The organism is Bradyrhizobium sp. LB11.1, from assembly GCF_040549385.1.
GTDB lineage: Bacteria > Pseudomonadota > Alphaproteobacteria > Rhizobiales > Xanthobacteraceae > Bradyrhizobium.
Window position 1 is genome coordinate 678,391 of the sequence record NZ_JBEPTH010000003.1, and the last position, 54,964, is coordinate 733,354.

The following is a 54,964-nucleotide window of genomic DNA, read 5'->3' on the forward strand; positions in this document are numbered from 1 at the left end:
CGCCCCCGGTGATTTTCATGCGCCCCTTGCTCGCGCTCATTTCCTGCGCCTCCATCGTCGCGGCATCCAGCGCTTTCGCCGAGACCCGCGTCTTCATCATCGCCAACCAGGCCGACGGCTATGGCGTCGACCAGTGCCTCGCCAAGGGCGAGAAATGCGGCGCGCAGGTCGCCCGCACCTACTGCCAGTCACGGGACTTTGCACAGGTCTCGGCCTACCGCCGGGTCGATCCCGACGAAATTACCGGCTCTGTCCCCAAATCCGGCGCAAACTGCTCTCATGGCCATTGCGACGAATATGTCGCAATCACCTGCCAGCGCTGAATTCGCTCGGAACTGGCGGACCTTAGGACCCATCTGCCCCTGAAACGACGTGACGATGCCGCAGGAAGCGGCTATTGGAGGGCGCGCTCGGCCCCCCAAATCACATTGGAAAATCACTTGGGGCCGTGACCTCGCTAGAATGGCGGATATGCCTGAATTTTTGTCTCTGTCCCGTCCCCGCTCCCTCCTTGCCTGCACCGTGCTTCTGAGCGCGATCGTGTTCGCCACCGACGCCTTTGCACAGGCCGGCCCGCCCGGCGGGCCGCCTCCGCCCGCCCAGGGTGGGCTCGGACCGAACCCGATGTGCGTGCGGCTTGAAGCACAGCTCGCCGGGCTCGATCGCGGCGCGAGCGGCGATCCCGCGCGCGACGACCAGATCCGCCGTTACCAGGAGTCCCAGAGCCGCCAGCAGGCCGAGCTCGATCGCGTCACCATGCAGGCCAAGCGCATGGGCTGCGATTCCTCCGGCTTCTTCTCGCTGTTCAGCGGCCAGTCGGCGCAATGCGGTCCGGTCAACACCCAGATCCAGCAGATGCGCGCCAATCTGGACCAGATCACCGGCAATCTCGAACGCCTGCGCGGCGGCAGCCCCGAGCGCGACAGCCAGCGCCGCTCGGTGCTGATTGCGCTCGCGCAGAATAATTGCGGCCCGCAATACGCCAACGCCGCGCAGTCGCAGGGCGGCAACTTCCTGAGCAATCTGTTCGGCGGCGGCAATAACCCCAATAACCCGCAGGCTGTACCGCCCCCAGATCTCGGCCCGCAATCCGGCACCTATCGCACCGTCTGCGTGCGCACCTGCGACGGCGCCTATTTCCCGATCTCGTTTGCGACCGTCCCGGCGCGCTTCCCCGACGACGAGAGGACCTGCAAGGCGCTGTGCCCGGCGGCCGAAGCCGTGCTCTACGCCCACCGCAATCCCGGCGAGGACATGAACTCCGCGGTCTCTATCAGCGGTCAGCCCTACACTGCGCTGCCGACCGCCTTCAAATTCCGCACCGAGTTCAACCCGTCCTGCTCCTGCAAGGCGGCTGGGCAGAGCTGGGCCGACGCGCTGAAATCGGCCGACGACAAGGCGGCCGTCGAGCAGCAGGGCGACATCATCGTCACCGAAGAGAGCGCCAAGAAGATGCAGCAGCGGCAGCTCACCAAGGGCGCGGCGGCGAATGCAAAGAAGGGGGCAGCTCCCGCACCGGCGACAGCGAATGCACCAGCCGCGACGCCGCCTGCGGAGGCGAGCACCACGGCCACGTCGGAGAACAAGCCGATCCGCTCGGTCGGTCCGACCTTCCTGCCGCAGCAGCAGAAGTAGGGTTCACCCCTCGAACGCGTCGATCGAAGCCTTGCTGCCGCGCGACACCAGTGTCTCATCGGGGGCGGCCAATTTCTCGCCCAGGTCGCGAAAGCGGTTGGTGATGGGATAGCGGCGGTCGCGGCCGAAGTTTTTGCGCGTGACCTTCACGCCGGGTGCGGCCTGGCGGCGCTTGTATTCGGCGACGTTGAGGAGATGATCGATGCGGGTCACGGTCTCGCGGTCGAAGCCTGCGGCGATGATCTGGTCGAGCGGCTCCTCGCGTTCGACCAGACGCTCCAGGATCGCGTCGAGCACCTCGTAAGCTGGCAGCGAGTCCCGATCGGTCTGGTTCTCACGCAGCTCCGCCGTCGGCGGACGCGCGATGATATCGGGCGGGATCACCTCGCCCGCGGGTCCGAACGCGCCGTCGGGCTTCCATGCATTGCGCAAGCGTGCCAGCCGGAACACCTGCGTCTTGTAGATGTCCTTGATCGGATTGAAGCCGCCGTTCATGTCGCCATAGAGCGTGGCATAGCCGACCGACATTTCCGACTTGTTGCCTGTCGTCACCACCATCAGCCCGGTCTTGTTGGAGATCGCCATCAGCAGCGTGCCGCGGGTGCGGGCCTGAAGGTTTTCCTCGGTAATATCAGGCGGCAGGTTCTTGAAGATGCCGGACAGGATTGTCTCGAAGCCGGTCACAGCCTCTGCGATCGGCAAAACCTCGTAGCGGATCCCAAGATGGCCGGCGAGCTCTCCGGCGTCGGCAATCGAGTGTGCTGCCGTGAAGCGATAAGGCAGCATCACGCCATGCACCTGATCGGCGCCGAGCGCGTCGACCGCGATCGCAGCGCAAAGCGCGGAATCGATGCCGCCGGAGATGCCGAGCAGTACACCGGGAAAGCCGTTCTTGGCGACATAGTCGCGCAGGCCGAGCACGCAGGCCGCGTAGTCGGCCCGGTCGCCTTCGGGCTGCTCCGCAATCGGACCGATGCAGCGCCAATCGCCGCCGGTCCTGGTGAAGCGCAGCGTGGTGATGCTCTCGGCGAACGCCGGCAGTTGCGCGGCGAGCGATAGATCGCCATTGAGCGCAAACGACGCGCCGTCAAACACGAGTTCGTCCTGGCCGCAGACCTGATTGAGATAGACCAGCGGCAGGCCGCTTTCAGTGACGCGCGCGACGGCCACCGACAGGCGCACGTCGCTCTTGTCGCGGGCATAGGGCGAGCCGTTCGGCACCAGAATGATCTCGGCGCCGGTCTCGGCGAGCGTCTCGACCACGTTCTCGTAGTCCTCGGACTCTTCCAGCCAGATGTCTTCGCAGATCGGCACACCGATCCGCACGCCGCGCACCGTGACGGGGCCTGCCGCCGGCCCGCGCGCAAACAACCGCTTTTCGTCGAACACGCCGTAATTCGGCAGATTGCATTTGAAGCGAAGCGCCGCGATGCGCCCGCGGTCGAGCAGCGCGCAGGCATTGTAGAGCTTGCCGTCCTCGACCCAGGGCGTGCCGACCAGCAGCGCCGGGCCGCCGTCGGCCGTCTCGCGCGCGAGCGCTTCGACTGCGGCGCGGCAGGCGGCCTGGAACGAAGGTTTTTGCACGAGATCTTCCGGCGGATAGCCGGCGATGAACAATTCCGGGAACAGCACGAGATCGGCGCCGTCGGCAATGGCCTGCACACGCGCGGCACGCACCTTGGCGGCATTGCCCTCGATGTCGCCCATGGTCGGATTGAGCTGGGCGAGCGCGACCGAGAATGCGTTGAGACGTTCGGTCATGGCCAACGCACTCCGATCTCGTGACTAGAGCATGATCCGGAAAAGTGTGTTGCGGCTTTCCGAAAAAATCATGCTCAAAACAACAACCTAAAGCGCGTTTGGCGCTTTAGAGGAACCCCAATCGCTCGATGATGGCGAGGATCCAGAATGCGGCGGACATCAGCAGCGCGACGCCGACAGCGGCCGAGCCCATGTCCTTGACGCGCCCGATCTGCTTGTCGTGGTCCATGGTCAAGCGGTCGGCGAGCTTCTCGATCGCAGTGTTGAGCAGCTCGACCACCAGCACGAAGGCAACCGCACAAACCAGCTCAACCGCGCGCGTCGCGGTCGTGCCGATGAACCAGGCGAACGGCAGAGACACCAGGAGCGCGAAAATCTCCTCGCGGACAGCCTGCTCCGAGCTGAACGCAAAAGCCAGACCGTTCCGGGAGTTGATCGTGGCCTTCCAGATTCGCAGCAAGGTGTTAGAGCCCCGCTGCGAACGGCATCGGCTTGGCTTTGCCGACGCGCTCCTGCTTGAGGAGCTCCGCGACCAGGAAGGCCATGTCGATGGATTGCTCGGCATTGAGGCGGGGATCGCAAACCGTGTGGTAGCGGTCGTTGAGATCCTCGTCAGTGATGGCGCGGGCGCCGCCGATGCACTCGGTGACGTCCTGGCCGGTCATCTCCAGATGAACGCCGCCGGCATGGGTGCCTTCCGCCGCGTGGATCGTGAAGAACGACTTCACCTCCGACAGGACGCGATCGAACGGCCGCGTCTTGTAGCCTGACGTGGAGGTGATGGTGTTGCCGTGCATGGGATCGCACGACCAGACCACCACCCTGCCCTCGCGCTTCACTGCGCGGATCAGACCCGGCAGATGGTCGGCCACCTTGTCGGACCCGAAACGGTTGATCAGCGTCAGCCGGCCAGGCTCATTGTCAGGGTTGAGCACGTCGATCAGCTTCAACAACTCGTCCGGCTTCAACGACGGACCGCACTTCAGGCCGATCGGGTTCTTGATGCCGCGGAAATATTCGATATGGCCGTGGTCGAGCTGGCGGGTGCGGTCGCCGATCCAGATCATGTGGCCCGAGGTCGCGTACCAGTCGCCGGTCGTGGAATCCACGCGGGTCATAGCCTGCTCGTAGCCGAGCAGCAGCGCTTCATGGCTGGTGTAGAAATCGGTGGCGCGCAGCTCCGGATGGCTCTCGAGATCGAGGCCGCAGGCGCGCATGAAGTTAAGCGCGTCCGAGATGCGGTCAGCCAATTCCTTGTAGCGGCGGGACTGCGGTGAATCCTTGAGGAAGCCGAGCATCCATTGATGCACGCTGCCGAGATTGGCGAAGCCGCCGGTGGCGAAGGCGCGGAGCAGGTTCAGCGTCGCGGCCGACTGGCGATAGGCCATCAGCTGCCGCTGCGGATCCGGCACGCGCGCGTCCTTGGTGAAGGCGATGTCGTTGACGATGTCGCCGCGATAGCTCGGCAGTTCGACGCCATTGATCTTCTCGGTCGGCGACGACCGCGGTTTTGCAAACTGGCCGGCGATGCGGCCGACTTTCACCACCGGCACCGCGCCGGCATAGGTGAGCACCACCGCCATCTGGAGCAGCACGCGGAAGAAGTCGCGGATGTTGTTGGCGCCGTGCTCGGCAAAGCTCTCGGCACAATCGCCGCCCTGGAGCAGGAAAGCGTCGCCAGCCGCAACGCGGGCCAGCGACTTCTTCAGATTCCGCGCCTCGCCGGCGAACACCAGCGGCGGAAAGGTTGCAAGCTGCGCCTCGACGTCGGCCAGGGCCTTGGCGTCGGGATAATCGGGCACCTGTAGCACCGGCTTGCTGCGCCAGGACTCGGGCGTCCACCGCTCGGACATCGCAATCTCTCCGTGAAGCAAAAAGTGCAACCTGATCTATGGGTTGCGAGGGCCGCCTTATACACAGGCTGGCACGACACCGCCAGTTGTAAATCCCTTTTGCAACGCAAACCCTTGCGAGCAAAGCCGAATTCGCATTTGCTAGGGATGGCAGAGGAAACGGACAACACACCTTCCACCCATGGACGCGGCACCGGACGACGTTTTCATCGACGAGATCAGCTTCCCGGCGACCGACGGGTATGCGCTGACCGGCACTCTGTTCCTGCCGCGCGGGGCCAAGCGCCATGCCGTTCTGATCAACTCGGCGACCGCCGTCCCGCGAAAAATCTATCGCGGCTTTGCCTCCTATCTCGCCCATCGCGGCTGCGCGGTCATGACTTACGACTATCGCGGCATCGGCGACTCCCGGCAGCCGGCGATGGTCGGTTACAACCAGCCGAAATCGCTGGTCGGCTTCAAGGCCTCGATGTCGGACTGGGCCGCGCTCGACGTCACCGCCGCGGTGCGCTGGATGCGCGAGCGCTACACCACCCAGCCCTTCGCCTATGTCGGCCATTCCTTTGGTGGTCAGGCACTCGGGCTGATCGAAAACAACACTGAAGTTTCGCGCGCCATGTTGCTGGCCTCGCAGGCCGCGACCTGGCGGCTGATGACCTCGCCCGAGAAATACCGCGTCTTCGCCTTCATGAATTTCGTCGGTGTACCGCTCGCCCACGCGCTTGGCTACGCGCCGGGCTGGGCCGGCATCGGCGAGGATTTGCCGAAGGGCGTCTTCCTGCAATGGGCCGACTGGGTCTCGAGCCCGCGCTATCTCTTCGATTCCAAACTGCCGGCGCTGGAGAATTTTGCGAAGTTCAAGGGCGAGCTGCGCGCGCTCTGCTTCTCCGACGATCCCTGGGCGACGCGGCCGGCGGTCGAGTTGCTCACATCCGGCTTCACCGCGATCAAGCCGGAGGTGCTGACGGTCAAGCCGTCCGACGTCGGCGCCAAGGCGATCGGGCATTTCGGCTTCTTCCGTCCCGAGCACCGCGACACGCTGTGGCGCGGCGTGGCGGAGTGGATCCAGGGGGAGTGAGGATCAGACGGCGGCCGCGGGCAATTTGACCAGAACCCGCAGTCCGGTTCGCCGAGGCTCAGTGACATTCACAGCCTCAATCGATCCGCCGAGCCGATCGACGATCCGCTTGACGATCGAGAGGCCGAGACCGACGCCGTCGCCTTCCGGACGCTGGCCACGGAAGAACGGCTCAAAAATCCGGCCGATCTCCTCGGGGGCCACGCCGGGACCGGTGTCCTCGATTTGAAGCACGGCCGTCGCACCATCCTGGTAAATTACCACATCGATCCTTCCCCCCACCGAGGTGAACCGGAGCGCGTTATCGATGAGATTGCGTATCATGGCCGCAAGCATGGCGGGCTCGCCGCGAACTGGAGTGGGCTCGGCGCGTTCAAAACCCAGATCGACGTCACGGCCGATCGCCTGCTGCAGGAGATCGGCGATCACACCTCTCGCTACGCCATCGAGCTCCACGATCTCCCATTGCGTGCGATCGAGCGGCGCAGCGTCATGCCGTGCCAGCGCAAGCAGCTGTTCCAGAAGATGCTTGCTGCGCAGCATGCCCTGCCGGAGCACCGCAAGGCGCTCGCGCGCCGTCGGCGGCAATTCGACCTGATCGAGATTCTCGGCTTGCAGGCTCAGTGCCGTGAGCGGCGTTCGCAATTCGTGCGCAGCATCGGCGATGAACCTGCGCTGCTGCTCCATCATGTCGTGCATGCGCCGCAACAAGCCGTTGATCGAAGACACGAATGGGTTGAGTTCGCTTGGGAGGTCGCGCAGCGGAAGCGCCGTCATATCGTCGGCACGTCTGGCATCGAGTTCGTCCGCCAGCCGCACCATCGGGCCGAGTGATCGCGCAATGACAAAAGCGATCACCAACATCAGGCAGGGGATCAGCGCGGCGATCGGAAGCACAGTGCGGAATGCCATGTCGCCCGCGATCTCATCCCGAACTCCCGTGCTCTGCGCTACCGCAAAACGGCTACCGTCGGACCGCGTCCGCAACACCACACGAATAGGCTTTCCTTTTCGCGTCGCGTCGCGCATCCCATCCTGCAGCCGCCACAGCAGACGCTCTTCGGGCGCGCCCTGCGGCGCCCTGCCCAATTCGATCAGCCAGACTTCGGAATCCTCATCGACGCCATGGAGATCCCGGGCTCCGGTAAGACCACCATTCTGAACAAGGCCGGCGATCTGGATCAGCACCGAATCCTGCGTTTCGATGGCTTCGTCGAACGCCCAGCGGTGCGCAAAGACGCCTCCCACGAGGCCCGTCAACAGGACGACCGCCGTCAAGCTGATGAACAGACGGCCCCGCAGCGACCTGATCATGATGCGCGATCCACCATCCACCCCATGCCGCGCACGTTGCGGATCGCCTCCGCGCCGAGTTTCCTGCGGATGCTGTGGATCAGGAATTCGACCGCATTGCTTTCGACTTCCTCGTTCCAGCCGTAGAGCTGCCGCTCCAGCTCGCTCCGCGACAGGATGGTGCCGGGCCGCATCAGCAAGGCCTGGAGCAGCGAGAACTCGCGTGCAGTCAGGAGGGACGTTTGACCACACAGCGAGGCCTCGCGGGTCGCAGGATCCAGGCTGAGCTTGCCGTTACCAAGCACAGCGGGCGCACCGCTACCTTCACGGCGAAGCACCGCGCGCATCCGGGCCAGCAGCTCGCGGATCTCGAACGGTTTCACGAGATAATCGTCAGCGCCGAGATCGAGGCCATCGATCCTGTCGTCGATGGCATCGCGTGCCGTCACGATGATGATGGGAAGCTTCCGGCCATCCGCGCGCAGCCGCCGCAGAATGTCACGACCGTCAGTATTCGGCAGGCCGAGATCGAGCAGCATCACCTCATAGGACTCGCTCGCCGCAGCAAGCAGCGCGGTGTCGCCATCCCTGACCCAGTCGACCGCGTAAGCCGCATCCTTCAGCGCCTGCTCGACAGCGGCGCCAACCATCCTGTCGTCCTCGATCAGCAGCACCCGCAAAATCGATCCTCAAAGCACTGCCGGACCATCCGGCCTTCAAATCCTGCCCATTCCGACTTAGCGCAGAGTTAGGAACCGCCAGCAGGCTCAAATTGCGGCGAAAGCCGCTAGGCCGGAAAATTTCTCATCCCTAAGTCGGGCCTAAGTCCTCCGCGCGACGGTCCGATACCGCTTCGGCATTGGGAGATTTGGGCGTGTCGCAATATTCAGCCTTGGGCGCAAGACAGATGCTGAACAAGGTTCCGGAGGTCACCGCGATCTTCTGGGCCATCAAGATCCTCTCGACGACGGTCGGTGAGACCGGCGCCGACTATCTTGCCGTGCATGTCGGGCTGGGCGCCAGCCTGACCGCCATCTGCATGACCGGCCTGCTGATTGCCGCACTGCTCGCGCAACTGCGCCGACGCGCCTATGTGCCCTGGATCTATTGGCTCACCGTCGTTCTCGTCAGCATCGTCGGCACGCAACTCACGGACCTCCTGACCGACAAGCTCGATATCAGCCTCTACATCAGCACCGCCGCCTTTGCCTGTGCGCTCGCTGCGACCTTTTCGGTCTGGTACGGCGTCGAGCGTACGCTGTCGATCCAAAGCATCGTCACGACGCGGCGCGAGCTGTTCTACTGGACGGCGATTCTATTCACGTTCGCGCTCGGCACCGCGGCCGGCGATCTTGCGACCGAGGCACTCGGGCTCGGTTTCCAGCTCGGCGTCGTCGCATTCGGCGCGCTGATCGTGGCGGTGGCTGTCTCCTACGCCATCGGCGGCAATCCTGTCCTGACCTTCTGGCTCGCCTACATCCTCACCCGCCCGCTTGGCGCCTCGCTCGGCGATCTGCTGTCGCAGTCGCGCGAGTATGGCGGCATCGGCCTCGGCACGATCCAGACCAGCATCGCCTTCCTCACCGTGATCGTCGGCCTCGTCGCCTGGGTGACGTTCGAAGGCAACGGCTCCGGCCGCACAGATCCCGCGCAGTAACTCCTTCCCAGTCCTCACCGCCCGCCTGCACTAAAGCAGGAACCACCACAGGAGAAACCACAGATGAAACTCATTCCCGCTATCGCCGTTTGCCTCGTAACGATATTTGCAGGCGAACCAGACATGCACGCAAGCCAGCGCATCACCTTCGTGCCGCTTGCGGAGGCCGCGACCGCGAAGCTCGGCGATCTCACGCCCTTTCGCAGCATCGTGGTCGATGTCGCCGCCCTGATCGACAAGGGCGACCTTCCCGGCGCCAAGACAAGGATCAAAGATCTCGAGACCAAATGGGACGAGGCCGAGGCGGGTCTGAAGCCGCGCGCGGCCGCCGGCTGGCACACCGTCGACAAGGCGATCGACCGCACGCTGGAAGCGCTGCGCGCCGGCACACCGGATGCCGCAAAGTGCAAGCAGGCCGTCACCGATCTGCTCGCGATCATGGATAGCGTCGCCAAAGCGTGAGGCTTCCACTCACCGGTTCCCGCCAGGCGCGGACGAAGGTTCGCGGCTGGGGCTGCAAAGAGGACATCATGGACGATTATACGAAGAGCAATGCCATCATCAGCGAGAGCAAGGTCCCCGAAGTCACGCTCGGCTTCTGGATCATCAAGATCGCGGCCACGACGCTGGGCGAGACCGGCGGCGACACCGTCACGATGACGCTGAACTGGGGTTATCTCGCGGGCACATGCTTGTTCCTGGCAGCGATGATCATCCTGGTCGCCGCGCAGATTCGCGCGCGCAAATTCAATCCGGCGCTGTATTGGGCGACCATCGTGGCCTCGACGACGTTCGGCACCACCATGGCCGATTTCGCCGACCGCTCAGTGGGGATCGGCTATACCGGCGGCTCGACGCTGCTCCTCACCTGCCTCATGCTGGTGCTCGGTCTCTGGTATCGCGCCGAGGGAACCATCTCGGTCAACAGCGTCAGCACGCCGCGGGTCGAGGCCTTCTATTGGGGCGCGATCACGTTTTCGCAGACACTCGGCACCGCGCTCGGCGACTGGATCGCAGACACCGGCGACCTCGGCTATCGCGGCGGCGCGCTGGTCTTCGCAGCCGGGCTTGCCGTCATTGCCGCACTCTATTTCTGGACCCGCGTCTCTCGCGTCACGTTGTTCTGGGCCGCGTTCATCCTGACGCGACCACTGGGTGCGACCGTCGGCGACTTCCTCGACAAGCCGCTCGATCATGGCGGACTTGCCCTGAGCCGACCGCTGGCCTCGGCCGTGATCGCCGTGTTCATGGTGGTCTGCGTGCTGCTGATCCCGCAGCGCGCGGGACAGCATCCGGGTAACCAATCAGCCGAGCGCGCTTAGCGGATGATCGTCGTCAGAGACGAGTAACGCTTGTTCGGCTTGGCCTCGGCCGCAGAGAATTGCGCAAAGGCGTCGCTGACGCGAATCGCTGGCGGCGTATCGTTGGCGAAGCGGAATTCCTTCGGCCGCGGCGCGTAGAAGCTGGCGGTGTAATAAGAATCGTCGAAGCGCGCTTCGCCGACGCCGAACAATGCGTCGCAGACGAACAGGAACGCGTAGACTCCCGCGACCGCAGCGACGATCTCCTTGAGAACTGACATGCTGGATGCCCCACCCTTTTGCCGTGAGGATGCACGCCGGTTCCAAAGCCGAGGTTTAAGGTGACCCGGTACTTGTCCGCAGGGTTTGCCGCCACTGAGCGCATTACAGACAATTTTATCGATCTCGAAAAAGAGAGCCCGCCTGACCGGGCGGATCAGGCGGGCTCCAGGGTTGGCCGCTCGGGAGGTATCAGACGGCCAAATTCATCCAGATAGCCTTGGGCTCGGTGAAATTGTCGAGCGCCGCGGTGCCGTGCTCGCGGCCGAGGCCGGAATCGCGCTCACCACCCCAGGGCAGCCGCACGTCGGTGTAGCCATAGGTGTTCATCCAGACCGTGCCCGCGCGCGCCCGCTTGGCGAAGCGCTGCAGCTTGCCGATATCGCGGCTCCAGACACCGGCGGCGAGGCTGTAGGCCGTGCCGTTAGCGATCCGTAACGCATCGGCTTCGTCCTTGAACTTGATGACGCTGACGACCGGCCCGAAGATCTCCTCCTGCGAGATCCGCATTTCGTGCGCGACATCAGCGAACACCGTCGGGCTGATGAAATAGCCGCGCTCGCCGACCCGCTGACCGCCGGTCACGAGGGTCGCGCCTTCCTTTTGGCCGATGTCGACGTAGTCGAGGATCGACTTCATCTGTTTCTCGGAGATGACCGGGCCGAGCGCGGTCTTGCGATCGAGGGGATCGCCGATCTTGAGCGATTTGGCGCGCGCCGCGATCCGCTCGACGACCTCGTCATAGACCCTCTCCTGCACCAGCACGCGGGAGCCGGCCGAGCAGACCTGACCCGCGTTGAAGAAAATGCCGGAGCCGGCCGCCTTGCTGGCCGCTTCGAGATCGGCATCGTCGAAAATGACGTTGGCCGATTTGCCGCCGAGCTCGAGCGAGACGCGCTTGAAGTTGCCAGCCGCGCCCTTCATGATTCCGCGTCCCACACCGGGCGAGCCGGTGAAGGTGACCTTGTCGACATCGGGGTGATTGACCAACGCATCACCCACGACACGTCCGGGACCTGTGACAACGTTGAAGACGCCCGCCGGCAGGCCGGCTTCGAGCGCGAGCTCGGCGATGCGCAGCGCCGACAGCGAGGTCAGCTCGGCCGGCTTCATCACGATGGTGCAGCCGCAGGCCAACGCCGGGGCAAGCTTCCACATGCCGATCATCAGCGGGAAATTCCACGGCACGATCGCCGCGACCACGCCGACCGGCTCACGCACGGTATAGGTCAGAGCATCGTCGCGCACAGGCACGACGTCGCCGCTGATCTTGTCGGCCCAGCCCGCGTAGTAGATCAGCGTGTCGACGGCCGCCGGAAAGTCCTGGCGCATCGTCGCCGAGATCGGCTTGCCGGCATCGATCGACTCCAGCTCGATGATTTCGTCGGCATGTGCTTTCAGCAGATCCGCCCAGCGCAGCAGGATCTGACCACGCTCGGAGGCGCGCATCGTCCGCCACGGGCCTTCGAAGGCGCGGCGGGCGGCAGCCACCGCATGCTCGACATCGGCCTCGTTGCCTTCGGCGACGATGGCAATGACCTGCCCAGTGGCGGGATTGAGGGATTTGAAGGTCCGGCCGGAGCTCGCGGGGACGCGGCGGCCGTCGATGAGCAGATGCTGCGGCCGGGCCATGAATTCGGTGGCCGGCGAGTGTGCAAAGTCATATGCAACAGACTTCATATTTTCTCCAGTTCTGGTATACCAGACTAGGCGCCTACTGGCCGGAGTAAATATGATATGGATTGCAAATGGACATCCAACATATGAAGTCAATTTCATAAGGAGAGGGAATGCTTCAGATCGAGATCGAGGCCGTCTGGCGGTTTCGCCATGAGGGCAGCCCACGGACCGCTGTCATCATGATCGGCATCCTCAACGAGATCCGGAAGACCGGAAAGATCACGAGCGCGGCCAGCGATGCGCACCTGTCCTACCGGCATGTCTGGAATCTGATCGAGCAATGGTCGGAGTTCTTCGGAACCCCTCTGGTCGAGACCCAGCGCGGCAAGGGCTCGAAGCTCACGCCGTTCGGCGAGCGGCTGGTGTGGGCCGGCGAGCGCATGCAGGCGCGGCTTGGGCCACAGCTTGAAAACCTCGCACAGGAGCTCGCGAGCGAGATCAAGCCGTTCCTCGAACAGCGCCCGGCCGTGATCCGCGTCCATGCGAGCCACGGCTTTGCGGTGGCGAAGTTGCGCGAATTCCTCGATCGCGAGCCCGGCATCGGCGTCGATCTGCGCTATGTCAGCAACCAGCATTCGCTGGTTTCGCTGGCGCAAGGTGCCTGCGATCTCTCCGGCCTGCATCTGCCGCGCGGCGAACTGCGCGCCCAGGGCATCAAGGCCGCGCGCGAATGGCTCGACCCGCGCGAGGACCGCGTCATCAATTTCGTGACGCGCGAGATGGGGCTGATGGTCGCGCGCGGCAATCCGTTACGGATCGCCTCGCTTCGCGACTTGACCGACCCGAAAGTTCGCTTCGTGAACCGCGATCACGATTCCGGTACACGTCTCCTGTTCGACCGCCTGCTCGCCGCGCAAGGTGTCGACCAGAGCAGGATCAACGGCGCGCAGCAAATCGAGTTCACCCATGCGGCGGTCGCAGCCTACGTCGCGAGCGGCATGGCCGATGCAAGCTTCGGCGTCGAGGCCGCCGCCCGCCAGTTCGGTCTCGATTTCATCCGGGTCCTCACCGAGGATTATTTCTTCGTCTGCAAGCGCGCCTTCCTGGAGACGGAACCGATGCGACGCATCCTCGACATCATCCGCAGTCACGATTTTCAGGCGGCCGTCGCTGCCCTGCCCGGCTACACCCTGTCCGATACGGGCGAAGTCTCCGGCGTAAAGGCGTTTCTGGAGATGCATTCCGCGCGGTGACACCGCAAGCGCCGAACCGCTATTGGCGCACGCTGGTGCTGAGCAGGCAGGCCGCGAGTTCCGTGCGATTGTGCACGCCGAACCGGCGGCACAGATTGGCAACATGCTCTTTCACGGTCTGGTCGGAAATCCCCATCTCGCGGGCAATTTCCTTGTTGGTCTGACCCCGGCAGACGCGGATGGCAACGTCCGCCGAGCGCGGCGGCAACGACGCCGACAGCGACGCGGCCGGTGCCGCTACCTGCTGCTCGGGCAGCTGGATCGCGCCACGATGACCTTCCAGATCGCCCGCGTTCATCATGTTGGTCAGGGCCAGCGAGCCGGCCCGGCACAGCATTTCCATGCGCTGCCGCGACCGTATCGTGTAGGGCGTGCCGACATCGGTCGTCGCGGTGAAGAGCACGCCGACAATCTTGTGGCCGCACCACAGCGGGCCGCCCATGTTGTAGGAAAAACCCCATTCGTGCAGCATTTCGAAGGACGGGCTGTGCCGCCACTGCTGCGGACCGATCACGGTTTCGCCGTCGACCGCACGCCCCCTGGTCATGATGCAGTCGAGCACGGGATCGCGCTTCCAGAACCCGGCCTTGTAATTGTCGAGCAGGCCCTCGGCGACGTGGCGGCTATAGACCAATTCCGGCTCGAGGCCGCCCAGCAGATAGAGACCGACGGTCGGCGATCCCGTCAATTCGGTGATCGCCGAGCAGCAGGCAATGCCGAGCGCGCGCGCCGAACGGCTCTCGGCGATCGACATCAGCCGGTCTGCAAGCTGGCGCTCGGGCAGACCATCGAACTGCTCATATTCGGCTCTCACCGCCATTCCCCGTGCACCATTGCCCGAATATTATAGGCTTAAAATTTCTTCCTCGCCTGTTCTTTGGTCAAGCGAAAAGAAGCGGCAGACTCTTGCTCTCCCGGCTCAGCTTTGCGGCAGAGCAGCATGACCGACACCCCCCATGATGGGGGATTGCCGGTTGACCCGCCTCATCTCTAGCTTTGAAGCCATCGTGATCGCGCGATGACACCGCGCGGTTCCGACGGGGACGAACCGATACCACTGCGAGCCGCTCGCTACGCGCACCAACCCCATTGGCGCGCGACGGCAGAGCTTTGCCCGCGATCGGCCTTTGTTCCCGCCGATCCAGACGTTCGCCGCCGGTGAGGCGCGAAGGACCAACAGCCCGACGTGGAGACATCGACCATGAGCCTTTCTGTGCAGCGCGCCGCGAAGCCTTCAGCAACGCCGACGGTGGCCGAATTTCACGCACGCCTCGACGCGCTGCTGCCACTCGTCGAATCCCGGGCGGCGGAGGCTGAAGCGCAAGGCTACCTCACCGACGACGTCGTGGCCGCGCTGCGCAAGGCCGGAATCTACACCATGCTGTTTCCGAAGGAGGTCGGTGGCGCCGAGCTTCTGCCCTACGACGCCATGACCGTGATCGAGCGGCTTGCTTACGCGCACGCCTCGGCCGGCTGGTGCGTGATCGGCAACAACATGGAAGGCACGACGCTCGCCATCTACATCGAAGACGAAGGCATCAAGAAGGTCTTCGCGGGCGGGCCCGACATCACGATTGCCGGCAACGGCGTGCCGCGCGGCTTCGCCCGCCCGGTCGATGGCGGCTACATGATCCGCGGCAACTGGGCCTATGGCAGCGGTATTCAGCACGCGGAGTGGGTCCATTCCGGCTGCTTCGTCACAGACGCATCCGGCAAGGACATGGTGTTCGGCCCGAACGGCCAGCCCAAGATCGTCGTCACCCATCACCCGCGCGCCACCATCAAGCTGATGGGCAATTGGGATGTGCTCGGCCTGCGCGCGACCGGAAGCTTCGATTACACTTTGAGCGAGGGCGACGAGCTGTTTGTACCCACGCACATGACCTACGATTTTGACATTGGCGCGCCGCGCCGAGGTGGTGTGCAGGGTGCGCTGGGACTGGCAGGCTACAGCGCCTGGGCGCATTCCGCCTGGGCCGTCGGTGTCGGCCGCCGCATGCTCGACGAACTCGTCAAGGTGATCGTCCCGCGGCAAGATCCCTTCGGCAAATCGTGCGAGAGCGCGAGCTTCAAGTTCCAATTTGCGCAAGCCGAGGCGCGCTTTCGTGCGGCCCGGGCGCTGGTGCATGAAACCTGGAAGGACGTCTCGGCAACCTGCGCCGGCGGTGAAAGCCCCTCGCTGGAGCAGATGACCATGATCAAGCTGTCGCTCCGCCACGTCCACGACGTGCTGTCCGATGTCGCGACCTTCGCGCACCGCGCGGCCCGCGGTGCTTCGTTGCACAACACGCCGATGCAGCGGTTCTATCGCGACATCCACTCCGGCACACAGCACATCCTGATGGCCGACCAGATCGTCGAAGAGTGCGGCCGCGCCTTGCTCGGCCTCCCTGGCCCAGGCGCGCAATGGACCGTCTTCGGGGTGACGGGCTGAGCAAGAGGGCATCAGCGTGAGGACAACCCGTATCGTTGGCTTCTGCGGCAGTAGCTGGCGCCCGGCAAAATCGCGCGTGCTGGTGGAGGCTGTCGCCGCCGGCTTGCTGAGTGAACATGGGCTTAAGACCGACGTGCTCGACCTCGTCGATGCCGGCTGCGGCATCGCCGCCTTCACCCGCGTCGCGCTGGACGACAGCGCGCGGACCGTCGTCGAAGCCGTCGAGCAGGCTGATGGTCTCGTGATCGGCTGCCCGGTGTTTCAGGGCTCCTATCCCGGATTGTTCAAGCACCTGTTCGACCTGATCGAGCCGGGCGTGCTGCGCAATCGTCCGGTGCTGCTCACCGCGGTGGGGGGCGGACTACGCCACTCGCTGGTGGTCGAACATCAGCTCCGTCCGCTGTTCGGCTTTTTCGAGGCCTGCACCGTTTCGACGGCGATCTACGCCAGCAGCGGCGAGCTTGCGCCGGGTGAGCCGCTCGGCCCGATGATAACCGCACGGCTCGCCAACGCCGTCGAACAGTTCGCCGCGCTCGTCAGCGGCCGGCAGGCCGACGCCGCATGACCTCAACCGGAGACTTCGATCATGCTTGATACCGTCAAACCCTCGCCCGATCTCACCGGCTTCAACCGCACGGAGCACGACATCAACGGCGTACGCACCGTCGTGCACACCATCGGAAGCGGTCCGGTGCTGGTGTTCCTGCACGGCACCGGCACCTTCACCGGCTTCGAGATGGCACGCGAATGGGCGAAGCGGCACACCGTCATCATTCCCTATCACGCCGGTTTCGGTGATTCCGGCGATGCCGATGCCATCGACACGATCGAGGACCACGTTCTCCACTATATGGATCTGTTCGACAGGCTTGGGCTCCAGCAGTTCGACCTCGCCGGATTTTCGCTCGGTGGATGGCTTGCCGCCGAGTTCGCGATCCGCCAGCCGCAGCGCGTGCGCAAGCTGGTGCTGGTCGCGCCCGCGGGCCTCGTGGTCGCGAGCGCACCGGCGCCGGGCCTGTTCGAGATCGCGCCGCAGGAGCTGCCCGCCTATCTCGCGCACGACCCGGCAGCGGCGCTCCGTTACTTTCCAAAAGCGCCGGACCCCGCCTTCGACGCCCGCCTGGGGCGCGAGGTCACGGGCTTCGCCAAGCTGATCCGCAACGAGCCGCAGGGCAATCCCAAGCTCGCGCATTGGCTGCACCGGATCGCCATGCCGACGCTGGTGCTGTGGGGTGCCGCCGACCGCCTCCGCCCGACCGCACAGGCAGCGGCCTGGAAGGCCGCCCTGCCCGATGCGCGCGTGACGCTGGTGCCCGCGACCGGACATCTCATGTTCGAGGAAACGCCCGCCGCCGCGCAACACGTCACCGACTTCCTTGCCGACTGACTCCGCACACAACAGAGGACACGACCATGATCGAAATGCCACCGGGCGTTACTCCTGCCAAAGAAGGCTTTGGCGACATCGTCTGGAACATCCTGGGCCAGACCTACACGCTCAAGCAGCACTCCGAGGCGTCGATGGCCTGGCATGCCGTGTTTCCGGACGGCACCTTCGTGCCGCCGCACGTGCATCCGACCCAGGACGAATTCGTCTATGTGCTGAGCGGCCGCTACGACCTCTGGCTCGACGGCAAGGATTTCGTCGCCAAGACCGGCGACCTCGTGCGCATGCCCAAGGGCATACCGCACGGCATCTTCAACAAGTCGGGCGAGACCGCGACCAGCCTGTTCTGGGTGGCGCCGACGCGTTCGCTGAAAGAGCTGTTCGAGCGCATACACAATCTCCCCGATCCCCAGGAAGTCGTACGCCGCGCCGCCGAGCACGAGGTCAATTTCCTGCCGCCGCCGGCCTGACACCGCGCCTGTGATCCGTCGACACGTCAACCGGAGGAGCGATGATGACCACGCCGATAACCAACTGGACGACCATTTCCGAGAGTGACCGGCAGCGGATTGCTCGCTGGCAGAAGGGCATGCTGGCGCTTGCCATCCTCTGTGAGATCTTTCTCGCCGCAGACTGGTACGCCTTCGCAGCCGTACTGCCGTTCGTGTCCGAGAGCCTCAAGCTCAACCCGGCCGAGGCCGGCCTTGCGCAAGGCATCTTTGCGTTGACCTACGGCATCGGCATGGTGGTGTGGTCACCGGTCAGCCGCTCGATGACGGCGCGCAACATGCTGCTGATCGGGCTCGCGGGCACCGGGCTCGGCATGGTGCTCCAGGTCTTCGTGCAGAGCTACACGCAGCTCGTGATCCTGCGGCTCGTGATCGGCTTCTTCGACGCCGGCATCTTCATCGGCAACATGAAGCTGATCTTCGGCTGGTTTCCGCAGAACCGGCGCGGCTCGGTCGTGGGCATCATTCTTGCGGCCTACAGCCTTGCCATCACCATGGACTTCGCGCTCGGCATTCCCCTGACGATTGCGACCGGCTGGCGGACCTTCTTTGCGGTATTGGCCGTCGGCACCCTGATCGTCGCCGCCATCGACGCGCTCGTCGTGCGCAACGGCCCGCGCGAGCTCGGCATCGCCAATTTCAGCTGGGGCAACGAAACGGCACAGCAGCACCTGCCGCTCGGCGAGATCTTCCGCTCGAAATGGATCGCCGTCGGTGGCTTCGGCATAGTCGCCTGCACCTTCGCGATCGCCGGCACGGCGACCTGGGTGGTGCCCGCCTTCATCACCGTGCAGCACATGCCGCCGCCGTCCGGCGCCGTGATCGGCACCGTCATGGGCCTGTCGCAAGTGCTGTTCCTGGTGATCGGCGGCTACATGTCCGACCGGCTCGGCAAGCTCTTCATGATCAAGCTCACCGCGTTCCTGGCATTCCTCACCGCGGTGATGTTCCTGTGGAGCGTGGTCACGCCCATGCCGTTCGGCATGCTGGTGCTGTTCGCCGCACTCAGCGGCGTTGCGCTGCTCGGCGGCGGCGCTATCTTCGCCCTGCTGAGCGAAAAATACTCCGACACGCTCGCCCCGGCCGCGATCGGCTACGCCGAAGTATTCGGCGTCTTCTCGGCCTTCCTTGCGCCCTGGATCATGGGCGCTATCATCAACGCCTCCGCCGGGTCGTTCACGGGCGCCTTCATTGCCTTCGCGGTGGTCGAGCTCATCATCGTCGGCCTCTTGGTGATCCTCGCCCGCGAGAACGTCAGTCAGGGCGCGGTGGTCGGAAGCCCCGCGGAGTAAGGTGCAGCTATCAAGGGCACGGGCTGAAGCCCGTGCTCTGCAGACTTCGACGAACGTCTATCTTCCGGGAAATCTGGCGCCCTCACCTTGTCCGCCGCGGGCAAGAGTGGCAATCTCGCGAACGAGTGGGCCAAGAGACTTCGACATGTCGCGCGCGAGCGCCAAATCCCTTCCCCAGCTGAGCCTTCGCATCGACCTCGACGGTGAGGATCGGATCGGGCCTGGCAAGATCGAGCTTCTGGAGCAGATCCGCTCGCAAGGCTCGATCTCCGGGGCTGGCCGCGCCATGGACATGTCGTACAAGCGCGCCTGGGATCTCGTGGACGAGATCAACCGAATCTGCGGACATCCCGCGGTCGAGCCGCAGGCCGGCGGCAAGAATGGCGGCGGCGCAATGCTGACGCCGTTCGGCGAAAAACTCGTTGCGCGCTACCGCAAGATCGAGCGCGACGCCGCACGCGCGGTGCACAAGGATCTGGAAGCGCTCAAGAGCGACATCGCCCGTTCCCGCAAATCCTCATAGCGGTTAGTTCGGCCGCACCGTCATCTCGGGCATCGGCTGGGTCAGCGCTTCGCCCAACAGGCTCTGTTCATCCTTCGGGATCGAGAAGCGGACCTTGAAACCGTCCTCGGTTTCCAGCGTGATGATGCGCTGGGTCGTGTCGGTGGATTGTTCCAGCACCCAGGACACCAGCGGATAGGCATAGCGCAGGCTCTGGTCGCCGTAACGGGCCTTCAACGCCGCCTCGAGCAGGCCGGGCAGCGTCATGATGAGGGCGCCGACCTGATTGAGCGAGACGCTGACCGCGGCGGGATTCCCCGTCACGTCCTCGAAGCCCAGCGAGATCGCGCCCGCCATCGGCCTCCACCTCGCAGGTCGTGAGCTGCCTCACCTTGATTTCCATCCGCCAGTCCCGGAACGCACTTCGCTATATCTGGCACGATATATCGATAAGTCCAGCGTCGTCCAGCCCGCTTTTCTGGAATTGATCGATTCTGCCGCCATGGCCGGACGGGTCGGACCGTGATATATAGTGCGATATAGCGAGGCCCGAGCGGCCCGTTTTGCAAGGGAGCGCAAAGCCTATTGAGTGACTTCAATCTTCTCATCGACGGCAAAATGGTGCCCGGCGACATGACGATGCCGGTTCTCAATCCCGCGACCGAAGAGGTGGTGGCACAGTGCCCGCGCACCTCGAAGTCCCAGCTTGATACGGCCGTTGCCGCCGCGAAGGCCGCCTTCCCTGCCTGGGCAGCGACCTCGATAGAAGACCGCCGCAAGGTCGTGATGAAAATGGCCGACGTGATCGAAGCCAATTCGGGCGAGCTCGCGCGCCTGCTCACGAGCGAACAGGGCAAGCCGCTGGCGGATGCCACCGGCGAAGTGCTCGGCATGGCCGCGTTCTTCCGCTATCTCGGCTCGCTCGATCTGCCGATGAAGGTCATCGAGAATTCCGGCGACCGCAAGGTCGAGGCCTATCGCCGCCCGCTCGGCGTCGTCGGCGCCATCATCCCCTGGAACTACCCGCTCCTGATCCTCGCCTTCAAACTGCCCTCCGCGCTGATCGCCGGCAATACCCTGATTGTAAAACCCGCGCCGACCACGCCGCTAGCCTCCCTGCGCTTCGCCGAGTTGATCAAGGACGTGGTGCCGAAGGGCGTGCTCAACTTCATCACCGACGCCAACGATCTCGGCGGCGAGATGACCAAGCATCCCGACATCCGCAAGATCTCCTTCACCGGCTCGACGGCGACGGGGCAGAAGGTGATGGCGAGTGCGGCGCAGACGCTCAAGCGCATCACGCTCGAGCTCGGCGGCAACGATGCCGGTATCGTGCTCGACGACGTCGACCCGAAGAAGGTCGCGCCGGGCATCTTCGAAGGTGCCTTTCAGAACTCCGGCCAGGTCTGCCTCGCCATCAAGCGGCTCTATGTGCACGAATCCGTCTATGATGAGCTCTGCGACGAGCTGGTCGCGATCGCGAAGAGCACCGTGGTCGACGACGGCTCCAAGCAGGGCACCAAGCTCGGGCCGCTGCAGAACAAGATGCAGTACGAGAAGGTGAAGACGTTCCTGGAGGACGCGCACAAGAACGGCAAGGTGGTCGCCGGCGGCGCCGCGATGGATCGTCCCGGCTATTTCATCGAGCCGACGATCGTACGCGACATCAAGGAAGGCTCGAAGCTGGTCGACGAGGAGCAGTTCGGCCCGGTGCTGCCGCTGATCAATATTCCGAAGGATGACGTGATCCGCCGCGCCAATGCCACGACCTATGGCCTCGGCGCCTCGGTCTGGTCGTCCGACATCAAGCGCGCCCACGAAGTGGCAACGCAGCTCGAGTCCGGCACTGTCTGGATCAACAAGCATCTCGACATGGCCCCGAACATCCCGTTCGGCGGCGCCAAGCAGTCGGGCATCGGCACTGAATTCGCCGAGGAAGGCCTCGCCGAGTTCACCCAGCTGCAGATCATCAACGGCCCGCCAGCGGCCTGATCCGAAAACCGGGGTCGCGGCGGAACCGCCGCGGCCCTGGTTCATTCTTATGGGAGAAGCGGAGGCGGACCATGTTCGATGCGCAATGCGATCTCGCCGCCCTCGTCTACGCACAGCATCAGGATCCCGACGCCGTCCTGCGCGATTTCGCCGCCGATCTAATGGCCCGCGGCCATCGCGTCGTCGGCATGGTGCAGGCCGGCCAATGCGCCGATTCCAGTCTCTCGGCCATCCTGCTTCGCAGCGGCGAAAAGCTCCTGCTGGCGCAAGATTTCGATCCGGCCGCGCAGGGCTGCCGCCTCGATCTCGCACGGCTACAAAATGCGGGGACACGGATCGCGGATGCGCTCTCACATGGCGCCGATCTCGTCATCGTCAACCGCTTCGGCAAGCGCGAGTGTGACGGCAAGGGCCTGTCCTATTTGATCGAACGCGCCCTCGATGCCGACATTCCCGTACTGATCGCCGTCGGACAAGATCACTTCGCCGACTGGATCAAGTTTGCCGGCGGCATGAGCGTCAAGCTCGGTTGCGAGCGCGGCGCGCTGGACGCGTGGCCTAGGATTCCGAAATGCCGATTCATCGGCTGAAGCCATCGCGAGTCCTGAACGTCGAGCGTTTCTCGGATTTCAGCGAGTTTCGCGCCAACGAGGTGCTTGGCCTCGGGACCAGCACGCCGCTTCGTCCGCGCGAATTCTCGCTGTCACGCGCTATTCTGCCGCTCCAGAACGGGCTGTTCGTGCTTCAGCGAGCCTTTGCGCGGCGCTACGAAGCCGAGATCGGAACGGACAATGGCATCGGCCTCATTGTCCCGCTTTCCTTTGACTCCATCACCAACGGCTGCGAGGTCAACAGTTCGACGATCGCCGTGATACGCGGCAAGGCCCCCATCGAGTCGATCGAGCAACGTCCCAACACCTATCTGATGCTGCGCTTCAACTCGGACATGCGGCATCGCAGCTGGGCGGACTTCAACACCGGTCTCGCCTACATCCGCACACAGGACGATCCGATGGAGCGCCTGCGTGCCGTTTTTCTGGAGAAGTTCTCGCTGGCCTCAGCGTGCGACGATCCCCGGCAATTCGAGGCCCTCAACCGCCCGATCCAGGAAACGCTGCTCGCCGGCCTCGACGCAGCCGTGGTGCCGGCGGAGGCTCGCGCGCCCAGCCGCGGTTCGTTCGACAAGCACCGCAAGCTGATTGCGCGGCTCGACGAGGTCGTCGTGCTGTTCGGCAGCAAGCCGCTCTACAGCGACGACCTTGCCACCACGCTCGGCGTATCCGCGCGTACGCTCCAGATCGCGACGCACGCGGTGCACGGCGTCAGCCTGCATCATTATCTTCGTCTCAAGCGGCTGTGGGCCACCCGCATCCAGCTCATGACCGGCAGCGCCGGCGCGAGCGTCAAGGCTGCGGCTCTCGGCAACGGCTTCTGGCACCTCGGCGACTTTTCGCGCGGCTACAGACTGGCGTTTGGCGAAACGCCGTCCGAGACGCTGGCGCGGAGCCGGCGTCTCTGATCACGCTGGGTCGCGCATTCAAGCGTGACCATTCTCCTTGCGATGCCCGCTCTCGCTGAGGCGGTCGACCCAGGCGATGCCGATCGCCGAGATGATGAAGGTCAGGTGGATCAGCACCTGCCACATCACTCCGGTCTCGGTGAAATTGCTACGCGTGGTGCCAAGGTTGCCGGCCTCGATGAACGTCCTGAGCAGCGAGATGGAGGAAATGCCGATGATCGCCATCGCAAGCTTGATCTTGAGCACGCTGGCGTTGACGTGACTGAGCCACTCCGGTTCGTCGGGATGGCCGCTCAGGTTCAGCCGCGAGACGAAGGTCTCGTAACCACCGACGATCACCATCACCAGCAGGTTCGAGATCATGACCACGTCGATCAGCCCGAGCACGATCAGCATGATCTGCTGCTCGCTGGCGTCGAAGGAATGCGCGACCAGGTGCCAGAGCTCTTTCAGAAACAGCAGCACATAGACGGCCTGCGCGATGATGAGGCCGACATAAAGCGGGACCTGGAGCCAGCGCGAGCCGAAGATCAGCTGGGCGAACGGGCCGATTTGCGGGCGCGGCGCGGGCGCGGCCGAAGGTGCTTTGGGTTCAGACGGCATCTATCACTCCAGGACAACGAAGGCGGGACTTAGAGACTTGCGATGACCGGCGCGAGCTCGAGCGAGCCGCGATAGATCATCTCGAAGGCGACGTAGACGATGATGGCGAGGCCGACATAGGCGATCCAGCGCTGCTTCTGGAGCACGCGGCCGAGCAGATCGGCGGCAACGCCCATCAGCGCGACCGAGAGAACCAGGCCGAAGACGAGGATGTAGGGGTGCTCGCGCGCAGCGCCCGCCACCGCAAGCACGTTGTCGAGCGACATCGAGACGTCGGCGGCGACGATCTGCAGGGCGGCCTGCTTGAACGTTTTGCGCGGCGCCGCTGCGCTGCTCGCGCCACCGGCATGGCTGAACGCAAGGTCGTTGGCATGCGCGGCCTGCTCGCGCAGCTCGCGCCACATCTTCCAGCACACCCAAAGCAACAGCACGCCGCCGGCGAACAGCAGGCCGATCACTTGCAGGAGCTGGGTCGCGACGCCGGCAAAGACGATGCGGAGCGCTGTCGCGGCCACGATGCCGACGACGATGGCGCGGCGGCGCTGATCGGCCGGAAGGCCCGCGGCGGCGAGGCCGATGACGACGGCGTTGTCGCCAGCGAGCACGAGGTCGATCAGGACGACCTGGAGCAGCGCGGTCAACGCGTCGGCGGTGATGAACTCAATCATGATTGATCATTTTTTCGGTGCGGACAGATCCAGCCAGTGCGGCTTGCGGCGCTCGATCCAGTCGAAGACTTTTGAGCGGGACGCACGCAGCGCCGGCACGTCCTCGGCGAGCAGCGCGAGGCCGAGCGGCAGCATCCAGATGCCGAGCACCGGCAGGAAGGACAGCACACCGCCGACGACGAGCAGCACGCCCGAGGGAATCCGGACCCAGCGGCTGGACGGTTGCAGGAGATAATCGACAGTGCGAGCGAGGCGCGGCGGCAGCCGATGAACCAGCGCATCGAGTCGCGGGTCGCCACCGGCCAGCTGGCCGCTGGTGCCCCGGGATCTCTTCGTTTGCTCGTCCGAAGCTGCGCTCATGCCCACTCCCTCGAGGCCGAGCTTGCGGCACTCGGCCCGACCGGCTTCGCGCGCGGCAGCACCAGCGTCAGCAGGCGCAGCAGCTTGATCGCCTGCACTTCGTGCGGATGCACATCCTCGTCAGCGGCTGCGACGCGCTCTGACAGCTCGATGAGATGGGATGACAGCGGCAGGTCCGAGACTGGACGCAGCGTATCGATCACCACATTGGCGAAGTCCGGCTCCTCAAGCCGCTCCGTGAGCTCGTCGAACATCGAAAACAAACGCTCGTCGCTGATATGCGGCGCCAATTTGCGCTCCCTGATGAAGCGGATCACCTCGTCGCGCTCGACCGGCGACACGCGCCGGTCGGCCACGGCGACGAGCGCGCCGGCGATCACCAGCGCCACCGCGGCCGGCTCGTTGAAGCTGTGCGGCTCGGTGATCTCGATCTCGGTCGGCGTTGAAGTGTTGGCGTCAAACATCGTCGCTCCTCATTCTTGCGAAATGGCCGCGCGGAACCGCGATGGGGACGATTGGGTCGGAGGGAACGTAAGAAGGCCCGACGATCGGCCGATCCATCGCATTCGCGCGGGACAGGTCATCCGACATCGCGAGGTTTTGCTGACATTGTCAGCGTCCTCGCCAGAGGGGCCCGGATTCTTGTTCTCCCCAGAGATAAAGCCCAGCGAGCCGGAATCAAGGCGAAAACGGTGCGACCAGCCGCCGCAGCGGGGTTCCGACCATGCCGTCATTGCGAGCGTAGCGAAGCAATCCAGAGTCTTTCGGCGGCGGCAGTCTGGATTGCTTCGCTTCGCTCGCAATGACGGAGCGCGGGCGTGAGCGTCGCTCCTAACCCACGACTTCCACCAGATGCGCACGCGTCGGTGACGGATCGAACCGGCCCCCGAAATATTGCGTTTCGTGCGCCACCAATCCGTCGCGGAATTCCATGATGCTGACGACGTAGGACGGCACCCCGTCATAGGTCAGGACGAATTCGCTCACCCAGAGATCACCGCCGCCGACGATCCGCCGGACCGTGAAGCGCTTTTTGTTCGGCTGCACGAAGCGACTCTGCTGAATGCTCCGGCGGCCACGAATGCGCTCACCGGACTGCGGATAGTCGAGCACGGCATCCTCGCGATAAATGTCATGCTCGGCCTCGAAATCGTTCGCATCGGACGCGTCCCAATGGCGCTGCAGCGCCACGAGCCTGGCCTGGTCATCCATCGCAATCTCCCGCTTTGCAGCTTCTCCTGTTCAGATCGGAGCGCAGACAGCCGCCGGCAAGGCCTTCTAGCAAAGTCTAACAACGCCTAACGCGCCAAAGCCACGATCTGGAGGCAGATTGACGCTGCAGCGAGCCGGAATCCGCCGGGGTCGCCGAACGGCGCTGATCACACCGGGAAACAAGCATGGCACGTTTGCTGTCAGTTAATGTCGGCCTGCCCCGCGACGTCACCTGGCAAGGCAGGACCGTCCATACCGGCATCTGGAAGGCGCCCGTCGAGGGCCCGCGCCGGGTGCGGCGGCTCAATATCGATGGCGACGGCCAGGGCGACACCGCGGGTCACGGCGGCGAACAGCGTGCCGTGTACGTCTATCAGGACGAATCCTATCGCTACTGGCAAAAACATCTCGGTCGATCGAACTTCGTCTCCGGTCAATTCGGCGAGAACTTCACAGTCGAGGGCCTCGCCGACACCGAGGTCTGCATCGGAGATCGATACAGGATCGGCTCCGCCCTGTTCGAAGTGACGCAGCCGCGCGTCACCTGCTACCGACTCGGCATTCGCATGGAGGAGCCCGACATGGCCGCGCTGCTGGTCAAGCACGGCCGGCCCGGTTTCTATTGTCGTGTGATCGAGGAAGGCGACGTCGAGGCCGGCGATGAGATCATTCAGGTCGCGAGCGGGCCCGAGCGCATGAGCGTATGCGAGATCAACGCGCTGCTCTACCTGCCCCCTCACCCGCGCGAGCGCCTCGAACGCGCGATGCGGATTCCGGCGCTCAGCCGCGGCTGGCATCATTCCTTCGGGGCGATGCTCGAGCAGAAGGCACCTGGGGGAAATGCCGGGCTCGGCCCCGCGGCGAGCCCCCCTCTGGCCTGGCACGGATTCCGGCCGTTTCGCGTTGCGCGCAAGATCGCCGAAACCCATAGCGTGACATCGCTGATCCTCGATCCATCGGATGGACATCCCGGAGCCGTCGCCCTGCCCGGTCAGTTCGTCATCATCAGGCTCGGACCTTCCGCCACGCCAGCGATGACGCGCAGCTATTCGCTGTCGGGCCGCTCCGATGCAGCGTTCTATCGCCTTAGCATCAAACGCGAAGCACACGGCGCAGCCAGCAGTTATATCGCCGACGAGCTCAAACCCGGCGACCTCGTACAGCTCGGTGCGCCGCGTGGCAGCTTCACGCTGCGCGAGGCCGCGCGGCCCGTCGTCCTGCTGAGTGCCGGCATTGGCGTGACGCCGGTGCTCGCCATGCTTCACGCGCTCGCCGCAGAAGGATCACAACGAGATGTCTGGTGGCTGCAGGGCAGCCGCAACGGCCGCGAGCATGCCTTCGCCGGCGAGGTGCGCGAACTCCTGGGCAGGCTGGCTCACCATCACAGCCATGTCTGCTACAGCACGCCCGATCCCGGCGATCGCGCTGATGTCGACTTCGACAGCGCCGGACATCTGGGCTCGCCTCTGCTCCAGCAACTCAATGTGCCGCGAGACGGCGACTTCTATCTCTGCGGACCGGCCAGCTTCATGAGCGACCTCACGGCCGGCCTCAGCGCATGGGGCGTGGCGCGCGATCGCATCCACACCGAGCTGTTCGGCGCCGGGCCATCGCTGACGCCCGGCATCGCGGCTTCGCCGAAGAAATCAGCGCACGCACCGGCGGGAGCGCCGGGCCCGGGGCCCATGGTCTCCTTTGCCCGCAGCGGCCTCAATGTCCGCTGGGGACCATCCTACGCCAGCCTGCTCGAACTGGCCGAAGCCTGCGACGTCCCCGTGCGCTGGTCATGCCGAACGGGGGTATGCCACAACTGCGAGAGCGGGCTCGTTGCGGGCGACGTCAGCTATCAGCCCGATCCGCTCGACGCGCCGGCGGACGGAAATGTCCTGATCTGCTGCTCGCGCCCTCAGGGCGACATCGTGATCGATCTCTAGACATCGGAGAGTCCTATGCGAACAGATATGGTCCCGGGAGCAACCTTCCCGGATTACGAGCTCAGCGATCACACCGGCAAGCATCGTAAGCTCTCCGCGCTGCAGGGCGGCGATCCCATGGTGCTCGTTCTCGGTCGCGGTGGATTCTGTCCGAAGGACCGTCGCCAGGCCGAAGGGCTGCTGCAACTCCATCGCGAGATGGAGGTGGGCTATTGCCGGATGGTCACGATCACCACCGACAACATCACCCAGACCCATGAATATCGCAGCGGCGTCGGCGCGCACTGGCCGTTCCTTTCAGACTCACGGCGTATCGTTCAGAAGGATCTCGACATCGCCGAATACACCGACCTCGTCCACAATCCGATGATTCCCTATGTGATCGTGCTCGAGCCCCGCCTTGTGGTCTACAAGATCTACAATGGCTACTGGTTCTTCGGCCGCCCGACCGTCGAAGAGCTTCGTCAGGATCTCAGGGCGGTCAGCATGAAGTGCCGACCGGATTGGGACATCACAGCCCCCGGTCTCAAGGCGCTGTGGGACCAGGGCCGCAAGGACCAATTCTATCCCTACGGCAAGTCTTACGTCGAAACGCTCGGCGAACGGGATTAGACACACATCCCGGCATCTGCCATTCCGGCGGGTGCGGGCTGCGAGTCCTGATGGTCCAGATGAAAGCCAATCCCGGCCGCGGCGCCGGCCGCACGGGCGCACGCCAGATCTACGAGGCGCTGCGCGATCAGATCATGTCGCTGGTCTACGGCACTGACGGCCCGTTGCCGTCGTCGCGGGCGTTAGCCGACGAGATGGGCGTGGCGCGTTCGACCGTCACGATCGCCTATGAGCAACTCGCCGCCGAAGGCTTTATCGAGACGCGCCATGGCGCCCGACCGCGGGTTGCGCGCGCGGTGGTGGAGCGCGGACGCACGCGCGCGACGTCGCGGCCATCGACGCGCAAGGCACGGCTCTCGGCCTTCGGCGAGCGGCTGCGCCAGGACCCGCCGCGCTGGACCGAGCCGCCGCGCGGGCTCATCGCGAACTTCCGCTATGGAGAGCTATCGCCCTCGGATTTTCCGGTGCTGGCATGGAAGAAGGCCGTGACGGCTGCAATGGCGCGCAAGCCCGAGCGGCTCGCCTATGACAACCCTTGCGGCTCGCTACGGCTACGGACGGCGCTACAGAATTATCTGTGGCGATCGCGCAGCGTGCGCTGCGAGGTCGACCAGATCGTCGTCGTCAACGGCTCGCAGCAGGGGCTCGACATCTGCGCGCGCCTGCTGCTCGATGCCGGCGACCGCTTCGTGATGGAGGATCCCGGCTACCAGATGGCGCGGCATACCTTCGCGGCGACGGGCGCCGTCGCGGTGCCTGTCACGGTCGATGCGGAGGGCCTTCAGACCGAGCACCTCGACGGCATCGCGGCCCGCCTCGCCTATGTGACGCCGTCGCATCAATATCCGCTCGGAGGTGTCATGCCGATTGGACGCCGGCACCAATTGCTGGTGTGGGCGCGGAAGAATGATGCGTACGTGATCGAGGACGATTACGACAGCGAATATCGCTACGACACCAAGCCGATCCCGCCGCTGCATGCGTTGGAGGGCAGCGACAACGTGATCTATCTCGGCACCGTCTCCAAGACGCTCTCGCCGACCTTGCGGATCGGCTATCTCGTCGTGCCGCAGGCACTGCGATCCCTGTTCGCCGCCGCCAAGCAGATCATGGACCGTCATACGCCGCTGATCGAACAGGAGGCGCTCGCCGCGATGCTTGAGAGCGGCGCCTATGACAGCCATGTCAGACGCGTGCGCCGGCGCAACGCCCAACGCCAGCAGGCGCTGATCGAGGCTCTTCACCGCCGCTTCGGCGATCGTATCAGGATCGAGGGCGCTGCCGCCGGCCTGCATATCGTAGCCTCGTTCGATGGTCTGCCGCAGAAGCATGAGAATGCACTGATCGAGGCCGCCCGCGCCAAGGGCGTCGGCATCTATCCCGTCTCCGCTCTGTTCGTCGGCCCGCGCCGAACGCGGAAGACGGTCGGCCTTGTCATGGGCTATTCGGCGCTGGAGGTCGCGCAAATCGAACGAGGCTGCAAGCTCCTGGCGCAGGCGGTCGCCGAACTGGACTGATCAAATCGTAGAGAACTGGCCGTTTCTTACAGTCCAGATTGCGGCTATCTCTCAGCCAGAACGGAGATACGCCATGTACATTCCTCCCGCCTTCAAGGACGACGACATCGAGAGCGTCCGCGCGACCATCCGCGCCGCCCGCCTCGCGAGCCTCGTCACGGCCACCACTGAAGGTCCGGTCGCCACGCCCCTGCCGCTGTTCCTCGACGAGAGCGAAGGCGAGCATGGCGTGCTGTACGGGCATGTGGCGAAGGCCAATCCGCAATGGAAGCTGCCGCCGCTCGGCGACGCACTCGCCATCTTCAGCGGACCCGACGCCTATGTGACGCCGTCCTGGTACGCGACCAAGCAGGAAACCGAAAAGGTCGTGCCGACCTGGAATTACATCGCCGTGCATGCCTATGGCCCGGTGGAATTTTTCCAGGAGCCGGAGCGCCTGCTCGACATCGTGACGCGGCTGACCAACAGGCACGAAGGCGCGCGCGCAAAGCCGTGGACCGTCAGCGATGCGCCTGCCGATTTCATCGCCGCGCAGTTGCGCGGGATCGTCGGCGTGCGCATCCCCGTGGTCCGGTTCGAAGGCAAGCGCAAGATGAGCCAGAACCGGCCCGAGGCCGATCGCATCGGCGTCGCGCAAGGCCTCGGAGCGAGCGAGAACGCTGGGGATCGCGAAGTCGCGCGGCTGATCCCGCTGCCGACTTGACGCCCTGCTCCGCCGACGCCTGGCACCGGGTCAGGCTTCGGTCTTCGCGCGCTGCCGCTGGGCGTATTCTGCGCCCCAGCCGAGTCCGAGCGTCACGGAGATGAGCGAGCCGAGCAGAACGCCGAATTTGGCGGCATTCAGCAATCTGTCGTCGGTGAACGCGAGCATGGCGATGAAAATCGACATGGTGAAGCCGATGCCGGCCAGGAGCCCAATGAGGCAGACGCCGGACCATGACACGCTTGGCGCCAATCGGCACCAGCCCGTACGCACGGCGAGCCATGTCGCGCCAATCACGCCGATCGGCTTGCCCGCGCACAGCGCGAGCGCGACGCCGAGCGTCACGAACTGCGCACCGTCTGTAAGCTGCGTTCCGGTGAAATTGACGCCGGCATTCGCCAGTGCGAACAGCGGCATGATCCCGTAGGCGACGAAGGGATGCAGAGCCGTTTGAACGCGGATGACGGGCGGCGATATCTCCGCAGAGGCCGATCGAACCGGCGTCATCAAACCGAGCACGACGCCTGCAAGCGTCGGGTGGACACCGGCGATCAGGAATCCTCCCCACGCGATGGCCCCGGGCAGGACATAGCTCCACGCCGAGCCAAGCCCGATCCGTTGAAAGACAAGCACCATCATCACGCCGAGCGATGCGACGGCAAAGCCGCCGGGATTGAGCCCGCTGGTGTAGAACGTGGCGATGATGAGAACGGCGATAATGTCGTCGATGATGGCCAGCGCCAGCAGGAAGGCCCGGACGTTGGTCGGGATCGATTTTCCGAGCAGTGCAAGCACCCCGACGGCGAAGGCGATGTCGGTCGCAGTCGGTATCGCCCAGCCCTGCTCGCGTCCAGCAACGGCGTTGAAGCTCATGTAGATCAGTGCGGGAACGGCCACACCACCGACAGCCGCCAGCACAGGCAGAATGGCCTGATCGAACCTGCTGAGAGCGCCCTCGTGAATCTCGCGACGGATTTCCATGCCGACGACCAGGAAGAAGATCGTCATCAAAGCGTCGCTGATCCAGAAATGGAGGGATCTGACAAACGCAAACTCGCCGAAGCGAAGCGGAATCGGCAGACTCCAGACGTCATGATACGAATGGGCGAAGGAAGAGTTGGCCCAGAGCAATGCGGCCGCCGCAGCCACCAGCAGCACGACGCCGCTGATGGCCTCGACATGCAGGAAATGCTGGAGCGTCGTGATCGCGCGCGCGGCGAAGAACGGGGATTTCGGCAGGTGCCTGCCGGGCAGCTGATCATTCATGGGCGCACGCATCCTGCGTGGCGGCCCGACCAGCGCTTGACCTGTCGCTGCGACATGCAGCGAGCACCCTCGGCGTGTTCTACACAGCAAGGGGAATAAGACAGCCCTGCTCCGTGCGCGCCTGCTTCGATCGAATGGCAGGAACCCTGACGCGGTGAGGATCGTTAGTGCACAGCACGACACTTTGCCGCATGGGAACTTCATGTGCCGCTGGATCGCATACCGGGGCGAGACCACCTCGTTCGAACCGTATGTCACCGAGCCCGAGCATTCGCTGATCGCGCAGAGTATCCGCTCGCTGCAGTCGACGGCGGGATCGAACGGCGATGGCTTTGGTCTCGGCCTTGATCGCGCGCGCATCCGAAAAGGTGAAAATTGTTCCGTTCGAGCTTGCGATTTCCGCCGGGGCCGAGGCGGAACCGGCATCAGTCAGACGGATTATCGCCCGCAGGTAGTACCACTGCCGGGTGGCCCATGACATTTGCTTCTGACGTTCTAAAACTGCTGCGCCTCGATCCCTCCGACGACAAGCAGCATCTCGTGATTCGCGCCGCCGGCGGACGCGGCAAGGCGGCCGAATATTCCTTCGGCATCGAGGAGGAATATTTCCTCGCCGATCGCCGCACCCTCGAGGTCGCGATCCAGACGCCCAACGAGCTGTTCGAATCGGCGAACTGGTCGACCGGCGGCCAGGCCATGCGCGAGATGCTGCAATCCCAGCTCGAGGTCGCCACCAACGTTCACGTCGATGTCAACGACGCGCGCGAAGAGTTGCGTTTCCTGCGCCGCGAGGTTGCCAACGTCGCGGCTCAATACGGCTTCGTCATCATGGCCTGCGGCACGCATCCGACCGCGATGTGGCGCATGTCGCAGCCGAGCCCAAAACCGCGCTACGAGGAAATGATCGAGGATCTGCGCAGCGTCGGCCACCGCAACATGATGTGCGGCATGCATGTGCATGTTCAACTGCCCGATCCGGAGAAGCGGATGGCGGTGATGCGGGCGATGCTGCCGCATCTGCCGCTGTTCATCGCTCTGGCCGCCTCCTCCCCGTTCTGGAATTCGCACAAGACGGGGCTGAAAGGCTACCGGCTCGCCGCCTATTCCGAGCTGCCGCGCACTGGGCTACCCGAACTGTTCGAGAGCAGGCGCGACTACGACGACTATGTCGGCGCGTTGCAGCGCTCCGGCGTGATCCCCGATGAGAGTCACATCTGGTGGGCGATGCGGCCGTCGATGAAGCACCCGACGCTGGAGCTTCGTGCGCCCGACACCTGCACCTTCGTCGACGACGCCATTGCGGTTGCCTCGCTGTATCGCTGCCTGACGCGGCACCTCTATTTGCGGCCGCACCTGTCGAAGGAGGTCACCGCGGTCGAACGCGCGCTTGCGGTCGAGAACAAATGGCGCGCACAGCGCTACGGCACCGATTGCATCTTTGCGTCAAAAGACGGACCGGTGACGATCTCGGAGATGCTGTCGCGAATCATCGACGATATCGCCGAGGATGCCGCGGTGCTGGAATGCGGCGCCGAGGTCGAGCATTGCCGCACGATCGTGGCGCGCGGAAGCTCGGCTGAATTCCAGCTGCGCGCCTATCGCGAGAATGGAGACGACATCGCAGCCGCGTCGCGATGGATCGCAGCATCGACGATAGCAGAGACGCACACCGACACCGGACAGCGCGCTCCAGCGCCGTCATAGCGCCCGCACAAGCTTCGCCATCGAAAACGTCTTCTCTGAACGTGCTACGCCGTAGGGGAACGAATGACTGACATCACCTGGTGCGCCGGTTGCGGCCACAGCCTGGTCCCGATCCTGTCCGAGAAGGGCCTGACGACGCCGAGCTGCTTCTGGTGCGAGGGCGTCGACGCCCAAGCCATGGAGATGGCGAAGTGGGCTGACAGCCCGGCCGGCAAACCGGATCGGGCCACGCCTCACTCCTTTGATTGAGCCACCCTCTGCGTCAAACCCTGGCCACCAGGCGTGGACGGAACACGGAAGCGACGGTCGGCGCAGGAGCAGCGACCGGCTTTCGCGTGGGCCGGCGCCGCGGGATGAAGAAGCTGTTCACGAGGAGTGGCTCGTTGTCGCCGAGCGCGGTTCGCTCCTTCACCAGCCCGCTCATGACCGAGCGCATCTTGATGACCTCCTGCGCCACGAAGCTGCAGTCCTCATCGCGGTTGATCTGCTCATGCATGATCGCTTCAGCCTCGCGCATGCTGACGCGGAGCGCTCTGATCGTTCTGCGGATGTCGTTGATGCGGTTGTCCATGGCTGCCTCCATCTCGGTATCTCGGTCACAGCATAAGAACAAAACATGAACAAATTGTCAATCGCCGCGGCGACCAATTGCGCCGCCGATCCGCGGGAGGCGCAACTGCACGCGCACTGGCGAGGCTTGCTGACAAATTAGGCAAGTCCAGGCGCTCTCCCGGACGCGTGAGACGCTAGCGCTGCGTCGGAGGGACAAACCAACCGGGCGATCTAACCTCCGGTGCAAGCACCGGATTTTCCCTGAACAACCTTGCCGCGGCACGGCGCCGGGCGCATCCGCTGATCCGCAGACGGACTGGCCCAAAATTCGCAATGAAGTTGCAAGCTGGCAATGGCGCAGAGCGGAGAACGTCATGAACGTGCATGCTGCGGGCGATCTCAAGACGACCGGTCTCACCCATCCGAACGGCGCGCCGCTCCGCCTCAACACCCGGGATTTCGTGGCGATCGATCGCGACCGGAATGCGAAGTTCGAGGCGACGTACCGTCCGCAAGCGCTCTACAACCGCGCCAGCGAGGGCTTTCACGCCAACAACGAAACCTTCCTGCTCCACGAAGTCGCGACCAATCTGCCGATCTATCGCCCCGACACCGGGCCCACCGATTTCCATCTGCATCTGCCGCCGGGCGGCTTTCAGCTCGTGCTGGTCACCTCGGGCGCCTTCACCTTCGACTATGACGGCCGCTTCTACAATGTCGGCCCCGGTGCTGTGATGCTGCAAAGCGCGATCGTGCATCGCCAGCTGTTCTACACCTGGTCGGGCCTGTCGACCGACGAGAATCTGAAGACACCGCAGACCGTGGTGCCGGATCCGATCCCGATGGGCTATTCCGGCAAGTTCCTCGAAGCTTTCATCACCGATCCCACGAGTTTTCCGAACCCGACCATCGTCGGTCCGGAGCAGATCAACGAGGCCGAGACGCCGCGCGTGGCCTGGAGCCATCCGCTGCACGATCGCCCCGCCGATGGAGGCTTCTGGCTTCAGGATCCGCTGGCGCTGGACGCACTTTTCAAGCCGCTCGTCGACAGCCCCGTCAAATCCGCCCTGCCAGTCTATGTGCGCGATATCGGGATCGAGGTTCCAAGCGGCCATCTCGTCACCGGCCACATCATCGCGACCGACCCGCGCGGCCAGTCGCTGCTGCCGAAGAGCAGGTCGATCGCCGCGGACCCCGACTGCTTTGCCAAGGGAGACGTCGTGATCTATCGCGTCATTCGTGGCACCGCCGAATTCAAGAAAAAGGCCGGCGAGACCTTTGAACTCTCCGCCGGCGACGTGGTGACGGCGGGCAAGGATTCGATCAATCTCGTCGGCGTCGGCGACAATACTCAGGTGCTCCGGCTTGGCCTGCTCAAGGGCATGAACGATCTTCGCAGCTGGACGCCGACGCAGCGCGACGAGATCGACGGCCTGGCCAGCCAGATCATCACGCAACAGGATGTTCGCCCGGTGCGCACCGAAGGCAAACCGGTCGGATATCTCTACGCGTAGCGACGAAAAAAAGAACGGCCCGCCGAAGCGGGCCGTCGAGATCTCATTTAGCACAATGATCAGCCGTAGAGCTGCCGCTCCTTGCGAACTTCTTCGGCGCCATAAGGCTTGCTGGCGGGATCGAACGACCTCCATCCGGCCTTTTGCCAAGCGGAACTGCGGTCCCGCAAGTTAACGGAGGACTCGTTCAGAATCGTGTCGAGCCGGGATCGTTCCGCATCTGCCACTCGCGCCGACACGAGCGTGCCTCCGCGACGCACGCCCTCGGCATAGGAGTCTGCATCCTCCCGCGAAACGCCGGCCTCAGTGAGTGCTCCGACAACACCGCCTGTAGCGGCTCCAGCGGCCGCACCAACCGCAGTCGCGGCCAGCCAGCCAGCAGCGACGACGGGTCCAAGGCCGGGGATCGCCAGCAGACCAAGGCCCGCGAGAAGTCCCGCGGTACCGCCCAGGCCCGCACCAATGCCGGCGCCCTTGCCAGCGCTCTCAGCGCGATCGTCAACGCCATTCTGGTCACGATCGACCTTCCTGTCGGCGTTGAACCAGCTTTCCGAATTGTTGGCGACGATGCTGATGTCCGAGTGCGGCACGCCGGCAGCCTCGAGCCGCTGAACCGCCCGCTGAGCATCATTGTAGTTGTCGTAAAGACGAGAAATCGTAACGGTCATTTTGGTTCTTTCTTACTTGGCCGAATTGACGTTGCCTTGGAAGTCGACGCTGACCGCGGTGGTCGATCCACCCTTGCTGGCCTGGCCGCGCCAAACGCCTTTGTCGTCCTTCTTCAGCGCGGTGACGTTGGCGTAGCCGGCATCCTCGATCTTCGATTTGGCTTGTCCTTCGGTGAAACTGTTGCGACCGGCAACAGGAGCATCGGAGTTATTCTTACCGGCACGGTTGACCGCGTTGTTGTTCGGTCCCGATTGTGCGGGCGGATTTTGCGCTAAAGCCGGGGTAGCCGCCAATGCCGTGGTAGCCGCGAATAAAGAAATACAAACGAAGAGCGACGGGCGTTTCATAACGTCTCCAGAGTCTGAGGAGTGAAGCCAAGCCCCTACGGGAGCTTTAGTTCCTACGCCCCTGCCCCGTCACACCTAGCGATCAACCTTGGACAAATATCATCCACGTGATCGCCGTGAGAACGGCGAGTCCCACACTCACTACGGTGTTAGGAACCTAGCGCCGCGCATCCTGTTGCGTCTGCACGACATGACCCGTGAAGGCGCATGCCGTCCCCAAAATGGAGATTTGACCATGCGTGCACTTTGTTGGCACGGCAAAGGCGACGTCCGGGTGGACACGGTCCCTGATCCAAAAATTCAACATCCGCGCGATGCGATTATCAAGATCACCGCCTGCGCCACATGCGGATCGGATCTGCATCTCTTTGACGGCTACCAACCGACCATGGAGAGCGGCGACATCCTTGGGCACGAGAACATGGGCGAGGTGATCGAGCTCGGCTCGGAAGTCACGAATTTGCAGATCCGCGACCGCGTCGTCGTACCTTTCACGATCAGCTGCGGAGATTGCTGGTTCTGCCGGCAGGGGCTGTTCTCCTGCTGTGACCGGACCAATCCGAATGCGGAGATCGCGGCCAAAGCGATGGGCCAGTCGCCCGCGGGACTTTTCGGCTTCAGTCACATGCTCGGTGGCTATTCGGGAGGCCAAGCCGAATACCTGCGCGTGCCCATGGCGGACATCGGTCCGATCAAGATTCCCGAAAGCATCACGGATGAGCAGGCCTTGTTCCTGTCCGACATCTTTCCAACCGGCTACATGGCTGCCGTCAATGCGCAGATCGAACCGGGCGACACAGTCGCGATCTGGGGATGCGGTCCCGTCGGTCAATTCGCCATCCGCTCCGCCCTCATGTTGGGAGCAGGACGTGTCATAGCCATCGACGAGGTGCTCGAGCGCCTCGAAATGGCGGAAGCCGGTGGCGCCGAAATCATCGATTTCTCGAAGGCGGATGTCCACGAGGAGTTGATGAGACGAACCAACAAGCGCGGTCCCGACAGTTGTATCGATGCGGTGGGCTGCGAAGCATCGGGCCACGGCTCGGCGGACGCTGTACTCGACAAGGTCAAGGCAGCAACCTTCCTGGCGACGGACCGCGTTCACGTTCTGCGGCAGGCCATCATGGCCTGCCGTAAGGCGGGTACAATATCGATTCCGGGCGTGTACGTCGGAATGGGTGACAAAATCCCGCTCGGCGCGGCCATGAACAAGGGATTGACCATCAAAACCGGCCAGACCCACGTTCAGGCTTACACCAAGCCACTGCTCGCCAAGATCATCGAGGGCGACATCGACCCCAGCTTTGTGGTGACCCACCCGGCTAGTCTGGAAGACGCGCCCGAGATGTACAAGAAATTCCGCAACAAGGAAGCCGGCGTCATCAAGGTCCTGATGAGACCGGGACGTTAATCAGGAAGGCGCCCTTTCCTTTTTCCAACAGCTGGTTCCGTTCAGCGAAAGCGTCACATGCGCATATTGAAAAAACGTTCACCCTCGCTGACGGCCACGGCCCTCGGTGCTCTGGCAGACTATCCGCTCGCCTCCGCCCTGGTTGCAACGGCCGGCCTGATGGCTGCGGCCGCGGTCGTCAACGGGCGCCTTGCCGACAAGGCACAGCGTGATAACCCTCCGCAGGGCCAGTTCATCGACATTGACGGTGTCCGCCTGCACTATGTGGAGCGCGGATCGGGGCGTCCTCTGGTTCTGCTCCACGGCAATGGCAGCATGATCCAGGATTTCGAATCGAGTGGTCTCATCGATCTCGCGGCCAAGGACTATCGCGTTATCGTGTTTGATCGTCCGGGATTCGGCCATAGCCTGAGGCCCCGAAATGTCGTTTGGACGCCTGCGGCCCAGGCCGACCTCTTCCGGAATGCGCTGGCGCGGCTTGGCATCGAAAAAACGATCGTGCTCGGACATTCCTGGGGCGCATCGGTTGCGATCGCGTTGGCAAGCAGAGATCCCTCAATGGTCGAGGCTCTAATACTGGCGTCGGGCTATTATTTCCCGACGGCCCGCACCGACGCGATGATGGCAATGGCCGGGCCGGCGATACCCGGATTTGGCGATATCCTCAGTCACACTATTTCACCGATCCTTAGCCGGCTGATGTGGCCGGCGATGCTGCGGCAGCTTTTCGGGCCGAAATCCGTCCCGCAAAAATTTGATGGCTTCCCCAAATCCCTTGCCGTGCGTCCATCGCAACTGCGCGCAGGCGCCGCCGAGGCAGCGTTAATGATCCCTGCGGCAATGCTGTCTGAAAAGACGTACGGCGAACTGGCCATGCCGGTCACCATCCTGGCCGGCGAGAACGATCGCCTCATCGACATCGACGAGCAGTCCGGAAGGCTGCACGACGAGATCAAGCACAGCAAAATGCGTCGAGTCCCAAATGCAGGACACATGATTCAGCAATCCGATACAGCCGACCTTATGGCCGCGGTCGACGAGGCCGCAGCGCAAACGCTGCATTGATCTGAGCGGGGCGACTTCGAATTAGGAACGTCGACCACAGCGCCCAGTTGGCCCCGGTATCTCCTGCCAATCAGAGGTTATCATGTATCATCACGTCAAGAAGCTCATGTTCACAGTCCGGGTCGACGAGCCCGATCCGCGGTTCGGCAACATGCTGCTGGAGCAATTCGGCGGGGCCAACGGCGAGCTGGCGGCCGCCATGCAATATTCCATCCAAGGTCTCAATTGCGAAGATCCGGACCGCAAGGATCTTCTGATGGATATCGGCACCGAGGAACTGAGCCATCTCGAAGTCGTCGGCTCCCTCGCGCGCCTGCACTTGAAGCCCATGAAATTCGATCGCGAAGCGGCGGAAGCCGATCCGTTGATCGCGATCGCCGGGGGCGGCGGTGTCAATCTCTTCAACTCGCAGGGCAGTGCGTGGACGGCCGATTACCTCAAGATCACCGGCGAACTCGACGTCGACCTGCGCAGCAACATCGCCGCGGAAGCGCGGGCCAAGATCGTCTATGAACGTTTGATCAATTTCTGCGATGACGCCGGCACCAAGGACGCCCTGCAGTTCCTGATGACCCGGGAAATCCACCCACATGAAGGCGTTCTCGCGTGCGCTGGAAAGCATGAGCAAGCCCGCCTTCAGCATCGGCCGTATTGCTCCGACGCCCGGCCTTGTGGACCAGTTCTTCAACGATTCGACCGGGTCCGGCGACAACGGAGAGATCGACACAAGAGGTCCCTGGAACGAAGGCGAAGACTGGGTTTTCATGGAATCGCCGGCGCTCCAGAGCGGCGATACCGCCGCGGCGCCCTCGATCGTTGCCGAGAGCTCGCCATCGGAACCTCTCGTTGGTCTTGACGAACTGCTGCTGGATCAGCTGCGAGACCTCTTGCACGCCGAGAAGCAGTTGACGAAGGCATTGCCTGAAATGATCGAAGCCGCACGCTACGACCAACTCGGCGAGCTGTTTACCGTTCATCTGGCCGAGACCGAAGCGCAGATCGAACGTCTCGACGAGTGCTTCGAGCTGCTCGGCAAGAAGCCTCGCGCCAAGCCTTGTAAGGGAATGCAGGGACTTGTCGAAGAGGGCGACGAAGTGATCAAGGAAGGCACCAAGAAGGACGATGCGGCCGCGGATCTTGGGTTGATCGGCGCGGCTCAGCGTGTCGAGCATTACGAGATTGCCGGTTACACGACTGCTCGCAACCTTGCGCAGCAATTGCGTCACAGCGGTGTGGTCGCGCTGCTTTCCAAGAATCTGGCTGAGGAAGAGAACGCGGATCAGTTACTCAATCAGGTCGCACGTTCGCTGATGTCGGTGGCGAAAATGCCCGCCGCTATCGAGCAAAGCTTCATCGAAGACGAGCCCGCCGGGCGCTAGGCATCGTCAGCATTGGCCAACAAAAATCAGGGCGGCCCCAGTGGGGCGGCCGCCGATCCGTACGAAAGGACCTGGCATGCCCCCGAAGATCAAAGAACATACCTGCCCGGTGCAAAAGATACACTCATATCCTTATCGGAGCGGAGTTTAACCTGCTGTGGGTCGTCTTTCTCGACGATTCCGGAGAGTGCTGGGCCTACGATAATTCGCAAATCCGCGCCCAGAAGGACGTCACGATAGGACGGACGTTCGTTTCGATGCACAAGGCGGCGCAGTTGGCACCAAACGAGGAACCGTCCAGGCGATAAAAAACGGGCCTGACGAATCCCCTCCCTACTCCGCCGCCTGGCGCACGTGGCGCGCGGTCGGGGTGCGCATCGTCACCAGCTCTTCGGCGGCGGTCGGATGCAGCGCGATGGTCGCGTCGAAATCGGCCTTGGTCGCCTTCATCTTCACGGCGATGGCGACAACTTGCGTGACCTCGGCGGCGCAATCGCCGACGATGTGACAGCCGAGCACGCGGTCGGTCGAGCCGTCGACGACGAGCTTCATCAGCACGCGCGTGTCGCGGCCCGACATCGTCGCCTTGATCGGACGGAACGTCGTCTTGTAGATGTCGATATGGCCATATTGCGCGCGCGCTTCGGTTTCCGTCAGTCCGACGGTGCCGACCTCCGGCTGCGAGAACACCGCGGTCGGTATGGTGGAATGATCGACCTGCACCGTACGCTTGCCGAACACGGTATCGGCGAAAGCATGGCCCTCGCGGATCGCGACCGGCGTCAAATTGTGGCGATGGGTGACGTCGCCGATCGCATAGATGCTGTCGACCGAGCTCTTCGAAAAATGATCGACCGCGATGCCGCCGTTGTTCGGATTGATGACGACGCCCGCTTTCTCCAGGCCGAGATTGGCGACGGCCGGATGGCGGCCGATCGCGAACATCACCTGGTCGGAGGCGATGCTCGATCCGTTCGACAGATGCGTGGTGAATTCCTCGCCGTGGCGATCGACCTTCGCCACCGTGCAGCCGGTGAGAATGGTAATGCCCTGCTTCTCCATCTCGCTACGGACATGGGCGCGGACATCCTCGTCGAAACCGCGAAGAATATTGTCGCCGCGATAGACCACGGTGACGTCGGAGCCGAAGCCGGCGAAGATGCCGGCGAATTCCAGCGCGATGTAGCCGCCGCCCTGGATCACGATCCGCTTCGGCAGCTTCTTCAGGTGAAACGCCTCGTTGGAGGAGATCACATGCTCGATGCCGGGAATCGAAGCGCCGTGGTTGGGCGCACCGCCGGTTGCGATGAGGATATATTTCGCGGTGATCGTCTTGTCGTCTGCGAGCAGGCGGACGGTGTGCTTGTCCTCGATCACCGCGCGGCTCTTGACGACCTGAGCGCCCGATTTCTCGACGTTGGCGGTATAGGCCGCCTCCAGCCGCGCGATCTCCTTGTCCTTGTTGGCGATCAGCGTCGGCCAGTCGAAGGTTGCAGGCGGAACGTTCCAGCCGAAGCCCGCGGCATCCTCGATCTCATGTCGGAAGTGTGAGCCCATCACGAACAGCTTCTTCGGCACGCAGCCGCGGATCACGCAGGTGCCGCCCATACGGTACTCTTCCGCGAGCATCACGCGGGCGCCGTAGCCGGCCGCGATACGGGCGGCACGCACGCCGCCCGAACCGCCACCGATGACAAAGAGGTCGACCTCGAATTCAGCCATTGTCCACTCCGACCTCTTCAACCCAAACCGCGACGCGCTTTGGGGCTTTCTGATCAGCTATCCTGTCAGGTAGGTACTGTCACATTTCCTTGCCACGCTTCTTCATCTCCGCGCGGAAGGTAGCCGCGACGACCTCGGAGAAGTTCCGTGCCCAGTCGTTCATGACCTGCATGCTGAGGCTGATGGCCTTGGGCTCGTTGGTGATCAGCTTCTGACCGAGCGGCGACTTGTAGAACGCGACGAGATCTTTCAGCTCCTGCTCGGTGAACTCGCCGGCATAGACCCCCACCATGCCATCGCCGATCTCCTGCTCGCGGCCGGCAAGCTGCTTGGTGACGATCGGGGCGAGTTCGTTGAGGTCCTTCTGGTAGTTGAGGTTCTGCCCGATCAGGGTGCCCTTGACCTTCTCCACCATGCCCGGCACCGCGTTGGCGTACATCGCGTTGGCATTCTTCAGCGTCAAAATCTCCCTCGCCGCCGCAATCGCCGCGGGAGAGGGCGCGGCCGGGGCTGCCTGCTTCTGCGCAGTCGCAGGCGCTGCCCCCAGTGCCAGCGCGAAGGCGAGGCACGCAGCGGGCACGATCTTCAAAACGCTCTTCATTCCTAGTCTCCTTTCGGCTTTCGCCGTTCAATCACGCGGATTCCCTCGCCACCCGCCAAAACAGCCGAGCTGGCCAAGCCGATAAACAACCCATGCTCAACCACGCCGGGGATCGCGCTCAACGCCTTGGCAAGGTTGGGCGGATCCGCAATACGTCCGAGCCGGGCATCGACGATCCAGTGGCCGCCATCGGTGACGAAAACGTGGCCATCTTTGGCCTTGCGGACCGCCATTTGCCCGGAAACGCCGCATTCCGCAAATGCCTTCTCGATGGCGCGGCGGGTCGCCCCAAGCCCGAACGGGATGACCTCGACCGGCAGCGGAAATTGGCCGAGCGTCGGCACCCATTTGGTATCGTCCGCAATCACGATCATGCGATCCGAGGCAGCTGCCACGATCTTCTCGCGCAGCAGCGCACCGCCACCGCCCTTGATCAGATTGAGCTCGGGATCGATCTCGTCGGCGCCATCGATTGTGATGTCGAGATGATCGATCTCGTCGAGCGTGGTCAGCGGCACGCCGCAGCGCTCCGCATCGGCGCGGGTCGTCTCCGAGGTCGGCACGCCGATCACCTTGAGGCCGGCGGCAACGCGTTCGCCCAGCAGCTCGACGAAATGTTTTGCGGTGGAGCCGGTGCCGAGGCCGAGCTGCATGCCGTCACGCACCTCTTCGAGCGCGCGCGCCGCAGCCTGCCGCTTCAACTGGTCCATGTTCACGTTTGCGCCCGCCTTTCAAAGTCAGGAGTGCCGCTGGTGGTGTCGCTTGCGGCGCGCCTATGTAGCCTCGTTTTCCCCGCCGGAACAGGCCTATAAGCCGATCTTATAGCCCCGCCCCTTGCGCCGGTACGGCCGGGCCGGTAGCGCTTGACCCATGACCTCCTCCCAAAAGACCTCTCCCTACACCCTCGTTTTCGATCTCGACGGCACGCTCGTGGATACGGCGCCCGACCTGATCACCGCGCTGAATTACGTGCTCGATCGCGAAGGCCTGCCCCCGGTGCCGATGGCCTCGGCCCGCAATATGATCGGCGCAGGCGCCCGCAAGCTGATCGAGCGGGGCCTGGAGGCCGAGGACCGCACGGTCACGCCTGCCGAGATGGACCGGTTGACGGCGGATTTCATCGCCTATTACGCCGACCATATCGCGGTCGAATCCCGCCCCTTCGAGGGGTTGCTGGACGCACTCGATCTGCTCGCGGCGCAAGGCCATCGCCTTGCGGTCTGCACCAACAAGCTGGAATGGCTGTCGAAGCGGCTTTTGGACCAGCTCGACCTCACCCGGCGGTTCGCGGCGATCTGCGGCGCGGACACTTTTGGGGTGCCGAAGCCCGATCCGACCATTTTCCGCGAGACCGTGGCGCGGGCCGGCGGCGACATCAAAGCCAGCATCATGGTGGGCGACGCCGGGACTGATGTCGGGGTGGCCCGGCGTGCCGGGGTGCCCGTAATCGGGGTCAGCTTCGGCTATACGGACGTGCCGATTGCCGAGCTGAAGCCGGACCGGCTGATCCATCACATGCGCGACCTGCCGGCGGCCGCCCACAGCCTGATGTCAGCTTAGGCGCCATGCAAGGCACTGACATAGCTGGGTTATTCTCATGGAACCCAGCGTTAACCATCTATTTACTATGCGCGGACCGCCGGTTGCTTGCCCCAGGCGACGCTCCTAAGGTCCGCGCGGGGTTATGTGGCGGTTCGTCGCAGTAGAAGTGTGGATGGTCATGCGTCGTGTCATCGCGATTGCGTTAGCGGGGGCGAGCCTCCTGGGAGCAACAAGCCTTGGCGGCTGCTCCTCAGTCTCTTGGGACATGTTCAAATCGGCGCCGCCGACCGTTCAGGTCCGGCTCGACTCCAATCCTCCGGGGGCGGACGCCACGACCTCACTCGGTCAGGGCTGCAAGACCCCCTGCTCCGTCTCGGTTCCCGCGCCGGAGGCTCCGTTCACGGTCACCTTTGCGCTGCCCAAGTACCAGCCGACCAGCGTGCCGGTGAACGTGATCAAGAATCCCGGCGATTTCACCACGCCCGCCTCGGTGACCACCGATCCGAACCCGGTGTTTGCGGAGCTTCAGCTCGCGGTGCCGCCCAAGCCCGTGAAGAAGAAGCCGCACCGGCCGAAGAGGCCGAAGCCGGCAGCCGCCGCGCCCGCCGCGGCGCCGGCCGATGCTGCAGCGCCCGCAGCCGGTTCTGCGTTCCCCGATCCGAACGCGGGCAAGCGTTAATCTACGTATACCACCCGATTGTCCTCTGCCTGCGCGATGCTTAGATTGCGTCCAGAGCACCACTGAAGCAAAGGTGCGCCCGTCGCCGTAAGTGACAAGGCATTGGTATGAACGGACCTATCGCGAGCCCGAGCGCCGCGCTGTCGAGCGCGATGACCGATCCGTTCGGGCGGACCATCTCCTACTTGCGCGTTTCCGTCACCGATCGCTGCGATCTGCGCTGCTTCTATTGCATGTCGGAAGACATGACATTCCTGCCCAAGGCCGACCTGCTGACGCTCGAGGAACTCGACCGGCTCTGTTCCGCCTTCATCGCCAAGGGCGTGAAGAAACTGCGGCTCACCGGCGGCGAGCCGCTGGTCCGGCGCAACGTGATGTCGCTGGTGCGCTCGCTGTCGCGGCATCTGACGAGCGGTGCGCTGGACGAGCTGACGCTGACCACCAACGGCACGCAACTCGCAAAGCATGCCCGGGAGCTGGCTGATTGCGGCGTCCGTCGCATCAACGTTTCGCTCGATACGCTCGATCCCAAGAAGTTTCGCGAGATCACCCGCTGGGGCGAGATCGACAAGGTGCTGGAAGGCGTCGAGGCAGCGCGCGCTGCAGGGCTCGCCGTGAAGATCAACGCGGTGGCACTGAAGAACCTCAACGAGGACGAGCTCCCCGATCTCTTGCGCTGGGCCCATGGCAAGGGCATGGGGCTGACCCTGATCGAAGTGATGCCGATGGGCGAGATCGGTTCAGGCCGCATCGACCAGTACTTGCCGTTGTCGCTGGTGCGCGCACGCCTCGCCCAGCAATTCACGCTGACGGATCTGGCCGAGAGCACCGGCGGACCGGCGCGCTATGTCAGCGTCGCCGAGACTGGCGGCAAGCTCGGCTTCATCACGCCGATGACCCATAATTTCTGCGAATCCTGCAACCGCGTGCGCGTCACCTGCACGGGCACGCTGCACACCTGCCTCGGACACGAGGATGCCTCCGATTTGCGCAAACCTCTGCGTGCATCTGATGACGACACGCTGCTTGCGGCTGCGATCGACCGCGCCATCGGGCTGAAGCCCAAGGGCCACGATTTCATCATCGACCGCCGCCACGACCGCCCCAGCGTCTCCAGGCATATGAGCGTCACCGGCGGTTGAATAAGGGGCGGCCTGCGGACCTATTCCCCTTAACTATCAACAAACTTCCGATTGACTGGCGGCACCGCCGCTGGTTTTGTGCGACTGCCTTAAGCCTTCGCGGCGGGAGAAGCCGACGCGCCTAGTCGGCGTAGACCAAAGACGGTTAGGGCAAAATCGGGGGGACCTATCGTTGCAAACGCTCCTAAAGCTGAGCCGGGGAATAGACGCGTTCACACGTTGGACGGCCAGGCGTTTGGCTTGGCTGATCCTGGTCGCCGTGGTCATCTCCGCCGTCAATGCGATTGTCCGCAAGACGTTTGATACCTCGTCCAATTCCTGGCTTGAGCTGCAGTGGGTGCTTTTCAGCATTGTCTTCCTGCTCTGCGCGCCATGGACTCTGCTCGACAACGAGCACATCCGGATCGACATTTTCAACAGCATGATGCCGAAAAAGGTGCGCAACGTCATCGACGTCATCGGTCATTTGTTTTTCCTGCTGCCGCTGACGGTCGTGATGATCATTACTGGCGTACCGTTCTTTCTGCGCTCGTTCCACATCAACGAACAATCCGGCAATGCCGGCGGCCTGCCACAATGGCCGGCCAAGTCGCTGATCATGATCGCCTTCGCCTTCCTGCTGGTTCAAGGCGTTTCCGAACTGATCAAGCGGATTGCGGTGATGCGCGGGCTGATTCCCGATGCTCACGAGTCGCAGGTAAAGGCGATCGAAGCCGAGGTCGAGCATCTCGTCGAAGCGATCGAAAAGAAGTGACCGCCAGCGGCGTTTTTCGGGAGGATTTATGACCGCGTTTCTAATCGCCAATATGGCGCCGATCATGTTTGCGGCGCTGGTCGTCGTGCTGCTGCTCGGCTATCCCGCAGCATTTTCACTCGGCGCCGTCGGCCTTATCTTCGCAGTGATCGGAATCCAGCTCGGCGAATTTCGCCCGGACTTCCTGCAAGCCCTGCCCGAGCGCGTCTACGGCGTGATGAACAACGACACGCTGCTCGCGATTCCGTTCTTCACCTTCATGGGCCTGGTGCTCGAGCGGTCCGGCATGGCTGAAGATCTGCTCGACACCATCGGCCAGCTGTTCGGCACCATCCGCGGCGGCCTCGCCTATGCGGTCGTGTTCGTCGGCGCGCTGCTCGCGGCGACAACGGGTGTGGTCGCGGCCTCCGTGATCTCGATGGGCCTGATCTCGCTGCCGATCATGCTGCGCTACGGCTATGACCGCCGCATGGCCACCGGCATCATCGCGGCGTCCGGTACGCTGGCGCAGATCATCCCGCCCTCGCTCGTCCTGATCGTGATGGCCGACCAGCTCGGCAAGTCAGTCGGCGACATGTACGAAGGCGCATTCATTCCGGGCCTGGTGCTCTCCGGGCTCTACGCGGGCTACGCGTTCCTCGTCACCCTGATCTTCCCGAAGGCCGCTCCGGGCCTGCCGAAGGAAGCGATCGGCTTTCGCGAGGACAGTGGCGATCGCGGCCTGCGATCGCTGGGCGTGTTGTTCCTGGCGAGCTGCGCGTTCGGCTGGTTCATGATGCGGGGGTCGGAGACCCACGGCGCCGATTTCGTCGTGCTCAGCATGTTCTTCGGCATTCTGTTCGCCTTCTTCGTCGCCGTGCTGAACTGGATTACCGCCCGGCTCCTCGGCTTCCGTTTCCTCTCGAAGATGGCGCAGCAGACCACCTTCGTGATGGTGCCGCCGCTGTTCCTCATCTTCCTCGTGCTCGGCACCATCTTCATCGGCATCGCAACGCCGACCGAAGGCGGCGCCATGGGCGCGGCCGGCGCCCTCATTCTCGGCGCCATGAAGCGGCGGCTGAATTGGGACCTGATCCGTCAGGCCGTGGAATCCACGGCGAAGCTGTCCGCGTTCGTGGTCTTCATCCTGGTCGGCGCGCGCGTGTTCTCGCTGACCTTCTACGGCGTCAACGGCCATGTCTGGGTCGAGCATCTCCTGACCTCGCTGCCCGGCGGCCAGATCGGCTTCCTGATCTTCGTCAACGCCTTCGTGTTCGTGCTGGCGTTCTTCCTCGATTTCTTCGAACTCGCCTTCATCGTGATCCCGCTGCTCGGACCCGCGGCCGAGCATCTCGGCATCGACCTGATCTGGTTTGGCGTCATTCTCGGCGTCAACATGCAGACCTCGTTCATGCATCCGCCGTTCGGCTTCGCGTTGTTCTATCTGCGCTCGGTCGCACCGAAAGAATCCTATATCGACCGCGTCACCAAGAAGCGCATGGAGCCGGTCACCACGGGCCAGATATATTGGGGCGCGGTCCCGTTCGTGGTCATTCAGATCATCATGGTGCTGCTGGTCATCAGTTTCCCGTCGATGGTGATGCACTACAAGGGCGTGCAGTCGAACATCGATCCCAACAGCATCAAGATAGAGGTTCCGCAGATCGAGCTGCCGCCGCTTGATTTCGGTCAGCCCAAGCAGTAGCGGCCGTCGCCTTCGCATCACTGTTCCGTCCAAGCGGAACATGATGCGCGCGTGCGTCGGCCCGCGTGACACGCGTGGCAAACACGGGCATACCGGGCGTTCCTCCAATCTTGGGAACGCCGTGCATGCTCCGATCGCACCCTGCTTCCTCACTCGCTGGTTCGTTGATCGCCTCGCTTTGGCTCGCCTGTGCCGCGACCAACGCGCATGCCGAGCCCAATGCCAATGTCGTGGCCGAGGTTCAGGCGCTGGCGCAGAAGGAGCAGCAGCCGCTGCTCGACACGCTGCGCGATCTCGTCGGCATCGAATCCGGCAGCAAGGACATCGAAGGTCTGAACCTGATCGCGGGCCGCGTGGCCGACCAGCTTAAACAGATTGGCGGCACGGTGGAGATCCTGCAGCCCACCGACATCTATCGCCTCGACGACACGCCGGAGAAGATCGGCCCGGCCGTGCACGCCGTCTTCAAGGGCACCGGCAGCAAGAAGATCATGCTGATCGCCCATATGGACACGGTGTACCTGAAGGGCATGCTGAAGGACCAGCCGTTCCGCATCGACGGCGACAAGGCCTACGGCCTCGGCATTGCCGACGACAAGCAGGGCGTCGCGCTCATTCTCCACACCGTGGCGATGCTGCAGAAGCTGAATTTCAAGGACTACGGCACCCTCACCGTGCTCACCAATGGTGACGAGGAAATCTCCTCGCCCGGCTGGCGCAGCACCATCACTAAATTCGCCGCCGATCAGGACGTCGTGTTCTCGTTCGAGGGCGGCGGCACCGACGGCACGCTGCGGCTTGCCACCAGCGGCATCGGCTCGGCCTATCTCACCGTCACAGGCAAATCCTCGCATGCGGGCGCGCGGCCCGAGGGCGGCATCAATGCGCTCTACGAGCTCTCGCACCAGGTGCTGCAGATGAAGGACCTGTCAAAACCCGAGCAGGGCCTGAAGCTGAACTGGACAGTGTCCAAGGCCGGCACCAACCGCAACGTGATCCCTGCTGAAGCCACCGCGCAGGCCGATGCGCGCGCGCTCAAGGTGTCGGATTTCGACGAGCTGCAGAAGGCGCTGCAGGACAAGATCAGGAATCGCCTGCTGCCCGATTCCAAGGTCGCGCTGAAATTCGAAGTGCGCCGTCCGCCGCTGGAAGCCAACGAGGCCTCACGCAGCGTCGCGGCCTACGGCCGGACGATCTACGGGGAGATTGGACTGCCGCTCAAGGTCGACGAGAAGGCGACCGGCGGCGGCACCGACGCCGCGTTTGCCGCGCTCAAGACCAGGGGCGCCGTGGTCGAAGGCATGGGCCTGTCGGGCTTCGGCGCGCATTCCAACGATGCCGAATATGTGAAGCTCGACACCATCGTGCCGCGCCTTTACCTGACCACGCGCATGATCATGGATCTGTCCACCGGCAAGCTGAAATAGCCGCGCCTTTCTTCCTTCTCCCCTTGTGGGAGAAGGTGGCGCGAAGCGCCGGATGAGGGGTCTTCTCCGCGCATTCAACTTGCAGTCCGACTCGCGGAGAGAACCCCTCACCCGGCTTCGCCTTCGCGAAGCCACCCTCTCCCGCAAGGGGAGAGGGTGCACCATCAGTGCCGCGCGACTCTCGACTCAACGTCGCCGGCGTCCTCCGCCAGCCTGAAACGCAGGGTGAATTCGGCGCCGCCGCCGGGAAGATTGTCCACCGCGACCGTCGCGTCATGATCGTCGGCGACGCCGCGCACGATCGATAGCCCGAGGCCGGCGCCGTCGCTGCGCTGGCGATCCCTGCGCCAGAAGCGCTGGAAGATCAGCTCGCGTTCGGCTTCCGCCACGCCGGGACCGCAATCGCGCACGCGCACCGAACCATCGTCGCCGACCTCGACATCGACCGAGGTCTCCTTCGCGGTGAACTTGATGGCGTTTTCGGCGAGGTTGAAGATCGCGCGTTGCAACATCTCGGAATTGCCGTGGATCATCACCGGCGCATCGGCGCCCCGGAGCGCAATGTCCTTGTGCTGCGCGATTGCGAACGGCGCGATCGCGCCCACGACTTCGGCGCAGACGGCGCGCAGATCCGCGGTCTCGCCGGGATCGAGCACCAGCGTGTCGAGCTCGGCGATCTCCAGCAGCTGGGCGACGATCCGGCTCATGCCCTCGATGTCGTCATGCAGCACCTGCCTTGCGGCGTCATCGCCGAGCGTCTCGATCCGCGTGCGCAGGATCGCAAGCGGCGTACGCAATTGATGCGCGGCGTCGGCCGTGAACTGGCGTTGCACACGAAAACCGTCCTCGAGACGATCGAGCGCCTGGTTGACGGCGGTGACGAGCGGCATGATCTCGCGCGGAATCTGCTCGGTCGGCAGACGGATGTCGGTGCGCGCCGGGCCGATATTGCTGGCCTCCTCCGAGGCCATCCAGAGCGGCGCGATCGCGCGGCGGAAGATGATGATATCGATGGCGAGCAGGATCAGAAGAATGGGGATGGTGATCCACCCGACCCGGCGGAAAAAGTTGGACACGATGTCGTCGGTGATGACGTCGCGATGCGACAGGTCTTCCGCCACCTGAATGCGAAAAGTGGTGTCGCCGATCGTCTGGGTCACGTCGGCGCCGGAGATCGTCTCCGATTCAACGCTGCCAGTCTTCTTGTGCGACGAGAACAGCAGGCGGCCGTCGGCATCGCGGATGTCGTACTGGTAGCGGCCATAGGCTTCCGAATAGAGGCCGCGAAGGCTCTCGGGCAGATTGAACGTCACCTTGCCGCCGGGCTGGACCGCGATACGCTCGGCCAGCGTCTCGGCCTGGGCCCGCATCGCCGCGCGATGCAGCTGGTCGATCTCGGAATTCAAGAGCCAGAGCAGGACCAGCGGAAGGAAGATCGCCACCACTGCGACAGCGATGATGTGCATGAACACGATGCGCGAGATCAGCGATTTGAACGATGGCCTGGTGAACAACCCGGCGCGAAACCCGATTTGGGCCACGCTATTTCTCCTCGGCCAACATGTAGCCGACACCACGGATGGTGTGGATCACGACCTTGGCGCCATGCTCGGCAAGTTGTTTGCGCAGCCGGGAGACGTACACCTCGACCGCGTTCGAGGCGACCTCGCCCTCCAATCCGAAGATGTGGTCTTCGACATTCTTCTTCGGCACCACCCGCCCCTGCCGGCGCAGCAGGATCTCCAGCACCGAAGTCTCGCGCGACGACATGATCCGCGGTTTGTCATCGACGAAGATCTGGCGGCTTTCGGTGTCGTAGACGAGATTGGCAAGCCGCAGCGAGCGCCCGAGCAACTGGCCTGGACGGCGCAGGATCGCCTCCAGCCGCGCCACCAGCTCCTCCATCGCGAACGGCTTTGCCAAATAATCGTCGGCGCCGCTGCGCAGGCCGTTGACCCGGTCCTGCACGCCGCCGCGCGCGGTCAGCACCAGCACCGGCAGCGGTTCCATCTGCCGTCGGAGTTCGCGCAACACCGACAGGCCGTCGCCGTCAGGCAGGCCGAGATCGAGGATCATCGCGGCATAGCTGACATTGTGCACAGCGTCGCGGGCCTCCTCGGCGGAGCCGACGATGTCGCTCTCATAGCCCGCCGCCGCCAGCCCGCTGGCCACGAGCCGCGAAAGCTCGGCATTGTCCTCGACGATCAGAAGGCGCATTGCATATCCGGTGAAAACATGCGGCTCGCGTCGCATCTTCGTTCTCTTCCACCATCTATGTGGTTTCGGCCAGCAAAAAGGCGAGCCTCACCCGCCTTTTGGCCCCTGTCAGGTTTATGTAAGCTAACCGCGCGTGCTCAAGGGTTGCGCGGGATCGCTTTTCAGATCTTGGGGGAGCCCCCAAGCGTGTCGCGAAGACGTCAGGGCCCCGGAGCCTTTGCTCCGGGGCTTTTCGTAACGCACACTGCAGCTCAGCTCTGCGAGTGACGCGCCATGAAGATGTCGTAGCCGACTTCTCCGACCTGGAACCAGGCATAGCTGTCGCTGGAGAACTTGGTCAGGGACTCGTAGACCTTCTTGAAGTTGGGATTGGTCGCCGAGACCTCGTCGTGCAGCTCCTTCGCCGCCTTGTAGCAGGCGTCCATGATCGGCGGCGAGAAGGCGTGCAGCTTGGTGCCGTTGGCGAGCAGTTTCCTCAGCGCCAGCGGATTGGCCTGGTCGTAGCGGGCCATCATGTAGTTGTTGGAGTAATGCCCGGCCTGCGCGAGTACGCTCTGGTAATATTTCGGCAGCGCATTCCATTTGTCGAGGTTGACGTAGGCGAGCAGCATCGGGCCGCCTTCCCACCAGCCGGGATAGTAGTAGTGCGGCGCGATCTTGTAGAAGCCGAGCTTCTCGTCGTCATAGGGGCCGACCCACTCGGCGGCGTCGATGGTGCCCTTCTCCAGCGCCGGATAGATGTCGCCGCCGGCAAGCTGCTGCGGCACCGTGCCGAGCTTCTGGAGCACGCGACCGGCAAAACCGCCGATGCGGAATTTCAAGCCGCTGAGATCCTCGGGCGTGTTGATCTCTTTCCTGAACCACCCGCCCATCTGGCAGCCGGTGTTGCCAGCCAGCAGCGAGATGACGTTGTAGCTCTTGTAGAACTCGTTGAGGATTTCGCGCCCGCCGCCCAGCATGTACCAGGCCTGGTTGATGCGCATGTTCGGACCGAACGGCACCGACGAGCCGAAGGTGAAGGTCGGGTCCTTGCCGAAATAGTAATAGGACGCGGTGTGGCCGATCTCGCAGGTGGCGTTCTGCACGGCATCGAGTACCTGAAGGCCCGGCACGATCTCGCCGGCGGCGAAGACCTGGATCTGGAACTTGTTGTCGGTGGCTTCCGCCACCATCTTGCTCATCAACTCGGCGCCGCCATAGAGCGTGTCGAGCGATTTCGGCCAGCTCGTCGGCATGCGCCATTTGATCTCCGGCATCGACTGCGCAATCGCGGGAGCGGCTAGCGTGGCGGCGCCTGCCGCACCAAGCCCTGTGACCTTGATGAAGTCTCGTCTCTTCATGGTTTCCTGCCCTGATGGATGGTGATTGTGAGCCTTCTTGCCGAGGCTTGGGGGCAGCATGACGCAAGGGCCGGACGAATGCCATGGTGATCGCACTGCGGTAAAAGGAAATAGCCCTGCCTCCTCGAGGCCGGGCGTGAAGCCAGCGGTTGTTCGTGGGGATTTCATTGGATCAACCAGATCGGCCGCAACCTGGTGGATGTCCTTGCACACTCGGCACGCAAACGTCCGGATATCGAAACCCACGAGCCAGCACCGCTTCAGTTCGGCCATGCTGACATCTGCGAACGACGAGGCCTTCACTCGGTTGGGGAGGCCGGCGGCGCTGCGTTCAGGAGATTGGAAACAGCGGTGACAAGCTGCGCGGGCGCAAACGGCTTCGCCAACATTATGCTGTTAGGGACACCCTGTGACGGCCAATCGTCGGCGTCCTTTCCGCTCATATAAACGATGGGAAAGGTAGGGTCGATTTCTCTAGCGTGTCGTGCGACGTGCCACCCGTCTACCCTTCCAGCACGCAGATTGATATCTGTGACAAGCGTCCGGTATTTGCCTTCGGCGACATCAAGCAGCTCGATGGCACGTTCGCCAGATGAAGCTATGAGGGCTTCGAATCCTCCGTCTCTGAGGCATTCCTGGACGATGGTTTGAACATCCGGGTCGTCTTCAACAACCAGGATAAGCACTTGGCTTGTCATTTGTTTACTCCGCGTGCGCCGCCATCACAGCAGCGGGGTACACGCGGTCGGGGGATCATTGTTCCGGAGAAAGTGTGCAAAAGCGTACACAAATACAGCACGCCTATGGCGCTGAAGGCCCCGGATCGATCAACCGGGCTCCGCTCGCGAGCAATAGAAACATCGCCTGATAGCCGCGATATCTCGCGGCTATTCGCGTTCTTTCACGGCCCTTCCCCAGGATAATGCCAGACTGGTCGCAAACTCGCCATTCCCAGCCACGGCGATTGCGATCGAT

Annotated in this window: 56 protein-coding genes and 2 pseudogenes; 33 read left to right on the top strand and 25 right to left on the bottom strand. The window is 63.6% G+C overall.

Translation table 11 applies throughout. The features are described 5' to 3' along the window. Positions 1–17 precede the first annotated feature (17 nt). Together ABIA96_RS10940 and ABIA96_RS10945 are read left to right on the top strand one after the other, a co-directional pair. Entirely contained in the window at positions 18–323 is a 306-nt protein-coding gene (locus tag ABIA96_RS10940; RefSeq protein ID WP_354137042.1) for a hypothetical protein, read from the top strand. Between the two features lie 139 nt (positions 324–462). Continuing rightward, positions 463–1,635, top strand: a complete 1,173-nt coding sequence (locus ABIA96_RS10945) for a DUF2865 domain-containing protein (protein WP_354137043.1) — start codon at positions 463–465, stop codon at positions 1,633–1,635. Between the two features lie 3 nt (positions 1,636–1,638). Here the strand turns inward: ABIA96_RS10945 and ABIA96_RS10950 are convergent, their stop codons facing one another. The 3 genes from ABIA96_RS10950 to ABIA96_RS10960 form a co-directional block, all read right to left on the bottom strand. Beyond that, positions 1,639–3,396, bottom strand: coding sequence for an NAD+ synthase (locus ABIA96_RS10950; RefSeq protein ID WP_354137044.1), 1,758 nt, complete (start codon positions 3,394–3,396; stop codon positions 1,639–1,641). A gap of 106 nt (positions 3,397–3,502) precedes the next feature. After that, on the bottom strand, positions 3,503–3,856 hold the full coding sequence (locus ABIA96_RS10955) for a diacylglycerol kinase (protein ID WP_354137045.1): 354 nt from the start codon (positions 3,854–3,856) through the stop codon (positions 3,503–3,505). A gap of 4 nt (positions 3,857–3,860) precedes the next feature. Next, entirely contained in the window at positions 3,861–5,249 is a 1,389-nt protein-coding gene (locus tag ABIA96_RS10960) for a class II 3-deoxy-7-phosphoheptulonate synthase (RefSeq protein WP_354137046.1), read from the bottom strand. A 181-nt stretch (positions 5,250–5,430) separates the two neighbouring features. Here ABIA96_RS10960 and ABIA96_RS10965 point away from each other — a divergent pair, with 181 nt between their 5' ends. Then, entirely contained in the window at positions 5,431–6,327 is an 897-nt protein-coding gene (locus ABIA96_RS10965; RefSeq protein ID WP_354137047.1) for an alpha/beta hydrolase family protein, read from the top strand. 3 nt (positions 6,328–6,330) lie between these two features. Here the strand turns inward: ABIA96_RS10965 and ABIA96_RS10970 are convergent, their stop codons facing one another. After that, complete coding sequence (locus ABIA96_RS10970; protein ID WP_354137048.1) at positions 6,331–7,641, bottom strand: ATP-binding protein; 1,311 nt, start codon at positions 7,639–7,641, stop codon at positions 6,331–6,333. Continuing rightward, positions 7,638–8,300, bottom strand: a complete 663-nt coding sequence (locus ABIA96_RS10975) for a response regulator transcription factor (RefSeq protein ID WP_354137049.1) — start codon at positions 8,298–8,300, stop codon at positions 7,638–7,640. Before ABIA96_RS10975 ends, ABIA96_RS10970 begins: the two co-directional genes overlap by 4 nt. 227 nt (positions 8,301–8,527) lie before the next feature. On the opposite strand from ABIA96_RS10975, the gene ABIA96_RS10980 reads away from it, so the two are divergent. From ABIA96_RS10980 to ABIA96_RS10990, 3 genes are all read left to right on the top strand, one after another. Further along, a complete protein-coding gene (locus ABIA96_RS10980; RefSeq protein ID WP_354137050.1) occupies positions 8,528–9,277 on the top strand; it encodes a COG4705 family protein in 750 nt (249 codons plus the stop codon). Positions 9,278–9,400: 123 nt separating this feature from the next. Beyond that, positions 9,401–9,739 carry a hypothetical protein gene (locus ABIA96_RS10985; RefSeq protein ID WP_502918810.1) on the top strand — a complete coding sequence of 113 codons (339 nt, stop codon included), beginning with the start codon at positions 9,401–9,403 and terminating at the stop codon, positions 9,737–9,739. A gap of 68 nt (positions 9,740–9,807) precedes the next feature. Further along, positions 9,808–10,599 (top strand): COG4705 family protein, encoded by a 792-nt coding sequence (locus ABIA96_RS10990; RefSeq protein ID WP_354137052.1) that lies wholly within the window; start codon positions 9,808–9,810, stop codon positions 10,597–10,599. On the opposite strand, the gene ABIA96_RS10995 is transcribed toward ABIA96_RS10990, so the two are convergent. After that, entirely contained in the window at positions 10,596–10,859 is a 264-nt protein-coding gene (locus tag ABIA96_RS10995) for a hypothetical protein (protein ID WP_354137053.1), read from the bottom strand. The genes ABIA96_RS10990 and ABIA96_RS10995 overlap by 4 nt on opposite strands. 190 nt (positions 10,860–11,049) lie before the next feature. Beyond that, on the bottom strand, positions 11,050–12,537 hold the full coding sequence (locus ABIA96_RS11000) for an aldehyde dehydrogenase family protein (protein ID WP_354137054.1): 1,488 nt from the start codon (positions 12,535–12,537) through the stop codon (positions 11,050–11,052). Positions 12,538–12,647: 110 nt separating this feature from the next. Here ABIA96_RS11000 and ABIA96_RS11005 point away from each other — a divergent pair, with 110 nt between their 5' ends. Continuing rightward, positions 12,648–13,730 (top strand): substrate-binding domain-containing protein, encoded by a 1,083-nt coding sequence (locus tag ABIA96_RS11005; RefSeq protein ID WP_354137055.1) that lies wholly within the window; start codon positions 12,648–12,650, stop codon positions 13,728–13,730. Positions 13,731–13,749: 19 nt separating this feature from the next. On the opposite strand, the gene ABIA96_RS11010 is transcribed toward ABIA96_RS11005, so the two are convergent. After that, a complete protein-coding gene (locus ABIA96_RS11010; protein ID WP_354137056.1) occupies positions 13,750–14,550 on the bottom strand; it encodes a response regulator transcription factor in 801 nt (266 codons plus the stop codon). Positions 14,551–14,931: 381 nt separating this feature from the next. Here ABIA96_RS11010 and ABIA96_RS11015 point away from each other — a divergent pair, with 381 nt between their 5' ends. The 6 genes from ABIA96_RS11015 (at position 14,932) to ABIA96_RS11040 (ending at position 19,875) form a co-directional block, all read left to right on the top strand. Further along, positions 14,932–16,164: an acyl-CoA dehydrogenase family protein gene (locus ABIA96_RS11015; protein WP_354137057.1), complete on the top strand. Its 1,233-nt coding sequence runs from the start codon at positions 14,932–14,934 to the stop codon at positions 16,162–16,164. Positions 16,165–16,180: 16 nt separating this feature from the next. Next, positions 16,181–16,729, top strand: a complete 549-nt coding sequence (locus ABIA96_RS11020; protein WP_354137058.1) for an NAD(P)H-dependent oxidoreductase — start codon at positions 16,181–16,183, stop codon at positions 16,727–16,729. Positions 16,730–16,750: 21 nt separating this feature from the next. Then, entirely contained in the window at positions 16,751–17,551 is an 801-nt protein-coding gene (locus ABIA96_RS11025) for an alpha/beta fold hydrolase (protein WP_354137059.1), read from the top strand. Positions 17,552–17,577: 26 nt separating this feature from the next. After that, positions 17,578–18,021: a cupin domain-containing protein gene (locus tag ABIA96_RS11030; protein WP_354137060.1), complete on the top strand. Its 444-nt coding sequence runs from the start codon at positions 17,578–17,580 to the stop codon at positions 18,019–18,021. Positions 18,022–18,065: 44 nt separating this feature from the next. Beyond that, entirely contained in the window at positions 18,066–19,352 is a 1,287-nt protein-coding gene (locus ABIA96_RS11035) for an MFS transporter (protein WP_354137061.1), read from the top strand. Between the two features lie 145 nt (positions 19,353–19,497). Then, positions 19,498–19,875 carry a winged helix-turn-helix domain-containing protein gene (locus tag ABIA96_RS11040; protein ID WP_354137062.1) on the top strand — a complete coding sequence of 126 codons (378 nt, stop codon included), beginning with the start codon at positions 19,498–19,500 and terminating at the stop codon, positions 19,873–19,875. Positions 19,876–19,878: 3 nt separating this feature from the next. Here ABIA96_RS11040 and ABIA96_RS11045 read toward each other — a convergent pair whose 3' ends face one another. Then, entirely contained in the window at positions 19,879–20,211 is a 333-nt protein-coding gene (locus tag ABIA96_RS11045; RefSeq protein WP_354137063.1) for a hypothetical protein, read from the bottom strand. Positions 20,212–20,439: 228 nt separating this feature from the next. Between ABIA96_RS11045 and ABIA96_RS11050 the strand changes: the two genes are divergently transcribed. From ABIA96_RS11050 to ABIA96_RS11060, 3 genes are all read left to right on the top strand, one after another. Further along, entirely contained in the window at positions 20,440–21,846 is a 1,407-nt protein-coding gene (locus ABIA96_RS11050) for an aldehyde dehydrogenase family protein (RefSeq protein ID WP_354137064.1), read from the top strand. Between the two features lie 71 nt (positions 21,847–21,917). Further along, positions 21,918–22,436: a DUF2478 domain-containing protein gene (locus tag ABIA96_RS11055; RefSeq protein WP_354137065.1), complete on the top strand. Its 519-nt coding sequence runs from the start codon at positions 21,918–21,920 to the stop codon at positions 22,434–22,436. Beyond that, positions 22,418–23,365 (top strand): helix-turn-helix domain-containing protein, encoded by a 948-nt coding sequence (locus tag ABIA96_RS11060; RefSeq protein ID WP_354137066.1) that lies wholly within the window; start codon positions 22,418–22,420, stop codon positions 23,363–23,365. Before ABIA96_RS11055 ends, ABIA96_RS11060 begins: the two co-directional genes overlap by 19 nt. An 18-nt stretch (positions 23,366–23,383) precedes the next feature. On the opposite strand, the gene ABIA96_RS11065 is transcribed toward ABIA96_RS11060, so the two are convergent. The 5 genes from ABIA96_RS11065 to ABIA96_RS11085 form a co-directional block, all read right to left on the bottom strand. Then, a complete protein-coding gene (locus ABIA96_RS11065; protein ID WP_354137067.1) occupies positions 23,384–23,968 on the bottom strand; it encodes a TIGR00645 family protein in 585 nt (194 codons plus the stop codon). Positions 23,969–23,997: 29 nt separating this feature from the next. After that, the gene (locus ABIA96_RS11070) at positions 23,998–24,636 is read right to left on the bottom strand and encodes a TerC family protein (protein WP_354137068.1); all 639 of its coding nucleotides are present in this window, start codon (positions 24,634–24,636) and stop codon (positions 23,998–24,000) included. Positions 24,637–24,642: 6 nt separating this feature from the next. Then, the gene (locus ABIA96_RS11075; protein WP_354137069.1) at positions 24,643–24,996 is read right to left on the bottom strand and encodes a hypothetical protein; all 354 of its coding nucleotides are present in this window, start codon (positions 24,994–24,996) and stop codon (positions 24,643–24,645) included. Next, entirely contained in the window at positions 24,993–25,460 is a 468-nt protein-coding gene (locus ABIA96_RS11080) for a tellurite resistance TerB family protein (protein WP_354137070.1), read from the bottom strand. Before ABIA96_RS11080 ends, ABIA96_RS11075 begins: the two co-directional genes overlap by 4 nt. A gap of 367 nt (positions 25,461–25,827) precedes the next feature. Further along, positions 25,828–26,208 carry a nuclear transport factor 2 family protein gene (locus ABIA96_RS11085; protein WP_354137071.1) on the bottom strand — a complete coding sequence of 127 codons (381 nt, stop codon included), beginning with the start codon at positions 26,206–26,208 and terminating at the stop codon, positions 25,828–25,830. A gap of 185 nt (positions 26,209–26,393) precedes the next feature. On the opposite strand from ABIA96_RS11085, the gene ABIA96_RS11090 reads away from it, so the two are divergent. The 4 genes from ABIA96_RS11090 (at position 26,394) to ABIA96_RS11105 (ending at position 30,974) form a co-directional block, all read left to right on the top strand. Beyond that, entirely contained in the window at positions 26,394–28,142 is a 1,749-nt protein-coding gene (locus ABIA96_RS11090; RefSeq protein ID WP_354137072.1) for an MOSC domain-containing protein, read from the top strand. A gap of 15 nt (positions 28,143–28,157) precedes the next feature. Continuing rightward, complete coding sequence (locus ABIA96_RS11095) at positions 28,158–28,754, top strand: redoxin domain-containing protein (protein ID WP_354137073.1); 597 nt, start codon at positions 28,158–28,160, stop codon at positions 28,752–28,754. A gap of 50 nt (positions 28,755–28,804) precedes the next feature. Next, positions 28,805–30,271 carry a MocR-like pyridoxine biosynthesis transcription factor PdxR gene (gene pdxR / locus ABIA96_RS11100; protein WP_354137074.1) on the top strand — a complete coding sequence of 489 codons (1,467 nt, stop codon included), beginning with the start codon at positions 28,805–28,807 and terminating at the stop codon, positions 30,269–30,271. Between the two features lie 73 nt (positions 30,272–30,344). Further along, positions 30,345–30,974 (top strand): FMN-binding negative transcriptional regulator, encoded by a 630-nt coding sequence (locus tag ABIA96_RS11105; protein ID WP_354137075.1) that lies wholly within the window; start codon positions 30,345–30,347, stop codon positions 30,972–30,974. Between the two features lie 30 nt (positions 30,975–31,004). Here ABIA96_RS11105 and nhaA read toward each other — a convergent pair whose 3' ends face one another. After that, complete coding sequence (gene nhaA / locus ABIA96_RS11110; RefSeq protein ID WP_354137076.1) at positions 31,005–32,240, bottom strand: Na+/H+ antiporter NhaA; 1,236 nt, start codon at positions 32,238–32,240, stop codon at positions 31,005–31,007. Positions 32,241–32,442: 202 nt separating this feature from the next. Here nhaA and ABIA96_RS11115 point away from each other — a divergent pair. The 3 genes and pseudogenes from ABIA96_RS11115 to ABIA96_RS11125 form a co-directional block, all read left to right on the top strand. Then, positions 32,443–32,583: pseudogene (locus ABIA96_RS11115) on the top strand (class II glutamine amidotransferase); the annotation flags it as partial. 131 nt (positions 32,584–32,714) lie between these two features. Beyond that, entirely contained in the window at positions 32,715–33,944 is a 1,230-nt protein-coding gene (locus ABIA96_RS11120) for a carboxylate-amine ligase (RefSeq protein WP_354137077.1), read from the top strand. 63 nt (positions 33,945–34,007) lie between these two features. Continuing rightward, positions 34,008–34,193: a hypothetical protein gene (locus tag ABIA96_RS11125; RefSeq protein WP_354137078.1), complete on the top strand. Its 186-nt coding sequence runs from the start codon at positions 34,008–34,010 to the stop codon at positions 34,191–34,193. Between the two features lie 13 nt (positions 34,194–34,206). Here the strand turns inward: ABIA96_RS11125 and ABIA96_RS11130 are convergent, their stop codons facing one another. Then, a complete protein-coding gene (locus tag ABIA96_RS11130) occupies positions 34,207–34,515 on the bottom strand; it encodes a hypothetical protein (protein WP_354137079.1) in 309 nt (102 codons plus the stop codon). A gap of 355 nt (positions 34,516–34,870) precedes the next feature. On the opposite strand from ABIA96_RS11130, the gene ABIA96_RS11135 reads away from it, so the two are divergent. Continuing rightward, the gene (locus tag ABIA96_RS11135; RefSeq protein ID WP_354137080.1) at positions 34,871–36,010 is read left to right on the top strand and encodes a hypothetical protein; all 1,140 of its coding nucleotides are present in this window, start codon (positions 34,871–34,873) and stop codon (positions 36,008–36,010) included. A gap of 59 nt (positions 36,011–36,069) precedes the next feature. Here ABIA96_RS11135 and ABIA96_RS11140 read toward each other — a convergent pair whose 3' ends face one another. Next, positions 36,070–36,678 (bottom strand): general stress protein, encoded by a 609-nt coding sequence (locus ABIA96_RS11140; protein ID WP_354137081.1) that lies wholly within the window; start codon positions 36,676–36,678, stop codon positions 36,070–36,072. 12 nt (positions 36,679–36,690) lie between these two features. Continuing rightward, complete coding sequence (locus ABIA96_RS11145) at positions 36,691–37,026, bottom strand: hypothetical protein (RefSeq protein WP_354137082.1); 336 nt, start codon at positions 37,024–37,026, stop codon at positions 36,691–36,693. 235 nt (positions 37,027–37,261) lie between these two features. Here ABIA96_RS11145 and ABIA96_RS11150 point away from each other — a divergent pair, with 235 nt between their 5' ends. The 3 genes and pseudogenes from ABIA96_RS11150 to ABIA96_RS11160 all read left to right on the top strand — a co-directional run bounded on the left by ABIA96_RS11150 (position 37,262) and on the right by ABIA96_RS11160 (position 40,881). Beyond that, a complete protein-coding gene (locus ABIA96_RS11150; RefSeq protein ID WP_354137134.1) occupies positions 37,262–38,437 on the top strand; it encodes a zinc-dependent alcohol dehydrogenase in 1,176 nt (391 codons plus the stop codon). Between the two features lie 57 nt (positions 38,438–38,494). Beyond that, positions 38,495–39,502: an alpha/beta fold hydrolase gene (locus tag ABIA96_RS11155; RefSeq protein WP_354137083.1), complete on the top strand. Its 1,008-nt coding sequence runs from the start codon at positions 38,495–38,497 to the stop codon at positions 39,500–39,502. Positions 39,503–39,584: 82 nt separating this feature from the next. Then, a pseudogene (locus ABIA96_RS11160) lies at positions 39,585–40,881 on the top strand (DUF892 family protein). 333 nt (positions 40,882–41,214) lie between these two features. Here ABIA96_RS11160 and gor read toward each other — a convergent pair. From gor to rpiA, 3 genes are all read right to left on the bottom strand, one after another. Next, positions 41,215–42,603, bottom strand: a complete 1,389-nt coding sequence (gene gor, locus ABIA96_RS11165; RefSeq protein WP_354137084.1) for a glutathione-disulfide reductase — start codon at positions 42,601–42,603, stop codon at positions 41,215–41,217. A 79-nt stretch (positions 42,604–42,682) separates the two neighbouring features. Beyond that, a complete protein-coding gene (locus ABIA96_RS11170) occupies positions 42,683–43,204 on the bottom strand; it encodes a DUF2059 domain-containing protein (RefSeq protein ID WP_354137085.1) in 522 nt (173 codons plus the stop codon). A gap of 2 nt (positions 43,205–43,206) precedes the next feature. Next, positions 43,207–43,920: a ribose-5-phosphate isomerase RpiA gene (gene rpiA / locus ABIA96_RS11175; protein ID WP_354137086.1), complete on the bottom strand. Its 714-nt coding sequence runs from the start codon at positions 43,918–43,920 to the stop codon at positions 43,207–43,209. 154 nt (positions 43,921–44,074) lie between these two features. On the opposite strand from rpiA, the gene ABIA96_RS11180 reads away from it, so the two are divergent. The 6 genes from ABIA96_RS11180 to ABIA96_RS11205 all read left to right on the top strand — a co-directional run bounded on the left by ABIA96_RS11180 (position 44,075) and on the right by ABIA96_RS11205 (position 50,432). Next, on the top strand, positions 44,075–44,764 hold the full coding sequence (locus ABIA96_RS11180) for an HAD-IA family hydrolase (RefSeq protein ID WP_354137087.1): 690 nt from the start codon (positions 44,075–44,077) through the stop codon (positions 44,762–44,764). A gap of 160 nt (positions 44,765–44,924) precedes the next feature. After that, complete coding sequence (locus ABIA96_RS11185) at positions 44,925–45,425, top strand: hypothetical protein (protein WP_354137135.1); 501 nt, start codon at positions 44,925–44,927, stop codon at positions 45,423–45,425. Positions 45,426–45,532: 107 nt separating this feature from the next. Next, entirely contained in the window at positions 45,533–46,567 is a 1,035-nt protein-coding gene (gene moaA, locus ABIA96_RS11190; RefSeq protein ID WP_354137088.1) for a GTP 3',8-cyclase MoaA, read from the top strand. 172 nt (positions 46,568–46,739) lie between these two features. Beyond that, entirely contained in the window at positions 46,740–47,321 is a 582-nt protein-coding gene (locus ABIA96_RS11195; protein WP_354137089.1) for a TRAP transporter small permease subunit, read from the top strand. A gap of 28 nt (positions 47,322–47,349) precedes the next feature. Continuing rightward, a complete protein-coding gene (locus ABIA96_RS11200; RefSeq protein WP_354137090.1) occupies positions 47,350–49,005 on the top strand; it encodes a TRAP transporter large permease in 1,656 nt (551 codons plus the stop codon). Between the two features lie 125 nt (positions 49,006–49,130). Further along, a complete protein-coding gene (locus ABIA96_RS11205) occupies positions 49,131–50,432 on the top strand; it encodes a M20/M25/M40 family metallo-hydrolase (protein WP_354137091.1) in 1,302 nt (433 codons plus the stop codon). A gap of 164 nt (positions 50,433–50,596) precedes the next feature. Here the strand turns inward: ABIA96_RS11205 and ABIA96_RS11210 are convergent, their stop codons facing one another. The 4 genes from ABIA96_RS11210 to ABIA96_RS11225 all read right to left on the bottom strand — a co-directional run bounded on the left by ABIA96_RS11210 (position 50,597) and on the right by ABIA96_RS11225 (position 54,687). Beyond that, positions 50,597–51,898, bottom strand: a complete 1,302-nt coding sequence (locus ABIA96_RS11210) for a sensor histidine kinase (RefSeq protein ID WP_502918811.1) — start codon at positions 51,896–51,898, stop codon at positions 50,597–50,599. 76 nt (positions 51,899–51,974) lie between these two features. Continuing rightward, entirely contained in the window at positions 51,975–52,649 is a 675-nt protein-coding gene (locus tag ABIA96_RS11215; protein ID WP_354137093.1) for a response regulator transcription factor, read from the bottom strand. 251 nt (positions 52,650–52,900) lie between these two features. Then, the gene (locus ABIA96_RS11220; RefSeq protein ID WP_354137094.1) at positions 52,901–53,989 is read right to left on the bottom strand and encodes a TRAP transporter substrate-binding protein; all 1,089 of its coding nucleotides are present in this window, start codon (positions 53,987–53,989) and stop codon (positions 52,901–52,903) included. Between the two features lie 299 nt (positions 53,990–54,288). Beyond that, complete coding sequence (locus ABIA96_RS11225) at positions 54,289–54,687, bottom strand: response regulator transcription factor (RefSeq protein ID WP_354137095.1); 399 nt, start codon at positions 54,685–54,687, stop codon at positions 54,289–54,291. Positions 54,688–54,964 lie beyond the last annotated feature (277 nt).

Excerpts from the sequence above, each read along its gene's own strand:
- ABIA96_RS10940 (WP_354137042.1), top strand. The coding sequence starts at position 18 with ATGCGCCCCTTGCTCGCGCTCATTTCCTGCGCCTCCATCGTCGCGGCA.
- ABIA96_RS10945 (WP_354137043.1), top strand. The coding sequence starts at position 463 with ATGGCGGATATGCCTGAATTTTTGTCTCTGTCCCGTCCCCGCTCCCTC.
- ABIA96_RS10950 (WP_354137044.1), bottom strand. The coding sequence starts at position 3,396 with ATGACCGAACGTCTCAACGCATTCTCGGTCGCGCTCGCCCAGCTCAAT.
- ABIA96_RS10960 (WP_354137046.1), bottom strand. The coding sequence starts at position 5,249 with ATGTCCGAGCGGTGGACGCCCGAGTCCTGGCGCAGCAAGCCGGTGCTA.
- ABIA96_RS10965 (WP_354137047.1), top strand. The coding sequence starts at position 5,431 with ATGGACGCGGCACCGGACGACGTTTTCATCGACGAGATCAGCTTCCCG.
- ABIA96_RS10970 (WP_354137048.1), bottom strand. The coding sequence starts at position 7,641 with ATGATCAGGTCGCTGCGGGGCCGTCTGTTCATCAGCTTGACGGCGGTC.
- ABIA96_RS10980 (WP_354137050.1), top strand. The coding sequence starts at position 8,528 with ATGCTGAACAAGGTTCCGGAGGTCACCGCGATCTTCTGGGCCATCAAG.
- ABIA96_RS10985 (WP_502918810.1), top strand. The coding sequence starts at position 9,401 with ATGCACGCAAGCCAGCGCATCACCTTCGTGCCGCTTGCGGAGGCCGCG.
- ABIA96_RS10990 (WP_354137052.1), top strand. The coding sequence starts at position 9,808 with ATGGACGATTATACGAAGAGCAATGCCATCATCAGCGAGAGCAAGGTC.
- ABIA96_RS10995 (WP_354137053.1), bottom strand. The coding sequence starts at position 10,859 with ATGTCAGTTCTCAAGGAGATCGTCGCTGCGGTCGCGGGAGTCTACGCG.
- ABIA96_RS11000 (WP_354137054.1), bottom strand. The coding sequence starts at position 12,537 with ATGAAGTCTGTTGCATATGACTTTGCACACTCGCCGGCCACCGAATTC.
- ABIA96_RS11005 (WP_354137055.1), top strand. The coding sequence starts at position 12,648 with ATGCTTCAGATCGAGATCGAGGCCGTCTGGCGGTTTCGCCATGAGGGC.
- ABIA96_RS11010 (WP_354137056.1), bottom strand. The coding sequence starts at position 14,550 with ATGGCGGTGAGAGCCGAATATGAGCAGTTCGATGGTCTGCCCGAGCGC.
- ABIA96_RS11015 (WP_354137057.1), top strand. The coding sequence starts at position 14,932 with ATGAGCCTTTCTGTGCAGCGCGCCGCGAAGCCTTCAGCAACGCCGACG.
- ABIA96_RS11025 (WP_354137059.1), top strand. The coding sequence starts at position 16,751 with ATGCTTGATACCGTCAAACCCTCGCCCGATCTCACCGGCTTCAACCGC.
- ABIA96_RS11030 (WP_354137060.1), top strand. The coding sequence starts at position 17,578 with ATGATCGAAATGCCACCGGGCGTTACTCCTGCCAAAGAAGGCTTTGGC.
- ABIA96_RS11035 (WP_354137061.1), top strand. The coding sequence starts at position 18,066 with ATGACCACGCCGATAACCAACTGGACGACCATTTCCGAGAGTGACCGG.
- ABIA96_RS11040 (WP_354137062.1), top strand. The coding sequence starts at position 19,498 with ATGTCGCGCGCGAGCGCCAAATCCCTTCCCCAGCTGAGCCTTCGCATC.
- ABIA96_RS11045 (WP_354137063.1), bottom strand. The coding sequence starts at position 20,211 with ATGGCGGGCGCGATCTCGCTGGGCTTCGAGGACGTGACGGGGAATCCC.
- ABIA96_RS11055 (WP_354137065.1), top strand. The coding sequence starts at position 21,918 with ATGTTCGATGCGCAATGCGATCTCGCCGCCCTCGTCTACGCACAGCAT.
- ABIA96_RS11060 (WP_354137066.1), top strand. The coding sequence starts at position 22,418 with ATGCCGATTCATCGGCTGAAGCCATCGCGAGTCCTGAACGTCGAGCGT.
- ABIA96_RS11065 (WP_354137067.1), bottom strand. The coding sequence starts at position 23,968 with ATGCCGTCTGAACCCAAAGCACCTTCGGCCGCGCCCGCGCCGCGCCCG.
- ABIA96_RS11070 (WP_354137068.1), bottom strand. The coding sequence starts at position 24,636 with ATGATTGAGTTCATCACCGCCGACGCGTTGACCGCGCTGCTCCAGGTC.
- ABIA96_RS11075 (WP_354137069.1), bottom strand. The coding sequence starts at position 24,996 with ATGAGCGCAGCTTCGGACGAGCAAACGAAGAGATCCCGGGGCACCAGC.
- ABIA96_RS11080 (WP_354137070.1), bottom strand. The coding sequence starts at position 25,460 with ATGTTTGACGCCAACACTTCAACGCCGACCGAGATCGAGATCACCGAG.
- ABIA96_RS11085 (WP_354137071.1), bottom strand. The coding sequence starts at position 26,208 with ATGGATGACCAGGCCAGGCTCGTGGCGCTGCAGCGCCATTGGGACGCG.
- ABIA96_RS11090 (WP_354137072.1), top strand. The coding sequence starts at position 26,394 with ATGGCACGTTTGCTGTCAGTTAATGTCGGCCTGCCCCGCGACGTCACC.
- ABIA96_RS11095 (WP_354137073.1), top strand. The coding sequence starts at position 28,158 with ATGCGAACAGATATGGTCCCGGGAGCAACCTTCCCGGATTACGAGCTC.
- pdxR (WP_354137074.1), top strand. The coding sequence starts at position 28,805 with ATGGTCCAGATGAAAGCCAATCCCGGCCGCGGCGCCGGCCGCACGGGC.
- ABIA96_RS11105 (WP_354137075.1), top strand. The coding sequence starts at position 30,345 with ATGTACATTCCTCCCGCCTTCAAGGACGACGACATCGAGAGCGTCCGC.
- nhaA (WP_354137076.1), bottom strand. The coding sequence starts at position 32,240 with ATGAATGATCAGCTGCCCGGCAGGCACCTGCCGAAATCCCCGTTCTTC.
- ABIA96_RS11120 (WP_354137077.1), top strand. The coding sequence starts at position 32,715 with ATGACATTTGCTTCTGACGTTCTAAAACTGCTGCGCCTCGATCCCTCC.
- ABIA96_RS11125 (WP_354137078.1), top strand. The coding sequence starts at position 34,008 with ATGACTGACATCACCTGGTGCGCCGGTTGCGGCCACAGCCTGGTCCCG.
- ABIA96_RS11130 (WP_354137079.1), bottom strand. The coding sequence starts at position 34,515 with ATGGACAACCGCATCAACGACATCCGCAGAACGATCAGAGCGCTCCGC.
- ABIA96_RS11135 (WP_354137080.1), top strand. The coding sequence starts at position 34,871 with ATGAACGTGCATGCTGCGGGCGATCTCAAGACGACCGGTCTCACCCAT.
- ABIA96_RS11140 (WP_354137081.1), bottom strand. The coding sequence starts at position 36,678 with ATGACCGTTACGATTTCTCGTCTTTACGACAACTACAATGATGCTCAG.
- ABIA96_RS11145 (WP_354137082.1), bottom strand. The coding sequence starts at position 37,026 with ATGAAACGCCCGTCGCTCTTCGTTTGTATTTCTTTATTCGCGGCTACC.
- ABIA96_RS11150 (WP_354137134.1), top strand. The coding sequence starts at position 37,262 with ATGCGTGCACTTTGTTGGCACGGCAAAGGCGACGTCCGGGTGGACACG.
- ABIA96_RS11155 (WP_354137083.1), top strand. The coding sequence starts at position 38,495 with ATGCGCATATTGAAAAAACGTTCACCCTCGCTGACGGCCACGGCCCTC.
- gor (WP_354137084.1), bottom strand. The coding sequence starts at position 42,603 with ATGGCTGAATTCGAGGTCGACCTCTTTGTCATCGGTGGCGGTTCGGGC.
- ABIA96_RS11170 (WP_354137085.1), bottom strand. The coding sequence starts at position 43,204 with ATGAAGAGCGTTTTGAAGATCGTGCCCGCTGCGTGCCTCGCCTTCGCG.
- ABIA96_RS11180 (WP_354137087.1), top strand. The coding sequence starts at position 44,075 with ATGACCTCCTCCCAAAAGACCTCTCCCTACACCCTCGTTTTCGATCTC.
- ABIA96_RS11185 (WP_354137135.1), top strand. The coding sequence starts at position 44,925 with ATGCGTCGTGTCATCGCGATTGCGTTAGCGGGGGCGAGCCTCCTGGGA.
- moaA (WP_354137088.1), top strand. The coding sequence starts at position 45,533 with ATGAACGGACCTATCGCGAGCCCGAGCGCCGCGCTGTCGAGCGCGATG.
- ABIA96_RS11200 (WP_354137090.1), top strand. The coding sequence starts at position 47,350 with ATGACCGCGTTTCTAATCGCCAATATGGCGCCGATCATGTTTGCGGCG.
- ABIA96_RS11205 (WP_354137091.1), top strand. The coding sequence starts at position 49,131 with ATGCTCCGATCGCACCCTGCTTCCTCACTCGCTGGTTCGTTGATCGCC.
- ABIA96_RS11210 (WP_502918811.1), bottom strand. The coding sequence starts at position 51,898 with ATGCACATCATCGCTGTCGCAGTGGTGGCGATCTTCCTTCCGCTGGTC.
- ABIA96_RS11215 (WP_354137093.1), bottom strand. The coding sequence starts at position 52,649 with ATGCGCCTTCTGATCGTCGAGGACAATGCCGAGCTTTCGCGGCTCGTG.
- ABIA96_RS11220 (WP_354137094.1), bottom strand. The coding sequence starts at position 53,989 with ATGAAGAGACGAGACTTCATCAAGGTCACAGGGCTTGGTGCGGCAGGC.
- ABIA96_RS11225 (WP_354137095.1), bottom strand. The coding sequence starts at position 54,687 with ATGACAAGCCAAGTGCTTATCCTGGTTGTTGAAGACGACCCGGATGTT.